Origin of the sequence: Syntrophus sp. (in: bacteria) (genome assembly GCF_040768185.1) — a bacterium.
In the GTDB taxonomy this organism is placed as follows: Bacteria; Desulfobacterota; Syntrophia; order Syntrophales; family Syntrophaceae; genus Syntrophus; species Syntrophus buswellii.
Map to the genome: position 1 here is coordinate 1 of NZ_JAXGNC010000003.1, position 56,365 is coordinate 56,365.

A 56,365-nucleotide genomic window follows, 5' to 3' on the forward strand; every position below is an offset into this window, starting at 1 on the left:
CATTATCCAGGGCCTTGATCAGTGACTCGGGCTGCATGTGGAGTATCCTGGCCGCGATCACGATACTCTCGATGTCTGCCAGGACGCGCGGATGCCGGAAGAAGCGCTCGTCGGCGAGCGCCGTGATGATGGCCTTTTCATGATCGTCGGCGACCTGCGGCACATAGGCCTCCGTGGAAAGGAAGCGGAGGAAGAGCGCGTCGATCGTCGAAAAGTGGACCCGGGCGGCCCGCATGAGAAGCCGTAATTTGTCGGCGGCGCACTCCGGCCCCTTCTCGATGGCTTCAAGGATCCTCTTTTCCATTTCCGCCGCTGCGGCGCGGGTGAAGGTGGCGGCGACGACAAATTCCGTGCCCCGCTCGATATGGCGTCGGACCTCCTGGGTGAGACGGAAGGTTTTTCCCGAACCGGCCGAGGCGGTAACGAAGAGGCTCTTTACCATGGGCGCCCTCCCGTCCGATAGAGATCGGGCCTGAGGCAGAGCGCCTTGCAGGGACAGTAGGGACAGCCGTCGGCTCGGAAGTTGGGGATAAAGCATTCCTGGGCAAGGAGGGCGTCAAGGCGCCGGGCGATCCGCTCCATTGTCTCATCGCAATGAGCAAGATCCTCCAGGGCCAGGCGGCTCTCGTAATCGCCGCGTACCCGCGGCCGCAGAAAGAGATGGGCCGCGTCCAGTCGGTCGGGTGCGGCTCGCCCGCTGTGAAGGGCGAGATAGGCATAAATGAGGAGTTGAAACCGATCATCGAAGGAATCAGGATCTTCGACCTGGTCGGCCAGGAGCCCCTTTCGGGAGGTCTTCTCCTTGTACTTCAGATCGGCGATGAGTTCCCTGTCTCCCTGATGCTGGAGGCGGTCGAGTCGTCCCTTGAGCCGGTAGCGGCCGCTGCCGAACGGCGCACGCAGTTCAAGCTCGGCGGCGGTAACGTCATCGGAGAAGAGAAGCAGCCGCCCCGTTTCCTTCTCCCAGGCGGCGATATCGCCCAGATGGCTCGAAACAATGGCCTTGCGGACTGCCTGGTCCGGGAGCTTCACCTGGAGTTCCTCTTCGCGTTCCCAGCATTCGTCGAATCGTTCGCGCCACAGATCGACAGCCGGGCGATGCTCCTTCAGTTCTGCAAAGAAACGGTGAAGAAAATCCCCGATGAGAAGGTTGGCGCTGTCTTCGGCCTCAAAGCACGGCGGCGGGGTCAAGCCCTGCATATCTTCGAGGATGAAGCGGCACGAACAGGTGAAGAATTTCTTCAGGGAGCTGAAAGACCAGGTGTACCGCCGCAGTTGCTCCCTCAGTTCGTCGGTGTTCTCGATGGCGAGGCTGCCCGTAGGCACGGAGAAGGGAACCGGAACCATCCGCCGCTTCACCGTCCTGCTGTCAAATTCGATGGCGAGAAACGAGAAATAAGGTGACGGCGCCTGACCGCCCGCCTGGTTATAGAGGGCCGCGATGTGGGCCGAGCGGCCAAAGGAGAGGAACTGCCGCAGGGCAAGATCGTCCGCCTCGTATTGGGTCCGGTAGATGCGCGGCAGATGGATCAGGTTGAGATAGGGACCGCTGAAGGGTTCCCTCGGGAAGACGCCGCTGTTCATCGGCAGGATGACAGCGCGTCCATAGGGAACGCCGGTTGCGTCGCCTAAGCCCACCACCTGGATCGGGGCGGTGCGCCTTCCGTGGAGCCGCAGTTTCTTTGTGGCGACGAAGTGCTCTGCCAGGGCCGACCATTCGCCACCGATCAACGGGCGGAGACGTTCCAGTTCATCGCACAGCGTAATCGCCCCTTCGAAGGCCGATCGGTCGGCCTCGTCAAGCTCGCTCCATCTGGCCGTAAGTTCGGCGACGAGGTCACGTCGCGCGGTTGCCAGCCCTTGTCCGGTGTGGATCGCAGAACGGAGCCGGTGTGCCGCCGCGAAGTGGGTGAAGGGAATCCACGGCGCGAAGTTGACCTGCCCGCCAAGAGGCCGGAAGAGAAATTCCCACAGATAGAACGAGAGCGTCTCGTCCAGAAGCACAATAAAGAGCGGTTCTCCGTCGCCTTGCCGTTCCCGGAGAACGTCGTCGATTTCGCCGGCAAGGAGCGCCGGCAGAGCGGACCGTTCGGCCAGTTCGGTGAACTCGGGCGGCTCGCCGTGATGGCGTGTTTCGTCAACTCCGATACGCCGGACGAGCGAGAGGGACGTCTCGAACTCTGGCGTCTCCACGGGCATTTGCGGACCGAAGAGCGGTGCATCCACGAAGAGCCGATCCTGCGGGATGCGATTAAAAAAGCGTTCGTTCACGGGAGTCATGAGAGGGAGACCAAAGAATAGTTCATTTTTCTCCGGAGTCAGATCGGCAAACCTCGCCGCTTCGAAAGGCGGATAGAAGAGCCCCGAGGAAGCCAGGCGGGCGCGGAAATCCTCCATCGTCGCGAAGAACCGGTCAATCCGGTCGAGTTGCTCGGGACCGATCCGATCCAGGACACGCAATTCGTCCATGGTAACGGAAAAATCGGCGATCATGGTGAGAAACGAGAGCAGGCGCTGGGTGTCGGCCGGGGGAAGAGATCGGCCCGCTTCCCGGCAACGCAGGCCATGGAAATGGATAAAGGCTTCATCCTCCGGCACGGCCGTGCGGCCCGAAGCGTCTGCGATGCGCCGGGTCCGGTAGTCGCTGAATGAGAGGATGGTGGGAAGAAGGCCGCCGATCCGGGTATGGACAAGGTGATGCAAAAAGTCGCGGCCACGATCCGTCATCGAAACAATCGTGAAGGCACTCATGTCCGGGTAAGAGGCCCGCAGCCGGTCAATGAGGGCATCGACAGCCGGATGGAGATCTTCCTGTCGAGAGTTGGGATCAGGCATGGCAACAAATTCCTTCCGGGGTTGTGTCAAAGACAACTAAATCGTAAGGCTTCCATGGCCGGGACGGTATTTCAATCCATATTCGGTACGTTAAAGTACCTTCTTAACAGGTGTGATGCTTCTTCAGGCAGAAGCCGCACCCATCATAACCGGCATTCAATCCCATCTGAAGCTTTTCAAAATAGACTTTGTGCTTCAAGCTCATGCGCTCCACCCACTGGCAACGGCAATCGTGCAACTCATAGGTATTCCAGTTCCCGATATAGTAGTTCTTTGCTTCTGCTATGTTGCGGTAAACAGGCATTTCAGGATCGCCGAAAAGATGAGGAACGAAACAATACCAGATTCTGGATTCGCGAGTCCATCCCGTTGTTCCGGCTAGAAGTTCAAAGCGTGAGTCATTCATTTCCCCGATATGCCGGACGGTCTGCAGCCGCGTGAAAAACAGTTCACGGTAAAGGGCGCCCGTTCCTATCCAGCTGAATCGACTGTTTCCAACATAGGCCACGGCGGCGCCACCGGGATGCTTCAGGGAAGCCTCCGCCACACAGTCGTTCACATCAAACATACCGGTCATGCAGGAATCGGCATACAGGATGAAGGTGTTGGGACCGTTGATAAGACCGTTCACCAGAGCGGTGCACAGATAGGCGCACCAGTCTGAATTGCCATGCCCCGTCATGCTGACAAAATGAGGTCCACGATTGAGGGCATCCGTCAGGTTCTCAGAGGTCAGGTGTCGGAGCCAGGTTTCTGCAACTTCAGCCGGATTCATGTCCGCCTCATCGGTGTAAAGCCGTTCGATCTGGGAAATCTCCGGAAAGGTCGTCTGCATCTTTTCCCGCAGCGCTTCCTGTTCGGTGATAGAGCTGTCGAGATCCGGAAAATCCAAGGCATAGTACATGGGATTGAGCACATCCGGATTGCCGTCCCAGACTGCAATCCACGCGGTGGGCTTGGGAAATTCCCAGGAAAAGAAGAAAAAATCCCATACCGTCACACTGGGTGAAAGGTCATTGCCGCTTTTGGCATAGTACCAGCCGGGATGATTGTGCTTTGCTCCGCTGTTGTAATTCAAAAGCCGATAATATTGATCACTGAAATAACAGGTCAATTGACTGCCGGCGTCAGGCGGCAGGGTATCGCAATGGAGGAGGGCGTGCTCACCTGACGAAGTGTATTTGTTGTTTGCCGGCGGGTCACTGCCGGCAGGATCACGCTCTATACGGATGTATTTGCCCCAGGTCGCTGCCGCAAAAAGCATGCGGCGGAAGCGGTCGTAATCAGAATCCGGCCGAGGCGTGGAACCCCATTTTTCATATTCAAGGATCTTATCGATAAAGGTTTGTGCCTCTGCAATCGATTCAACCGGTGCACGCCCGACGCTGACATCAGCCTGATAATTCACCATGTCGAAATTATTCGTCGCATTGTGCTGACCGTATAGGCCGTTGTCGAGCTGATCCCAGTCATGTTTGCCCGCTACGGAATAACCGGATCCGTAAAGGCTGGCATAATAGAGATCGGTGGGAATCAGATTCATGTTGGTGTACCAGACCATCTTCGCGTTGATCTGGGCCGAGGGGCCATTGATCCGAACCCATTCCGTATTGGCCGCTGTGCGCGTCGTGAATGTGCTGTCCGTCGTGTGATACCAGCCGGCAGTTGTCGTGTTCGAGGTTCCCGCACTGTCGAAAGGAATGATTCGCCCGGTATCGTAATTGGTGAGGATATGCGTAGACTGCCCGAAATCGCCGGTGTCGATATGCATCCCCATGTACGTGCCTTTCCACTCTATGACATTCTTTTTGTCCAGTGAACCAAAGCCGATCTGGCCCCAGGCCGCACCCGCAACCTGTCGGGCGGGGATCATGCTGACATCTCCGCCCAGAAGCAGGTATTCAACGCCCCGGGAACGACAAAACCATTGGAGAAAATTACGGATGACTTCCTGCAGATCCCTGGCTCCCGTTTTGAAATCCCCGTACTTACCGTCCACAATGTTCTTCACGGTGGCCACGTAGGTTCTCAAACCACGGGACTTCTTCCAGTTGGCCAACCGCACGAATTCCCCCACCATGTCTCCGATAAGGCTTGTCGGCTGCATTGTGGCGGGATCCCACTTGTTGTTGTCGGTGAGAATAAGATAATCGCATTCGGATGGCGGTTTTATGCTATTGGCCTTGAAGGTCTTTTTCTTTAGCCCTGTTTCTTTTTCCAGAGACCTTTGAAGCGTGGCGATGTTCCTTTTCAATTCCTTCTGCACCAGGGCATTATTAATGACAAGATCATTAGCAATCACATGCCTGCGGACAATTGTTTTCGGCGAAAGTCTGAGCAGCGTTTCTTTTTCCTGCCGGGCGATTTCCTTTGACGGCTCCGATACGATCTTCAATGTGACCTCTTCGACCAGTTCCAGCAAGCCTTCCCGCGTGAACCGGACGGGCCAGATTTCTACAAGGGCACAAGGAATCAGTCCCATCATTTCCTGGCCGGCAAGCCGACATACTTTTTTCCCCATGGTGAAAGCCGCTTGATATTTTTCTCTGTCGGGCCGAACCAGGGTGCGCTTTATGCGGGAATAGGGAAGCTCAGGATTGGTGCCTAAAGATGGCTCCTGAATGCAGGAAAGAGGTTCCGGGGTATGGTTGAGAAGAACAGTCGATCCCGTTTTCTGTGAAAGCTTTCTGGCTGAATGCCCCTTGGGCAAAGCCACACGGATTATTTTCCTCGGCAGTGCCGGCTCTCCCGGTTCGCCTCTTGTTTCAAAATCCTTCATGGACAGAGAAATGCCGAAGAGAGTTGGTTTTAACAGAACGTCGGATTTTCTGAATAGCAGGGTTTTTTCGGTAGTTCTTGTGACGGATGCGGGGGTTGCCTTTCCGGCGGTTTCTTTTACCATGAGAGGATCCTTTCTAGAAGCGCCATAAGTCATTGGAGGAAAGCTGGATTAAAAGAACCAGCTCATAGAGCCGCTTTGCAAATTGAAAATGGGAAAAGGTGAATCTTCTTGAAAGATTGTGAAGTCTAAAATCAGGATATGGATCTGTCAATTAAAAAAAGAACAATGATCGTTTGTTTCTTTAATTTTCATTCTCGGCTTGGTAGAACATGCCATACTTGCAGCTCTTCGGCGTATGGGATATTAAAGAGAGCAACGCCATCAGAAAAATATATGACAGGGGAGGCTGCATCATGAGTTCGAACTCATTGTTTCAGATTGAAATTGCGGAAGAAAAGGGACTTGTCGAAATTATCCCGTCGGAAGAATTCGCATCCATGACGCGATATGAACAGATTCTCGCCGTTGAGGAAGAATTGTCGTCATATGAGGCGGAACTGCAAAACATCACGAATCCGGTTGGAGGTGAGATCACCGGCGACGAAAAATCATGTCGACATGAGAAAGAGGATCAAGGCAGGATTGAATTTAGAATCCGGATCCTGCAAAACTTTTTGCAGCGTCTTATCGACATGACCCAGGACGGCAATACCGAATGAAGGAAATAAGAAGAAGGTCCGGCGTCATGGACCGGACAGAAACGGTGCCGTCCCGGCTGAGCAGCGAATCTTCCTTCCGAACGGATTTGCAGCAAATCAGCTTTAATCCGGAGGGGAAATCAACTGCCCGCTTCAGGCGCGCCAGGAATCGCCGCCGTTGGAGCGGCAGGGCGGTGTCTGCGCCTTTTTTTTCTTCGCCGCTTTACCGGGGCTTCCTCGGGAGAGGGCTCTGCTTCCATTTTGGCAGGCACCCCTGAAAGGTAAGCCTCCCACCATTTTAATGCCGCTTGATTTTCCCGTTTCCATTCCGCCGTGAGGCGCAGGTACGCCAGTGCATCGGCAAACCCCGCTCTGCCGGCCATGATGGCGGGGCGGCGCGGCGGCCTTCTGTGCAGCGCTGTCTGCACGGCAAGGATGGTCCGCATCTGTGCGCCGATCCGCGCGGGAAGGCTCACAATATTGCGGAGCTCCTGCAGGAAAGCCGTGCAGACGGCATCCAGCGACTGCTGGCGGGGGATGCCGTCTCTCTGGTGTTCCAGCGCCCCCTCCTCCAGGCTGGGGCCGAACAGCGCCGCAAAGAAAAGCGCCGGGGAAGGCGCTGTTCCACTTTGGAACAGCCGGTCCAGGCCTTCGAGATTTGCCGCCAGGGCAGCCCTGTGATCACTGCTTCCACTGAGCCACTGGCCAAGCAGGGGGAAAAGCGCGGCGAGAAGGCCGCTTGTTTCGAGCAGATCGAAAACCGGGCGCGAGGAACCCATCAGGAAGAGCTTCAGCATTTCTTCGTAGAGCCTTGCCGGCGATGCGCGGGAAATTGTGAAGGACAGCCGGCGGATGACCTCCCATGTGGACTCCTCGATGGTGAAGCCGTGGGTTGCGGCAAAACGAACGGCCCGGAGCATGCGTACCGGGTCTTCGGTAAACCGCTCGTAAGGGTCGCCAATGGGCCGGATCAGCCCCTCGCGCAGGTCGCTGAGCCCCGTCGAGTAGTCAATCACAGAAAAATCTTCGATACTGTAGGCAAGGGCATTGATCGTGAAATCACGGCGGAGGGCGTCCTCTTCCGGGGTGCCAAAGACGTTGTCGCGGAGAACCATTCCGTCGCTGTCCTTGAGGTGCCGGGGAGGCCGATTCTCCAGGCCTGGCTCTTCCGTCTCCTCTTCGCCGGAGGGGGCGGAGGCCCGGAACGTTGAAACCTCAAGGATTCCGTCCGAAAAGTGGAGATGAGCCAGCCGGAAACGGCGGCCGACAAGGCGACAGTTGCGGAAGAGCCGCTTGATCTGATTGGGTGTGGCGTTTGTGGCGATATCGAAGTCTTTCGGAGTGCGGTCCAAGAGCAGGTCGCGGACGCAGCCTCCGATCAGATAAGCGATGAAGCCTTTGTCCCGGAGCCGATAGAGCGTACGCAGAACATTCTGGTTTATGTGCTTCCGGGATATCCGGTGTTCCTTCCTGGGAAGAATTTGTGGTTGCATGGCCCGCACCATACCACGCTCTGCAGAAAAAGCAAAACCCCATGATCGGCAACGCCGTTGAACTTCCCGGCAGGCGTCACGAACCAGCCCGGCGATGGCCCGGATTCCCGGACATCGGCCTGCTCAACGGCAGGAGACGGACATGCGTTCGCGGCAGGGGGAAAAGCGCCCGCTTCTGGAGACTGTTCACCGCCTGCCTTGCCCGGATGCAGGCCCGTCAATCCTGGCGGTAATATTTTACCGAGTCGTTTCCCGCATTACAGAAGTCATTCCAGTTCGTCAGCGTCTGATCGATGTTCGTCATCTGGAAATGGATGCAGTAATGACCGCGAAAAATTGTGGGGCTGACTCCCTTGTAGTCCCCGATAATGATTTTATTGATCTTCTCATTCCGGTAGTAGACAACGATCTTGTTCACCCCCAGCATATCGAGCTCATCAAGCTTCCAGATGCCGCTCTTGAAGATGCCGTTTGCATCGAGGGCAAGGTTCTTCTGAAATCCATCCTGCTCTGTAAAGACGCAGACGCATCGATCATCAGGAGACAGGACTTCCTTAATAAAATTCACCATAGTCAAAGACTCTTTAAAAAATGAGGACCACCCGCTTTATTCCGCAGAGGGAATGCCGCGGTTCAACTTCGCATCGCCTTTCTGGAGCAATCACCAGGGGCTGAGTTGATTGATGAAGAAAAACGACACGATAACACGTTCCGCCCAAACCATGTCTCCTTCATACTCCGGAACAAAATGGTCTGTCAACACGAAATCACGCCCTTTCCGTGGACAGTCTGCCTGCCGGCACGGCCGATCCGGCCGCCGCAATCGGGGCCCCCTTCATGCGCCTAATCTCCTGGCCTGTTGAAGGCAAAGCAGGCCGCATGCAAAAGCATCCGTTGACGATTTGTCAATTTCTGCTAAGCTTCAATAGAATTCCCCTTCGCCAGCCCCGGGAATCCAGGCAGGAGGACACGAGACAGCCGATCATCGTCAACACAGCCCAACGTCTATAGACCTTTAAACGGGAGAGGATCATGGGAAAGACGGGCATTGTAAGAGACATCAGGTATCTGGATCATCATCCCGGATTTGGACATCCGGAAAGCCCCCGCAGGCTGGAAGCCATTTATGACATGCTCGAAGATTCCGACATGGCGGGAAATTTCGTGGACATACCGGCCAGGCAGGCCAGCGCGGAAGAGCTTCACCGGATCCATGTGCCGCGTTACGTGAAGAGGGTCGCAGCGACCGCAGGAATGGCCTATGATTACCTGGACCCGGACACGACCACCTCGTCCGGATCCTACGAAGCGGCGTTGCTCGCTGCGGGGGGGATGTGCGAGGCCATCTCGATGGTGGCCTCCGGCAAACTGCAAAACGCCTTCGCCCTGGTGCGGCCTCCGGGGCATCACGCCGAATCGGACGAGGGCCGGGGCTTCTGCCTGTTCAACAATGTGGCCATCGGCGCCAGGTACGCCCAGGCAGCCCTTCATCTCAAGAAGATCCTCATCATCGACTGGGATCTTCATCATGGAAACGGCACCCAGCACTCCTTCGAGCAGGATCCCTCCATCCTCTACTTCTCAACCCACCAGTACCCCTATTACCCGGGGACCGGTTCCTATCGAGAAGTGGGCAGGCAGGAGGGGGAAGGCTTCACCGTAAATGTCCCGCTGTCCACGGGATACGGAGACGGAGAATATGCCGTCATTTATGAGAGGATCCTTCACGGCATCGCACCGGACTTCAAGCCCGACCTCATCCTGGTGTCGGCCGGCTTCGACATCCACCGGGGAGACCCCCTGGGGGGGATGAAGGTGTCCCCGGAAGGTTTTGCCGGGCTGATGCGCATCATTCTGGATATCGCCGAATCCTGCTGCCGCGGCAAGGTTGTGCTCACCCTCGAAGGGGGGTATGACCTCAAGGGGTTGAGAGACTCCGTCAGGGCGGTCCTGAAAGAGCTGGCCGGGCTGTCCTTCACAAACCACGCGGCCATGGCGGCGCTGGCAAACCCGGTGTCCGTTGACAGGGCGTTGGGCCATGTCTTCCGGGTTCACAGCCCGTACTGGAAGAACTTGAGGCCTTGACAGATTTTTACCTTCTTCATGAACGCCGGAATGTTCTCAGCGGGCAGACCTGCGCCCTGTCCACGGAAAGTGGCTCGGGAAGAAGCGCGGATCGGAAACCTGTCGGGAGAGGAATTGAAAGAGCTGTCTTCGCGGGGGCAATGAGAGCGGGATTCGGCGCTTCATTGACCTTCTGGTGAGAATGTTCGGGACAGGGGGCAAAAAAGGAAAAGGCCATGGAAAGCGAGTGGCGCGACAAGGATTTTTTGAAGAACCGGTGGAATCTGCGGGAGGAAGAGCTTGTCGAGCTCGTCTTTCGACGGATAGTGGCCCCCTACTGGAAAAGACCCGACGGGGTTTATATGCCGCTTTCCCATGAAATATCCTCTCAGGAAGAGGGGTGCGCCTATCATCGCTGGATGAACGCGTGGCATGCCTGCCACGATGTTCGAACCATCACGGAAACCGACATCATGAGGGAACTGGACACCCTCTACATATGGTTTCGATGGAGTGACATTCATGAGGCGGAACAGGCGGGAACGGTCCCCCTGGAGCCCGCCGGAAAACAAAAAAGCGAAGGGCGCAGCACTGCGGGCAAAGTCGGCGGACCGACACCGGGCGGACCTGAACAGGACGCGCGTACAGAGGGCGAATAGATCCGGTCCGGCCTTGCCGCAGCATTCGCGGAAGTGGAACCGTCAAGGCTGTCCATTCAATAACGTCCCCTGTTGTGCGATCCTGATCAAAAGGCGCCATCCTGGAATCCGCAGCGGGGCAACTGGGAACGTTTTGTGATCCGGGGTTCGTTTCGGCCTGGAAGAGAGGAGTGGCGAAATGGAGGAGGAGTCAAAATCCAAGGGCTGGTGGCAGACCCTGCCCGGCGTCCTGACGGCGGTTGCCGCCATCATCACCGCGGTTGCAGGGCTGATTATCGCTTTGCACCAGGCGGGCATTCTGGGTGGCGGAGGAAAACCCACGTCGACGGAACAGGGATCCCCCTCACAGGGAAAAGTGGAGCAGCCTCGGCCGGAAGCGAAGCCAACGGCGACGGAAGAAAAACCCCGGCCTGCAGCGGAACCGGCCGCTGAAGCAGGAGCGGCTCCGGATTTGTTTGTCAGCGAGTTCTCCTTGAATCCGTCCCCTCCCGTCCAGGGAAGGCCGGTGTCCGTCCGCATCGGTGTTTACAACAGGGGAAAAGCCGCGTCCGGACCCTTTACCGTCCAGTGGTGGCCCGGCGAAAATTTCCCGGCAGCGGCCTGCACCTGGCGGATAGACGGCTTGGCGGCCCGGGGCGGAAGGGTCCTCACCGGCACCTACGAGGGATATCGAAGCTGGTATGCGAAACTGGTGACAAAATCGGTCGTCGACTCTTCCGGCGAGGTGCCGGAAAGCAACGAGGCCAACAACGTTTACAGGCAGACCATTCGTGTGGCCAGGCCCTGAGCGGAAGGGGCCCGCCATCACGCCCCCTGTCGCCCTTCCGGGATGCCGGCCACCGGGAAGCGCCTTTTCACCGCACCGCCCGCAGCCACCGGTCTTCCGGGTCATCGATGGCGGCCGGCAAGACCCGGCCGCCCTTTTCATCCCGATCCGCCATCCCGGGCCCCGCAAACCGCCGGGATTCGATGCCGGGCCCGGGATTGGGGAAAAAGCAGGCAGGCGGACCGGCCTTACGGAATTCTCCCCTTTCAGGGCAAGACGGCCTGTTTGAACGTCTCGAAGCCGACGCCCTCGATGAAATCGCCCAGGCGCTGCTTCTTGGCATTTTCCTTATAGTAGTTCACCACCTTGTCGATAAGGGCCAGGGCCTCGTCATCCGACAGGTTCTCCGCCAGGAGCTGACCGATTCTCGGTCTCGCGCTGGCGCATCCGCCGACCAGCAGCCTCCAGCCCTTGGGGGTTCCGATCAGCCCCACGTCTTTGATGGCCGATTCAGCGCACGAATTGATGCACCCCGACACCCCCATCTTGAATTTCCAGGGGAGCTCCATGCCGTGATAAATCTGGTCCAGCTTCAGGCCCACTCCCACGGAATCCTGCTGCCCCCTCTTGCAGAAGGTGGTCCCCGGACAGATCTTGACGCTTCTGATGCAGAGGCCGATGGCCGCCCCGGGGGGCATTCCCAGATCCGCCCAGGCATGGTCGATGTCATCGGGATCGATTCCTACGATGGCTATGCGCTGGGCCGACGTTATCTTCAGCGCCTTCGCCTTGTACTTCTCGGCGACGTCGGCGATCTTCCGCAGACCCGCCGGATCGATGATTCCTCCGGGGATGTGCGGAGCAATGGCAAACGTTTCCTTGTCCCTCTGAACAATGGCCCCCTTTTCCAGAATGTCTTTGGACATAATCGATTCGAACCTCCTGAAGTTTTAGTTTACTGTTCTGAAAATCCATATTACATTGTTTTCAGCCGTAAGTAAATCGCGGCAGCACCCACCGGAATCGGCGGAATTGATCACCGGATGCTGAAGCAGATTGAATCGTTTCCTTTTCTGGAAAAAGATTCTCCCCGGCCGTTATCTCAATGCCAATGGCATTCCGTCACGGCGGTCATCCCGGAGCGCCCCGCGGGATTCCCTCTTCAACCCGGACTGTGGTAAAAAGAACACAGCGCGCTTTCAACGCGGAGGGCGGAACACGGAACGGCAAAAAAATATAATAATATTATCAACTGCTTAGAAATGCGGTCCTCGCGAAGTGTGACTTTTTTCTCTGGAACATGTCTTGCTTTATCCGGTCAGCTATCTATTAACGAAGGATCCTATTTATGAATTTTCAAAAAACTCTCAAAAATGAACTGACCTGCCAGAGTGTAGGGTTGCATACCGGTAGAAAAATCACCATGACCATCAGGCCCGCGGCCTCAGATGAGGGCATTCTGCTGGTCCGCAGGGACAAGGACCGCGGCCATCGCATCAAGGTCTCCCTGGAAAACGTTACGGACACCACCTTGGCAACAACCATCGGCACGAACGGCACGGCGGTTTCCACGGTTGAACACATCCTTTCGGCATTCAGCGGCATGGGCGTGGATAACGCGATTATCGAAGTTGACGGGCCGGAAATTCCGATCATGGATGGCAGTGCCCTTCCATTTGTCGAAATGGTGAAGAAGGCCGGCACCTGCATGCAGGAGAAATTAAGGGAATACCTGGTCGTAACAAAACCCGTTCATGTATCGGAAGGGGAGAGTTACGCGATGTTTGTGCCCTCGGCCTCTTTCGAAATCACGTACAGAATCAAGTTTGACCACCCCTCCATCGGGGTTCAGTCCTATCATCTCATCGTGTCGGACGAATCGTACGAACAGGAAATCTGCAATTCCCGGACTTTCGGGTTTTTAAAGGATGTGGAATACCTTCAGGCCAGAGGCCTGGCCCTCGGCGGTTCTCTCAAGAACGCCGTCATCCTGGACGAAACCAGGATCATCAACAAGGAGGGCCTGAGAGCCCCGGATGAATTCGTCAAGCACAAGATCCTGGATGCGATCGGGGATCTCTCGCTGACAGGAATGCCCGTTATGGGGCATTTTGTAGCCTACAAATCCGGCCACAAATTGAATTCCATGCTGTTGAAGGCATTGTTCGAACAAAAAGAAAGCTGGACGACGGCGACGGCGGTGAATATCCAGGAGCCTTACGAAGCGCTGAACGCCCTGGATGCCCCTTCCTACAAAATGCTGAACGCCGTCCACGCGTAAGGCATCGACCGGACCCCTGCGGCGGAAACGCCGCAGAGAACTTCCTCCCGGAATCTTACCATCCCGATTCCCCGTCAACGTCCGCCCGCATGGCGGCATCGTAGGCTCCGCCGCATTGGGGCACATGCCCGCGCCCCCTCTGCCGCGTCGGCCGGCCGTTATCTTCGCCCGGCCACGGGATTACAACTGCTTGTTCACCCGCCGCCGGGATGGGTTTCTCAGTTTGCGGATGACATTGATCTCGATGGGATCGGGAATCTCCTCCTCGCTTTCCCCCTGCTCCAGCTCTTCGTCACCGTAATCCATTCTCTCGCTGATTCCAAAACGCATCCGGAGAACCTTTTCTTCCCGGGGGGTAAGCGTCGACAAGATCTTTCTTGTCTGCTCCGCCAGGTCCATGCTGATTGTTGCTTCCGAAGGCGACATGATCTTCTTGTCCTCGATGAAATCGCCCAGATGGCTGTCCTCCTCTTCCCCGATGGGCGTTTCCAGCGAGATGGGCTCCTTGGCGATTTTCAGAACCTTTCTCACCTTCTCCAGGGGATACTCCATCTTGTTGGCAATCTCGTCGGGACTCGGCTCCCGGCCCAGCTCCTGCACCAGATAACGCGAAGTGCGGATCAGCTTGTTGATGGTCTCAATCATGTGCACGGGAATCCGGATGGTTCGGGCCTGGTCGGCAATCGCCCGGGTGATCGCCTGCCGGATCCACCAGGTTGCATAGGTTGAAAATTTATATCCCCGCTGATATTCGAACTTATCCACGGCCTTCATCAACCCGATATTGCCTTCCTGGATCAGGTCGAGAAACTGCAGGCCACGGTTCGTATATTTCTTCGCGATACTGACCACCAGGCGCAGATTGGCTTCCACCAGCTTCCGCTTGGCCTCCTCGGCCTTTTTTTCGCCGTTCTCGATGTTAAAGAGTATTTTTTTGAAGGCGGTGGTCGAGTAGCCTGTCTCCCTCGAAATATTCTTGAGCTTCCGGTTGGCCTCCCGGATCGCGGAATCCGCGGCTTGCAGCTTATCCAGCGTAATGCCGTACTCTCCGCAGACAGCCTCCTCCGACTCCTTCTTCAGCCTGGCGCAGGCCTTTTCGATCTGCGTGAGCGAAAGGCCTGTTTCATCCTTGCACCTCTGGATGTCCTCCTCTGCCTTTTCCAGGTCGGAAAGGTAGACCTTGATATTGGAAATGAGCTTGTCGATCTGTTTTTTCCCGAACCGGACTTTCCGGCAAAGCCGGGTAATGGCTTTCTTGTTTTTTTCCAGCTGGATTTTTAAGGCCTTTCTATCCTCCTCGCCGATGTCCTTCGCCTTGAGCCTCTGAAGAATGACTTCATTCTTGCCGTCCAGCATGGCGACCTTATCGAGCAGTCTTACAACACGCTCCCGCTGGGTATCCTCCTCGACATAACCGTCTTCATCCTCGAGATTATCAATGACATTCTTGATGCGGATCTCATCCGTTTTCAGCTTTTTCCCGATATCAACGACGTCCTTTACGGAGGCCTTGACGCCGAAGACGGCCCCCATGGCCTCGGAAGCGCCCTCTTCAATGATCTTGGCAATCTCCACCTCACCCTCACGGCTCAGCAGGGACACGTAGCCCATCTCGCGCAGATACATCTTCACCGGGTCGCCCGTTTTGCCCACGACGGACATCATATCGACGAGTTCGCCTTCCTTTGCTGTGGTCTCGTGCTCTTCGACGGGGCTCTTCACCAGGATCTTTTCGCCCTTGTCCGTATCGATGATATCGATGTTCTTTTCTCCAAACAGCATGATGATATCGTCGATCTGATCGGAAGACGTGATGTCGGACGGCAAAAGGTCGTTTACATCGTCATACGTCAGGAATCCCTTTTCCTCGCCCAGCGAGATCAACTTTTTAAAGTCTTCTGATTGTATATCTTTTCCCATAACGGTCACTCCATGAATTCGGTGAATGATCAGGACAAAAAGCCGGGGAAGGCCTACAAATCCTTTTCTTCCCTCATTAATCGCTCTTTTTCCATTAAAAGTTTTCGGCCAAGATCTGAATCTCCGGAGGATTGAGCAGCCGACAGACGCTCCGTCAGGCTTTTATGCCGCTCCTTGTACCAGCGCCTCTTCACCTGCCGGATCATGTCAGAGGAGAGAGGCCCCAGGCTCTCCTTCGAAAAAGGGCTTTCCTGGATCAGCAATTTCACCAATGCCTCCGAACGTTCGGAAGGCTCCTGCCCCTGGAGAAAGGAAAGGGCGCTTTCGGGAGCCGGGTTTGCCTCCCCGGATACGTAGCGGCCCCAAGCCTCTCCGATGGACTTCAGTTCGCGATCCAGAAAATAGTTCATCGCATTTGCCTCAACGACGGAAGGAACAACCGTCGGACATTCCATCATGAGATGAATGAGATTGACTTCCGGTCCGGCCGCTCTTTTTTCCGGCCGCCGGGACGGTGGGGCTTCCCTGCTTCGTTTTGGAGAAAGCCGCCCGTACACTTCTTTTTTCAGGATGTCCTGATCGATGCCCAGCTTCTCCGACACCCGCTTGATAAAGAGATTCCGGTCGATGACATCCTCGATCCCGGTTATGAACGCAGCCGCCCGGACGGCGGCTTCTCCCCGCTCCTCGAAGGTCGCACCTCCCCCAATGACGGTGTCGATATAATAATCAACGATCGAGGGGGCCTCTTCCACTCTCCGTTCCAGAGCCTCTCCGCCGAAGCGGCGTACAAAATCGTCGGGGTCCAGCCCTTCAGGGAGAATGACGGCCCTCGCATCCATGTGCGCCGCAACGAACAGCTCCACGCTTCTCGCCAGCGCCTTCTTTCCCGCCTCGTCTGAATCGAAGAGAACGGCAGCCCGCTCGGCATAACGCTTGATCAAGACGACATGGTCCCTGGTCAGGGCCGTGCCCAGCGTCGCCACGACATTCCTGATTCCCGCATCCCAGAGAGCGATCAGATCAAAATATCCTTCAACGAAGATTCCATACCCCTTCTCTCGGATCGCGTCTTTCGACGAATTCAATCCGTAAAGCTGCCTTCCTTTGCTGTAAGCAGCCGATTCCGGCGAATTCAAGTACTTCGGCTCGCCGTCCCCCAGAATTCTGCCTCCAAAGGCGATGATCCTTCCTTCCACGTCCTTGACGGGAAACATCAGCCGGTGACGAAAGCGATCGTACTGAACGTCCGGCCGGTCTTCCTTGACCACGATGAGGCCGGCTTCGGCGGCCATTTTTAACGAAACCTTCTGCTGTTCGAGATGGCTCTTCAAATGCCGCCAGCCATCGGAAGCATATCCCAGGCCAAATTCCTTTATGGTGGACTCTTTCAGCCCCCGTTCCTTCAAATAGCTCAGCACAGCCTTCCCGCCGGGGGATAACAGGTTGGCTGTAAAATAGGCTGCTGCAATGTGATTGATTTGGATGATCTGCTCTCTGGCATTGGGTGAATGTTTTCCCCCTCGAAGAAAAGGAGAAGCAGGAAGAGCAACCCCCGCCCTGTCCGCCAGCAGCTTCAAGGCCTCTGGAAAGGTCGCGTTGTTCAGGCGCATCAAAAAGGCGAAAATATCCCCTTTTTCTCCGCAGCCGAAACAATAGAACATCTGTTTTTCACGATTCACCGTGAAAGACGGGGTCTTTTCGTTGTGAAAAGGGCACAGCCCCAGAAAATTCCTCCCGGCTTTTTTCAGGGAGACATACTCCGATATCAGTTCGACGATATCCAGCCTGCTTTTGATTTCCGCTACCTTGTCCCCGGGCTGAACTCCTTTCACTTCGCCACTCCGTCACGGCCGCATCATCACGAACCGGAAAGCCTCGCCTTCAACCGTTCGTTGACCGCCTTGCCGTCCGCCTTTCCCGTCACCTTGGGCATCAGGACTTTCATAACCTTCCCCATATCCTTGATGCTGGCCGCCTGGACCTCCTGGATGGCCTTTTCAATCTCGGCATCCAGTTCCTCTTCGGAGAGCTGTTGGGGCATGAACGCCTGTATCATCTCCAATTCCAGGGACTCCTTCTGAACTAAATCGTCCCTTCCACCGAGTTTGAATTGTTCGATGGAATCCCTTCTCTGCTTGGCCATGGATGAGAGCAGCTGCAGGACTTCCGCTTCGTTCAGCTCCCTGTGCAAGTCTATTTCCCTGTTGTGCAGGGCGGCCTTCATGAGACGCAGCGTCGAAAGACGCGCCTTGTCCTGCTGCTTCGCCGCCTTTATCAACTCTGTTTCCACGATTTCCTTGAAGCTCATTGTTTCTCCCTTTTTCCGTTCTTTGTTCCGCCATTCCGGGATTTGCCCCTTACTACAGGATGAGGATTCATCAAAAGCAAAACAACACACAAGGGCGGACTTGCGTGCTGGGGATTAAACGAGGAGTCTCTCTTTGAAAGAATAAGGATCTATGGCTGCACCTCTGCGGATTTCAAAATCACCATGTCATGAAAGAGCCTTACCTTACACATCAGGAAGCGGCCAATCCGCGGAGCAGACAGCCGCGCAGGAATGCATCTGAGAATCAATATCGTAACTAAATTTAATTACTTCTGAAGACTTGTCAACGTCTTTATTTATCCAACTTCATCCCTCAGTTTGCGCCCCCCCAGCACGTGCATATGGAGATGGAAAATGACCTGGCCGCCCTCCGCGTTGCAGTTGATGACGACTCGGAACCCCTTTTCATCAATGGATTTGAGCTTGGCGACTTTCTGGGCCGCGGCCATCAACTTCATGAGATCCGTCATGGAATCGGAGGAGACATCCATCAACGTGGAGATGTGGCGCTTGGGAATCACAATGACGTGCACCGGTGCCATGGGGTGAATGTCATCAAAGGCCAGTACGGAATCATCCTCATAAACCCTGGAGCAGGGAATCTCACCCCCAATGATCTTGCAGAACAGGCAGTCTTCCGACATGTTGCGCTCTCCTTCTTTGATAAAACATTCCGGCAGATTTCAGGTTTTCGGTCTCTTCCTTTCCTGCCTTCCTCCCCTTCCGCCCGCTTCAGAGCCAGGGGGGGCAAGCCGGACAGATGGAGGCGATGCAGGTTCATTTCGGGCGCGGCCCGGAAAATGGACGGGGCTGCCAGAGGAAGGAACACGTTGTTCGCACCCCGGGCTTCAGACCCGCTTCGTCAGGCGGATCGCCTCTTCAAGGGAAATGGCGCCTGAATAGAGGGCCTTGCCGACAATAACGCCCGAAATGCCCGCCTCTTCCAGGGGAAGGAGCTTTTTGATGTCTTCGAGGGTCGCGACTCCACCGGAGGCGATCACCGGAATTTCAATCTCTTCGGCCAGGCTTTTCGTAGCATCCACGTTTACCCCGGTCTGCATCCCGTCCCTGCTGATATCGGTATAGACCACGGCGGCCACGCCGCGGTTTTCGTAGGACTTTGCCAGCTCCGAAGCCGTCATTTCGCTCTGCTCCGTCCAGCCCTCGACGGCAACCTTCCCGTTGGCCGCATCGATGCCGAGGATGATGCGCCCCGGAAACATTTCACAGGCTTTATACACAAGCAGACGATCCTTGAGGGCGGCCGTTCCCAGAATCACCCACTGCACCCCCATATCCAGGTAGCTCTTTGCGGTCGCCAGGTCCCGGATTCCGCCGCCGATTTCCACGGGGAGGGAGACCTCCCTGACAATTTGACGGATGATCCCGGCATTGACCGGTGCGCCGGCAACCGATCCGTCGAGATCCACTAGGTGCAGGCGCTCAGCGCCTTTCTCGCGCCACAACCGCGCCATCTCGGCAGGGTGGTCGGAGTATACCGTGACGCGGTTAAAGTCTCCCTGAAGGAGCCGTACGCATTTTCCATCCTTCAGATCTATTGCAGGAATAATAACCACTTCGAAAAACCCTCTCAGAAATTGACGGATTTGACACGACCGGGCCTTGACGCCCTTCGGGGAAATCTTAAACCGGGCCCGCCGGAACGCCGATTTGGAGGCAGACGCCGCTAGTTCGCACCTGGAAAGGTCTCAATCATTCCCGCCGCACCTTCGTCCGTAAGCTCCCTGGCTGTCAGCCAGCGGCCCCGCTCCTTGTAAAAGGCAAAAAGCTGGAAGATGTTTTCCATCAGCGACGTCTGAGTTTTGTCAAACTTGCCCCTCCAGATCAGTGAGCCGTCGCGGACATCGATGAGATGCAGGGCAAAGGCGACCGAGGCGGCCTGGTCCGTCCCGTAAGCGTAACCTTTACGCTCCCGGAAACGATAGACATGGCCATACAGGATCGCATCCGCGCCCAGCTCCCGCCCGACCTTGCCCAGGGAGCCCTTCAGGGAATCCTTCAGGAAATCCGAGGAAATCCGCTGGTATACCCCCTGGGTTCGTTCAGGCGGAACGATTTCGAATTTTCCCGTCTTCTCGAGCCGCGACAGGACAACTTCCTCCACAACCCTTTCGGCCTGAGGCTCGACACTGCCGAGAGTCACAACGGCGCCGCAAACCTCGCAACGCACCGTATTGTCCACGGCTTCATCCGAATCGAGCTTCTGGATGGGGAAAACGGCGATGCGGTGAACGTTGATCGGCTTATCCAACGCATAGGTTTTCGTTGAAAGATTGTGCGGAGCGCAACCGATGAGAAATACAGACAAGATGACAGCAACCAGGAGGCAGGCAGCCGCAGGCCTCCTGGCTTTCAATAGGATGAACAAAGTCCCCATTTCCTCTCCCCGTGACGGCATAAATGTTAACTTACAAGCAGCCTTTTGTGGATAGCACACCGGAAATCCTGCTGTCGGTGGTTACGGCCATGCTCAATGCACGGGCAAAGGCCTTGAAGATGGCTTCTGTAATGTGATGGTTATTTTCACCATAAAATACATTGATATGCAAGGTGATTCCACTATGATCTGAAAAGGACTTGAAAAATTCCTTGATCAGCTGAAGGTCGAACCCTCCGGCCCTTGCACCGGGAGAAAATTCGACGCGGTACACCAGGTAAGGCCTTCCTGAAACATCCACGGTCACGGAGCACAAGGTCTCGTCCATGGGTACGGTCGCCGTTCCATATCGGGTCATGCCGGTTTTGTCACCGACGGCATCCTTCAATGCCTGCCCCAGGCAGATGCCCATGTCTTCCACAAGGTGGTGGTCATCGATCTCGGTATCCCCCCGGCCCTTGATCGTCAGATCAAAAAGTCCATGCCGGGCGAAGAGGGTCAGCATATGATCGAAGAATGGGACCGAGGTGTCTATGGCGGCCCGGCCGCTGCCGTCGAGATTGATTTCCACAGAGATGTCGGTCTCCGAGGTGCTTCGTTGAACCCTAGCCTGTCTTGCTGTCATTGCTCCCGTCAACACTCCTTTCCCGATCTTGCCCGTTCGTCTCCGGCCTTTCCGTTCCCCCTGCCCTCAAATGACCTTGTGCAGGGGATACTCGATGATCCCTTCGGCCCCGCCCTCCTGGAGCAGGGGGATCAGGTCCCTGACGGACTTCGCATCAAGGATCGTTTCAACCGCAAGCCAGTCGGTGGAATACAGGTTGGAAATCGTCGGAGCCCTCAGTGAGGGGAGCAGCTGAATCACCCGATCCAGGTTCTGCCTGGGCACGTTCATTTTGATTCCCACCTTGCCCATGGCCTGGAGGGAACCGTTCAGCAGCGTCCGGATCTGTTCGATCTTCTGACGCTTCCAGGGATCATCCCAGGCCGCCTCGTTGGCGATTAAAACCGTGTTGGTCCGCATCAGTTCATGGATGATTTTCAGGTTGTTTGCTCGAATCGTGCTCCCCGTCTCGGTGACTTCCACGACGGCATCCACCAGGCCTTCAACGACCTTGGCCTCCGTCGCCCCCCAGGAAAACTCGACGTGAACACGGATGTTTCTCTCCTTGAAGTACCGCTCCGTAAAGCTGCGCAGCTCCGTTGCGATGCGCTTTCCTTCGAGATCCTCTATCCTGGTGATCGGAGAGTCCTCCCGGACAACGAGGACCCACCGGGCCTGCTTGGCCGATGTCTTTGAGTAGACTAGGTCCTGTATCTCCACGACATTCGAGCCGTTTTCGATGATCCAGTCCTTTCCCGTCAACCCCATGTCCAGCGTGCCGTCTTCCACGTACCGGGACATTTCCTGGGCCCTGACCAGGGTGCAGGAAAGCTCCTCGTCGTCGACATCGGGGAAGTAGCTTCGACTGTCATAGGTGATGTGCCACCCGGCCCTTCCAAAAAGATCGACGGTTTTCGTTTCAAGGCTCCCCTTGGGTATCCCCAGCTTCAACTTATTATTCATTTATAGACGTCCTCCGGATCCACCAGTCTTTCGCCGACAATTTCGACGCCCCCGGCGGTGATCTTCCTGTAGAAACAGGACCGGTAGCCCGTATGACAGGCCGCGCCGGCCTGCTCGACCTTCAGAAGAACCGTATCCTCATCGCAGTCGATCCGAATCTCCCTGACCGTCTGAAAATGACCCGATGTCTCACCCTTGATCCAGAGGCTGTTCCTGGAGCGGCTCCAATAGGATGCTTTTCCGGTCTCCAGAGTTTTAAGCCAGGCTTCACGATTCATGTACGCAAGCATCAGCACTTCGCCGGTGTCGTAATCCTGGACGATTGCAGGTATCAATCCGTTTCCTTTTTCAAAATTCGGTTCCAACATCCTGTTTCTCCTCGCTGAATATCACCCTACACAAACGCGTTTTTAATAAAACGCATCTATTATCAAAGCAGGAAATGCTAATTTAAAAACCCCTGATGATCAAGCTTTTTTTCCATTTTCCCCCTGATTTCTCTTGACTTTCATTTTAGAGCAACCTATCTCAGAACAGATGATGCGATACAGCACTCAGAGGCTCCAATGTCCGCTGAAAACATTTGCTTTGAATTCTCGGGGCCGTTTTATTTATAATGAGTCATCACATTATGTAAGGGAGGTAAACGGCGATGTCACTATTGACCGGCGGCGCAATTTCGACGTTTCTTGGGTTGCTTGGGCTGATCTTCTGGTGGTCTGATTTCGTGGCGCTCTTGAAAGGGGCCGTCCCCATATTCCTGATCCTGGGGGGTGTCCTGGCCGTCTATATCGGTTTCGATGACATCCAGGACAAATTGAACCGCGAGCGGCAGAAGCAGGATGAAGAGCTGGCAAGGGCGCGGGATGAAATCGAGGCCGTAAAGGCCCAGACCAACCTGTATCGTGAAGAGCTGGACAGGTTGAGGGAAGGGGCTTCGAAGACATCCGCCGGGGAGTGACTCTCTTCTGAAAACACTCAGCTGCCATGACCTGTCCTGTCGACGAAAGACATTCTTTTTCCTTACCGCCTTCTGAAATATGCACTATTTTTTTAATCCTCAGAGCATTGCCGTCTTCGGTGCAACCCCCAAAACCTTCAAGGGGGGATATGCCATTCTCAGGAATCTGATTTCGACGTTCCAGGGACGGATTTATCCCGTCAACCCCCAGCATGCAAGCATTGAAGGCATTCCCTGCTTTCCCGCTCTGGCGGACATCGAGGGACCCGTCGACCTGGTGATCCTCTTCATCGCGGCCAGGATGGTTCCCGAAGCGCTGGAGCAATGCGCCGCCAAAGGCGTCCGGGGGATTATGATCGAATCGGGCGGATTTGCGGAGACGGATGACGAGGGAAGAGCCCTTCAGCGGGCGATCTCGGAATTTGTCAGACGAACGGGAATCCGGGTTTGGGGACCGAACTGCATGGGGCTCGTGGACGGCATCAGGGGGCACATCTTCTCTTTCACGGACCCGAAGGTCCTTCCTTCCTGCCTCCTCCCCGGACCGGTGTCCCTGATTGTCCAGAGCGGCATGCTCTCCGCGGGGTTTGTCGTCGACATCTTGAGCCATGGGATCACCGGCTTCAGCAAGATCTGCTCGATCGGCAACAAGGCGGACATCCACGAAAGCGACGTCCTTGCCCATCTCCTCGAAGATCCCGACACCCGTTCCGTCGGCCTCTATCTCGAATCCTTCATTGACGGCAGACGCTTTCTGGATCTTTGCCGGAACAGCGACAAACCCGTGGTCGTCCTGAAGGGGGGAAAGAGCGAAACGGGGGCGCAGGCCGCCATCAGCCACACCGCCAGCCTGGCAGGCAATTACCGGGTTGCCGCCGGCGCGCTCGCCCATGCCGGAGTTTACGAGGCGCAGGACTTCAAGCAGCTTGTCGATTTCTGCCGGACGCTTGCCCTCCACCCCCCCCGGCGCAGCCGATCCCGGGGACGGATCGCCGTGATCACCTTCAGCGGCGCTTCGGGCATCGTGTCCTCCGATTTCATGGAAGAGCAGGGTCTTAGCGTTGCCGAGCTTTCGGAGGCAACGAAAATCCGCCTGGGCCGCCTTTTTCCCCAGTGGATGCCCGTGGCCGATCCCGTGGACATCTGGCCGGCTATCGAACAGCACAGCGGAACGGATCTCGACATCTACAGCCTCGCCCTGGAAGCGGTTCTTGACGACCCGGGTGTGGATGCCGTCCTCGTCCATTCCTTTTCGGGATACACGCGAATCCGGCTGAACCTGGAGGAAATGTCCAGGCAGAGCCGCGCTTCCGGAAAACCCGTGCTGCTGTGGCTGCTGGGCAGGCATGAAGAGGTCTTTCAGGCCAGGAAAAGAGCCCGCGACCTGGGGCTCCTGGTCTTTCAGGAGTTGCACCGGGCCGTGGAGTGCCTGTCCATTCTCTTTCAGCCCTCGGGAAAGCTTCCGCGGTTCGAGGGGGCTCAGCCCGTCCCGGCGCCAAGTTCAACGGGGCTTTCAGCGGATCTTTCCCGCGTCCTGGAAGATGCGGAGGGTCCCCAGGATGAGTGGACGTCCAAAAGGATTCTTCAAGCCTTCGGTATTCCATCCGTGGAAGAGGCCGTGATTGAGGATTTTTCCCGATTCGAGGGGGTGGCGGCCCGGATGGGTTTTCCCCTGGTAATGAAGGGACTGCAGCCTGGGGTTGTCCACAAGACGGAGCACGGGCTGATCGTACTGAACATCCGGAATCCGCAGGAGGCAGGAGAAAGCTTTGAGCGGCTCATGGAGAGGATGAACGGTAACGGTTCGGTATTGCTCCAGAAGCAGGTGCAGGGGGGTGTGGAGCTGATCCTGGGCGCCATCCGTGACCCCCAGTTCGGCCCCTGCGTCATGATCGGCGTTGGCGGAGTCCTGGCCCATCTCGTCGCCGACACCGTTTTCGCGCCCGCCCCGCTGGGCCGGGAGGAAGCGCTAGACGCCATCGGCCGGCTGCGGACCCCCCAGATTTTAGACGGCTTCCGCGGATCTGAACCTGTCGACCGGAACGTGATCGCCGCTCTTCTGGTCAACCTGGGCAACGTGATGATAGGCTGTCCCCGCATCCGGGAAATTGACATCAACCCCGTCCTTGCGACTGGAAACAGCGCTGTTGCCGTGGATGCGACGGTCGTTTTAGGCGGCCCCATTTCAAGGACAGATCACCGGTAAGGAGAAAAAGGAGTGAAAGGTCCAAAAAAGGAAGTAGAGATTGCGAGCGACCCGGCTCTTGAAGAGGGAATCAGAAAAAGCGCCGAAGGCGGCGAGCTGAGCTGCGCGGCGGCCATGCAGATCTCCGCGCAGTTCGGAGAGACTCACGGGAATCTGGGACAGAGGCTCGACGCAATGAAAATCCGCCTTGTTAAATGTCAGCTTGGGCTTTACGGCTACAAGCCCGAGAAGAAGATTGTCCAACCTGCGGCGGAAGTATCGGCGGAGTTGGAAGAGGAGATTCGAAACGCCATGAAGGGAAATTCCCTGCCCTGCATAGAGGCTTGGGCCATCGCCAAGAGAAGAAGAATCCCCAAGATGGCCGTTTCCTCGGCCTGCGAAACCCTGAAGATCAAGATCAGCCCCTGCCAGCTCGGAGCCTTTTAGGGGGTCCGGCGGCCATAATTCTCCAGGTACCGGGTGGCCACGGCAATCATGACCCGGGCGTTCTCCCGGGCATGGGCCACAATCTGCTCGACCGTCAAAGGCTCTTCCGCCAGACCGTTTCCGTAATTGTCCACAGAGCAGAGCGCCCCATAGGCCAGGCCGAATTCCTGCGCCGTTACGGCTTCACTCGCCAGGGTCATGCCGACCAGGTCGGCAAACTGCGCGATCATGCGGATCTCGGCGCGCGTTTCCAGCCGGGGTCCCGGCATCTGGAAGTAAACCCCGTGGTCCACCGCATTCACCCCGCTTTGTTGGGCGGCTTCGAGGAGACGCCACCTCACTCCCGGATCGAGCCGCGGGGTCATATGGGCGTAGCGGTCCCGGAACATACTGGGAATGCCGGCCAGGAAAATGAAATCCTCGGGAATCATGATCGTTCCCGGCTTCCATTTTCGATGGAGGGAACCGGCCGAGTTGATGGCGACGATCTCCTTCACCCCCAGTTCGGCAAGGGCTTTCATATTGGCCCGATGATTGATCCGGTGCGGCAGGACGTATCGTTCGGGGTCTGCCCCATGCCGCGAAATAAAAGCGACTTCGTCGGAGCGCATCACCTCCGCAGGGCCGTATTCCGTCTCAATGAGCGCCTCCCGGAGATTTCCGAAAAGCTCGCCGCCCCGCGGGATGACCGTCCCGGAAAGAATTCCCAAAGGCCGCATCCGTCTCCTCATCCCCCTTTCCCTGCAATCACTGCCCCCTATAACAGATCGCCTTCCTCCTGTCAAAAGCGCCGGATCTTTTCCCCGGCTCCGCCCTGAAAATGCCATTGACATCCCTCGGGAGGATATGACATAGATACAGGAAATTTAAATCTGACAGGGAGGGTCTCTCCATGAGTACGCAGGAACCAGTGGTACATGTCTCCGATGCGAATTTCGAGGCGGAAATCATCAAATCAGATAAACCGGCCCTGGTTGATTTCTGGGCAACCTGGTGCGGGCCCTGCCGGGCCATCGGTCCCCTGGTGGAAGAACTTGCCGAAGCCTACAAGGACAAGGTGAAGATATCAAAGCTCAACGTGGACGAAAACCCGAAAACCGCCGCAGATTTCGGGGTGCGCAGCATCCCGACGCTGATGCTTTTCAAGGAAGGCAAGGTGATGGACACCCTGGTCGGGGTCGTTTCGCGGGAACGGCTGGAAGAATTCATCAATCAGAGCCTCTAATGGCCCGGCGCAAGACCATAAAGCCCATGACTCACAGAACCCCTTACCTTCGCTTCCTGATCGCTGTCCTTTCCTGGATCCTGATCCTCTCTCTTTCGACAGGCTGTCAGTTGTTCAGGAAGTCGGACATGACCCGGGGGACCCCCGAGGGCCTTTACAAGAAAGGATATACCGACTACCAGAACGGCCGGTACAAAAAGGCTATTCAATCCTTTGAACGGCTCCGGGACGAGCATCCCATGAGCGAACTGGCCATTCTGGCCAAGCTGGGAATCGGAGACGCCCATTACAGCGACAAGTCCTATGCGGAAGCGGAAGCCGCCTACGGCGACTTCATTTACCTTCATCCCACGAACGAGAACATCCCCTATGTGATGTACCAGATAGGGATGTGCCATTACGAGCAGATTCTGTCCATTGACCGCGACCAGACCGAAGCCCGGAGAGCGGCCAAGGAATTCGAAAAGCTTCTGCTGCGCTTCCCGGACAGCAAATTCTCCCTGATGGCGGAAAAAATGCTCAGGGAATGCCGCATCAGGCTCGCTGAACATGAGTTTTACGTGGGGGAATTCTATTTCAAGCAGAAGAATTATCCGTCGGCGCTTATGCGCTTCGAAACCATAACCCGGGAATATGCGGGCCTGGGCCTGGATTACAAAACGTCCGTCTACATTGAGGAAACAAAAAAGCTGATGGAGCTCGAAGAGTCCAAAAAGAAGAAAGCCGATAAGAAATAAGGATTCTCCGATCGTTCATCCAGCGGCCTCGCCGCGGGGGAATGGCCCCCCGCCTATTGAGCGGGGCCTTCTCCAGCCTTCCTCATTTTCAGAAGAATTTCGTGGGCGCACGCCTCCGGAGAGCCGGCAGTATTCACGGACAGGTGCTCGCCAGGGGCAAGTTCGTTGATGGGGTCGAAATCGCTTTTCTGCGCCATATAAATCTCCCACCTGCCATCCGACGCCTCACCCGCCTCCGTCAAACGCCTGTTCAGACGCTCCTCGAGGATTTCCTCCGGGCACAGGCATTCAACCACGAAGAAATCGGCGTGCAACCCTTCGGCAAGCGACTTCGCCTTCAACCGCTCACCGCGCCTTTTATAGGAGGCGTCGATGATGACGGGCCTGCCATCCCTGAGAATTTCCTCCGCCCGGCTCAAGGCTGCCTCGTAGGTGCGCCGCGTAACTTCCTCCGAATAGATCCCCTGCCCGAACTCCGAAAAATGATGATCCTCAGCCGGGATGTTGAGAAGCTCCTTGCGGAGGGCATCCATCTGCAGGATCTCCGCCCCCAGCGGGGCCGCCAGGTTACGGGCCAGAACGCTCTTTCCCGTCCCCATCAGGCCGGCCAGCAGGATCAGCGCCGGCCTCTCCAAACGGCCGGCACAGGCGTAGGCCAGTTCAAAGTACCGTCCCGCCGCCGCTCTGGCCCCCTCCCGCTCTTCCCGACCGACGGCCGCGTCCTGGCTTTTGAAGCCGACGACCTTCCCCCGGACATAGGCATAATAGCACTTGTAGAAATTGAGGAGCCGGCGGATCTCCTCGTCCCCCGAAAGCGAGATGTAGGCTTCGACAAAGGCCTTCCCGTATTCCGGGTAGCCGTTGAAATCAAGGTCCATGGCCAGGAAAGCCACTTCCGCGGCCACATCCTCGTAGCGGAACCGCTCATTGAACTCGATGCAGTCAAAAATGACGATTTCAGGATCGAGAAGACAGATGTGTTCGAGATGCAGATCGCCGTGGCAATCCCGGATCCGGTGGTTCTCCACCCGCCGCCGGAGCAGCCCTTCGCGTCTTTCGAGAAAATCGAGGGCCCGGGATTGGATGAAAGAGTACTGATAGGCGGGAATCGTTACGCCGATGAAGCTTCGCGTCTGTTCGAAATTTTCCTCGATATTCCTTCGAATCGTCTCCGGTCCGCCCACTTCGTCGATCGTTCCGCCTGTTTCCGCCCGGCGGTGAAAATCCTCGACTTTTCCGGCGACCCTCTCCATCGCGGCAGGCGGCAGGTCTCCCCGGGCCAGCAGCCTCTTGAGCATGCGCTCCTCCGGAATTTTTTTCATGACGACGGCATAGTCCACGACCTTCCCGGAATCGCCGAACGCCAGCCGCCCATCCGGTTTCTCGACGATCTCGACGACGTTCAGGTAGACCTCCGGGGCCAGCCTCCTGTTCAGCCTCAATTCTTCCCCGCAGTAGAATCGCCGCTTTTCGAGGGTCGTGAAATCCAGGAATCCAAAGTCCACGGCCTTCTTGATTTTATAAACAAGATCTCCGGCGATGAAGATGAAAGAAATGTGCGTCTGCAGCAGTTCAACCCGCTCCGGGCTGCCGGGATAGAACTCCGGCCGGCTCATGGCGGCAACCAGTTGAGGATGCGTTTTCTCCATTTTTTCCCCTCTGTGGATTTCCCCCGTGATGGGCGGGAATTCGATTCGCTTTTTGTCCCGAAGGCTGCCTCATCCTTTAATCAATCCGCCCAGGTTAATCAAGATGAAACTGAGAATCGCCATGGGGCGGCTGATCAGGGTTCCTCCCGCCTGTGGTGATCGCCGGCGGAGGGCTTTTCGGACGGACTCCCGGAAAGAACATTTCCCTTGCCTTTTCCCACCGGCGCCCATAAAAAGGTGAGGTCACCGGCTGGAGGCATCACCCGGCTGCGACGGCAAACCCAAGGCCTGCCGGAGCCGTCCGGGTTCTTTCCTGCCGGTTTCTGCTGGAACATCATCTTAACGTCAACTTTGACGTCCCGGAGGGAAGGTTTTATGGACAGGCAGCTAGAACGTATCGCCCGGTGGATCGTCGAGGCGAAGACGGTCGTCATCTTCACAGGGGCGGGGCTCAGCACGGAGTCGGGAATCCCCGATTTCCGCAGTCCCGGAGGCGTCTGGGACAAGTACAATCCGGAAGACTTCTATTTTGATAATTTTATCGCCTCGGAAATCTCCCGCTGGAAATACTGGCAGATGTCCACGGAAATGTACGAGCCGATGAAAAAAGCGCAGCCCAATGCCGCCCACATCGCCATTGCCGAGCTGGAAAAAATGGGAAGGCTGGATTGCGTCATTACCCAGAACATCGATAATCTCCATGTGCGGGCGGGAAGCTCGCCGGAGAAGGTCATCGAACTTCACGGCACGGCCATGTCCGTCTCCTGCCTCGACTGCCGGAAAAAATTCGACCGGGAGGAGGTGCAGAAGAAACTGAAGGAGGAAATGAAGGTACCCTACTGCGACAGCTGCGGCGGCCCTCTGAAGCCCGACACGATCTCCTTCGGCCAGGCCATGCCGGCCAGAGAAACCCAGGAGGCTTACAGCCGCTCCGCCGCCAGCGACCTGTTCATCGTGATCGGGTCTTCCCTCGTCGTTCAGCCTGCCGCATCCATGCCGGTGACCGCCAAGAGGAGCGGCGCACGGCTCGTCATCATCAACCGAGACCCGACCCCCTGCGACAGCAGGGCCGACATCGTCATCCATGACCTGGCCGGTCCCGCGATGACGGCCCTGCTGAACGGCGTAAAAAGGATCGCCCAGGGCTAAAGATCTTCTTGAACGGCGGGAGCGTGCGGTTCCGCCGCCTTCATACCGAACTGCAACTTTCCAAAAAGACGGGACACGGCTCGATGGCGCCGGGCACGTTTTCCGTCCTACGTCCGATCCAGCGCCCTCCGGATTGCCGTTCCGATCTGTTCCAGGCTGTAGGGCTTTCTGACGTACTCGCCCGCCCCAAGCTCCTGAGCCATTCTGACCCGCTCGGTCGCCGCAAAGCCGCTTACGATGATGGTCTTCTGATCGGGTCGAATTTCCCGGATTCTTCTCAGCGTCTCCAGGCCGTCGATCCCGGGGTCCATGATCATATCCAGCAGGATCAAGTCGACGTGACGGTTCTGTATATAGGCGACGGCCTCTTCTCCGCTCGATGCCGTGGCAGTTTCATAATTCAGATTGTCGAGCAGATTTTCGGCAAGCTCCCTCTGAAATTCCATGTCGTCGACAATAAGAATCGACTCTCCCCGCCCCATGCACAACGCGTCATCCCTTTTCTTCCGTTCCCGGATCATTTCCTCGCGGGAAACGGGAAAATAGAGGGTGAACGTGCTCCCTATCCCCTCATCGCTCTTCACCTCGACGTAGCCGTGATGATCCTTCACGGTTCCCCACACAATGGCCAATCCCAGCCCCGTCCCGCTTCTTCCCATGATCTTCTTTGTATAGAAGGGCTCAAAGATCTTTCCCACATCCTTTGCCGGGATTCCGCTGCCCGTGTCGGAAATGGAGAGGATAACGTAATTTCCCTCCTGAACATCGTCGTATCCGCTGATTGCGTAGTCCACGTAGCGGTTCTCCGTCCGGATCGTCACGGTGCCCGGTCCGGCAATAGCCTCCATGGCATTGGAGACGAGATTCATGACCGTCCTGGCGAGGTGGATCGACGACCCCCGGATGCTGTAGAGATCTTCCGCGAGGGCACATTTGACGAGAACCTCTCCATGGAGGGACCTCAACTTCTCGCACTCGAGGGAAGCCAGATAGTCGGAAATCAGTTTGTTGAGGTTGACCGCTTCCGAGACGGACACTCCCCGTCTTGCCAGGATCAGGAGATCCTGAATGATCGCCGAACCCTTTTCGCTGGATTGCAGAATGTGCCGCGCATTTCCCGTCAGGGAGCTGCCTTCGGGCAGCTTCGCCAGCAGCAGCTCTGCGTGACCGACCAGAACCGCCAGGACGTTGTTGAGGTCATGGGCCACTCCGCCGGCAAGCGTCCCCAGGGCCTCCATCGTTTCCGCCCGATGGAGGCGGGCCTCAATTTTTTTATACTCCGTCATATCGCGGACGCACTCTATGGCGGCGATTGTTCTCCCCCGCGAATCGCGCAGCGCCGCTGCCGTGGTGGAAAGATACCTTTCCCCTGAAGGCAGATTTGCAGCCAGGCCCTCTGCCCGCAGGATGTCTTTTCGCCCCTGGACGCCAGGATGATCCTTCTCGATGTCCCCGCTGTCGCCCGGCTCCAGGACGAAATCGACAAGAATGGGGGTTCTCCGGCCGCAGAACGGGATGGCATATTCATAATTTCCCCTGCCCAGCATGTCTTCCGCCCTGATACCGGTCAGGGCTTCCATGGCACGGTTCCAGGCGGTGACCTTCCCGTCCTGATCAACGACCATCGTGGCGTCGGGGAAAAATTCTATAATGTCCGCCTGTTCCCTCTGGGACTCCCGCAATGTTTCTTCTGCCCGCTTGAGTTCCGTTATATCCAGAAGCGAGGCAATCGTCTTGCTGGTGCCGGGAATCGAATCGAAACAGAGGACGACGTATTTGATGGCTCCATGACGATCAACAAACCGGAATTCGTCCCGCCTCCGGTCGGGGCTTTCATCCCCTTCGCGCCGACCCCGCCTGCTCAACAGCCCTTCCAGATCCTCTTGAGCGACAAATTCCGTCCAGCGCTTCTTTCCTTCAATCTCCTCTCTGCAATAGCCGGATAATTTTTCATATTCCGTGTTGACGAGGGAAATGGTTTTGTCCTTCTCCAGAACGACGGTGGCCGTTCCCGTATTCTCGAAGATTGCCCGATAAAGCTCTTCGGACTGCTTCAGGGCTTCCTCCGCCATCTTCCGCTCGGTAATGTCCATTCCAAAGGAAATCGTCCCCGTTATCTCCCCCTGTTCAACGAGCACGCTGTTACGCCAGGCGATGTAACGCTCCTCACCGGATCTGGTGAGAATGGAATTATCGAATTTCCTGGGAACCCTGTCGTTCAGAAGCCCGGAAAACTCCCTGCAGATCTGCTCATAACCGGCCTGCGGCACCATCACCTTGCACCAGTTTTTGCCCTTCAACTCGTCCATGGTGTACCCGGTGATCTCTTCCGCCGCCGGGTTGAACATCCTCAGGTTGCCCTGGGTATCCAGACCCACGACCAGGATATTGGCGGTCTGAATCAGTTCCTTGGCAAAGTCCCTGGCTGCCTTCAGCTCCTCTTCAAGCCGCTTGAGCTCCCTGCCCGATTGATCCAGCTCATCCGTTTTCAGGCGCATTTCCGCCAATTCGGCCATGAGCTGCTCCCTGGTCTTATCCTCATCTTTCATCATGAAAACATCTCTCCGGAGGAACCTGTAAACACCTGTTGACGCTTCCTGAAGATACGCGTTCCGCCCCTGATCGTCCCCGGCCCGCACCGGATCAGCGGAAGGGACGCCCCCCCCGGGCGCCGCCGATGCTTCCTGGACCGGGAAAATGGAATTTCAAGATTCATTCCCTTTTCTCCCTTTCGCGCCATCTATCTGAAGGGATGGCCGGCCGTCGGACCTCCCGTTCATCAGAAAATCCCCATCCAGTGGATGCTCTCGAAAGCCTTGACTGCGTTCGTGCCTTATAATAGATTGCCGGAAAAGCGCTGGCTTGTCCCTCCATAATGAATGAATTTTTAAAGGAGATGGTTTGAAATGGCTGAGGTTGGGGAAGTGGTCATCCGGGAGTTGGAGGAAAAGGATTTGAAGGCCATCATCGAAATTGACCGGAAGCTGCTGGGTCAGAGCAGACCGGAGTACTGGCAGCTGAAGGTCGAGCTGTCAGAGCAGGCATCCCCCCTGGCTTCACTGGTTGCGGACAACGGAGGCCGGGTCGTGGGGTTTGTCCTGGGCAATGCCAGCGGATGGGAATTTGGAATCCCTGATACGGTAGGCTGGATCGACACGCTCGGTGTAGACCCGGCTTATCATCACCAGGGAATCGGTCGGCTTCTTCTTTTCGAAATGATCGGAAACATGAAAAAAGTCGGCGTGGAAAAGATCTATACCCTGGTGAGCTGGCGATCCGGAAACCTGCTCGAGTTCTTTGACAAGCTGGGCTTTCAGCGGGGGGACATGATCAACCTGGAACTGGACATACGAGGGAGGTCCATGTGAACGATCCGCATCTGGAGCGCCGCTTTACGAACCTGGTCGAGATTCTTCGCCGCCTCCGCTCCCCCGGGGGATGCCTCTGGGACCGGCAGCAGAAGAAAGAGGATATCGGCCGGTATCTCCTGGACGAATCCTACGAAGTGCTCGATGCCGTCGCTGGCGGTTCGCCGGAGGAATTGAAGGAAGAGCTGGGGGACCTGCTCTTTCAGATCCTTTTCCTGGCGCAGCTCGCTGAAGAGGCCGGCGAATTCGGAATCGGCGAGGTCCTGGATGACATCGGCGCCAAGATGATCCGCCGCCATCCACACGTGTTCGGGAACCGGGAGGTGAACAGCGTCGCCGATATCCGGGCCAACTGGGAAGAGATCAAAAGGAATACCGAGAAAAAGTACGAGAAGCATGCGAGCCTCCTGGATAAAGTCCCCCGCTCTCTGCCCGCTCTGATGCGCGCCCAGAAGGTGTCCGCACTGGCCTCGAAGTGCGGATTCGATTGGCCGAACGCCGAGGAGGTGCTCGCCAAAATTGAGGAGGAATTCTCAGAACTGAAAGCGGCGATTATCGCAGGGGACCACAGGAACATCGAGGAGGAAACGGGAGACGTCCTCTTTTCGCTGGTGAATCTCTGCCGCTTTTTTTCCATGGATGCCGAGCAGAGCCTATCGAAGACGATCCTCAAATTTCGAACGCGATTTGGCTATATTGAGGAACAACTGAAAAAGCAGGGGAAATCCCCCGAGGAGGCCACCCTGGAAGAGATGGACCATTTGTGGAACAAAGCCAAGTTTGAATTAGAGGAATAGGCCCCTTATGAAATTCTTTCTCTGTGTCCTGGGAATGGTCTTCATTGTCGAAGGCCTCCCTTATGTCGCCTTTCCCGGAAAGCTCAAAGCCTACCTGTCCAGACTTATCACCCTTCCGGACTCGACCCTGCAGTTCCTGGGGCTGATTGCCATGCTCTTCGGCGTTCTTCTGGTTTACTTTGGAAGAAGCTGAAACAAGATCATTGACTTTCCCTGTGAATTTGGATTATCAGGACCGCAGCATCGGCGGCGGAGCCCGAAAACGGGAGGGAAGCCGCCCCTGCACATCAGGAGTAAGGACAGGGGCCGTCACGAGATGAAGCTGAAAGACTTCCATTACGATCTCCCGCAATCCAGGATTGCGCAGCATCCATGCGCCCAGCGGGATCACGCCCGCATGATGGTTCTTGACCGCCGGGAAGCGCGTCTTCAGCATCGTCATTTCTTCGATTTCCCCGAATTTCTGCAGGAGGGCGACTGCCTCGTCATCAACGACTCCAAGGTGATTCCGGCCCGTCTCATCGGAACAAAGGAGACGGGAAGCCGCATCGAGGTTCTTCTCCTTTCCCGCCGCCCCGATCCGCGCCGCCCGTCGGAAGACGTGACGGCGGCCTCGCCCCCGGCTGAACCAGGCGCCGAAGAAACATGGGAGGTGCTTCTCAAGCCGGGCAAGCGGGTTTCCATCGGAACGAAAATTTTTTTCGGGGATTCGAACTGGGCCTCGGTCAGAGAGAGGGTCAGCGAAAAGAAGTGGCGGGTGGCCTTCTTCACGGCCCTGCCCTTTGATCTGTTTCTCCAGCAGTTCGGCAAGGCTCCCCTGCCCCCCTACATCAAGCGGAAACGGGAGGATGGACCGGCGCCGCAGGACCGTGAGCGCTATCAGACCATTTATGCCCGCCATCCAGGTTCCGTCGCCGCGCCGACGGCGGGGTTCCACTTTTCGGAAACGCAGTTTCGGGCCCTGCAGGACCTTGGAGTTGCCATTGCCCCCGTGACCCTTCACGTCGGGTTCGGCACCTTTACCCCCATAGAAGCGGAGAACGTGGAGGACCACGTCATGGAGAAGGAATCGTTCTCTCTTTCCCCGGAATCGGCGGATCGGATCAATTCCGCCCGTCGGGTCATCGCCGTCGGAACGACCTCCACCAGGGTCCTGGAATCCGCGTCGGACGGTCATGGCCGCGTCCGGCCGATGGCCTCCTCTTCCAGCCTCTTCATCTATCCGGGATACCGCTTCAGGCGCGTGGATGCCCTGCTGACGAACTTTCATCTTCCCCAGTCGTCCCTGTTCCTCCTCGTGTGCGCCTTTGCCGGAAGGGATCTGATCTTCAAGGCCTATGCCGAGGCCGTGCAGGAGGAATACCGCTTCTACAGTTACGGCGACTGCATGCTGATTCTCTGAGCGGCCCGCTTCCCCGGAAGGATGGTTTGGATGACCTTATGCCCCCGATAAAACAACATTTCAAGGTTCTGGAGACGGATCCGGGATCCGCGGCCCGGTGCGGCCTGCTCTCCACGCCTCACGGCGACGTCCGCACTCCGGCGTTCATGCCGGTGGGAACCCAGGGCACGGTGAAGTCCCTGGCTCCCGACACGGTCAAGGAGCTCGGCGCGGAGATGATCCTCTGCAATACATACCACCTCTACCTGAGGCCGGGGCACGGACTCATCGCCTCCCTGGGCGGGCTGCACTCCTTCATGAACTGGCATGGCCCCATCCTGACCGACAGCGGCGGCTTTCAGGTCTACAGCCTGGGGAAGCTCCGGAAAATCACGCCTGAAGGCGCCATCTTTCAGTCCCATATCGACGGTTCCCGCCACAGGCTCACCCCGGAGCTGGCCGTTGAAATCCAGGAGGCGCTCCATTCCGACATCATGATGTGCCTCGATGAATGTACGCCCTACCCGGCCACCTTCCGGGAGGCGGAGTCCTCCCTTTCCCTGACCCTCTCCTGGGCGGAAAGGAGCCGGAAGGCCAGGGCGGACTCTTCTGACCAGGCCCTCTACGGCATCGTCCAGGGCGGGATGTATTCCGAATTGAGAAAGCGGGCGGTTGAAGCCATTTCGGCCATGAACTTTGACGGCTACGCCCTGGGAGGCCTCAGCGTTGGAGAACCCAAGGCGCAGATGGAGCAGATCGTCCAGGAAACGGCCCCCCTTCTTCCAGCAGACCGGCCGCATTATCTCATGGGCGTGGGGACACCGGAGGACATCGTAAAGGCGGTGGATTGCGGCATTGACCTCTTCGACTGCGTCATGCCCACCCGCTGCGCACGCCATGGATTGTTGTTTACAAATGCGGAAAAGGTTGTTATAAAAAACGCCCGTTATCGGGAAGACAACGGGCCTCTGGACAGTGAATGCGACTGCTACACCTGCCGGAACTTCTCGCGGGCCTACCTGAGGCATTTATATGTGGCGGGAGAAATCCTGGCCATGACCCTGAATACTCTTCACAACATCCGCTATTACATGCGCCTCATGGAGCAGATTCGCAACGCCATAGGATGCGGTCAATACGCGGCTTTTAAAACCCGGTTTCTGGAGAGCCGGCTGAAGGCGTAAGCCTGGAATCCTGACCCGCAAAGATTTCATAACGGAAACAACTTAAAGGAGGACAAAGAATTGACAGACTTAGCTCATGCCATGGGAAACCTGGGAGGAGGGGGGCCGGCAGGTGGAGATGTCTCTTTCCTGATCATGATGGCCGTCATATTCGGCATTTTTTATTTCCTGCTGATCCGACCGCAGCAGAAGAAGCAGAAGGAGCTCAAGGAAATGCTGGCCAACCTGAACCACGGCGACGTCGTGGTGACCTCGGGGGGCATTCACGGAAAAATTGCCGCCATGACCGGCGACGTCATAACCCTTGAAGTGGCCGACAAGGTCCGCATCAAGGTTTCGAGAAGCTTTATTGCGGCCGTCCTTGAAAAATCGGGGGATAAGGCCGGAAAGGAATAGTCGAAAAGGGGAATCCTATGTTCGGAAGTCTGAAAGTTCGAAGTATTTTTGCCCTTGTCGTCATCCTGGTTGCGGTCTTCTATCTGGTTCCCACCATGACGTCGGAGCTCCCGGAATTCTGGGAAAAGAAGCTCCCCAAGGACAAGATTCACCTGGGGCTCGACCTGCAGGGCGGGATGCATCTTGTCCTCGAGGTGGAGGCAGACAAGGCCATTGAAGCAACCCTGGAACGAACGTCCGTCGATCTCAAGGAGGCGCTGATGGACAAACGAATCCGCTTCCGCCGTCTGGAGCGGACCGCCAATCAGACCCTCTCGGTTGAACTGCCGGACAGCGCCTCGCGGATGGCCTTTGAAAAAAGTCTCCGGGAATCCTATCCGGATCTGGAAATCCTATCTGCGGAAACCGTGGAGGGAGTCGAACGGGTGTCCCTGGGCATGAATGAGAAGCGGAAGGAAGAAATCCGCAAACTGGCGATCGAGCAGAGCCTGGAAACCATCCGAAACAGGGTCGACCAGTTCGGCATTACGGAGCCGGAAATCGTCCCCCAGGGAAAGGACCGCATCCTCATCCAGCTCCCGGGGATCAAAGATCCCGCCCGGGCCAAGAGCCTGATCGGCAAAACGGCTCTTCTGGAATTCAAGCTTGTCGACGAGGAGCACAGCCTCGAGGAAGCCCTCAGAGGCAGTGTACCCGAGGGCGACATCATTGCCTACGAGCGGAAGATCGACCCCATGTCCGGAAAGAGTGTGGAAGTTCCCTATCTGCTGAAGGGCAAGGCCATGCTGACCGGCGACGCGCTGGAAAACGCCCAGGTTAAGATCAGCGACCGTTTCGGCGAACCTCATGTCGCCTTGAAGTTCAATGCACGCGGGGCTGCCGATTTCGAGCGGATCACGGGCGAAAATGTCAAAAAGCGCCTGGCCATCGTCCTCGATGGCATCGTCCATTCCGCTCCAGTGATCCAGGAAAAGATTTCCGGGGGGCAGGCGCAGATTACCGGCTCCTTCACCATGGATGAGGCCCGCGACCTTGCCATCGTGCTTCGCGCCGGTGCGCTGCCCGCTCCGGTCAAGATCCTGGAGGAGAGGACCGTGGGGCCATCCCTCGGAAAGGACTCCATTGATATGGGGATCTGGTCGAGCGTCATCGCCGGCATTCTTGTCATCGCCTTCATGATTTTCTACTACAGGCTGTCCGGCATCGTGGCGGATATCGCACTGGTCCTCAATCTCATTCTCCTCATGGGCGCCATGGCCGCCTTCAAGGCAACCTTGACCCTTCCAGGCATCGCCGGCATCGTTCTCACCATCGGAATGGCGGTGGATGCCAACGTGCTGATTTTCGAAAGGACCCGGGAAGAACTCCGGACGGGGAAAACGCCCCGCGCCGCCATTGACGCCGGTTACAACAAGGCTTTCCTGACGATTCTGGACTCCAACGTCACCACGCTGGTGGCCGCCCTCTTCCTCTTCGGCTTCGGAACGGGCCCGATCAAGGGGTTCGCCGTTACCCTGACCATCGGGATCATCGTCAGCATGTTCACCGCGATCGTTGTCACGAGAATCATCTTTGACTACTTCATATGGAACCGCAAGATTTCGTCCATCAGCATATAAAACCGGCAACGGGCATTTGAACCTTCGAGGAGATCTTCATGGAAATCATTAAATCGGAAACCCATTTTAATTTCGTCGCCATGATGAAAATGGCCGCCATAGCCTCCCTGGTCTATATCCTGATCGGAATCGGTTCCATCTTCTGGCATGGAGGCCTGAATTTCGGAATCGATTTTGCGGGAGGGACCTTGATCCAGATCCGGTTCAGCGGAGAGACCTCTGTCGAAAAGCTCCGGCAGGTCTTCAAATCCATCGGCCTGGAAAACAGCATCATCCAGGAGTTCGGACCGCATGAAATGGTGGTGAGAATCCCGGTTACGAATGTGGATCTCAAGGGGCTCTCCGGCCAGGTTGAAAACGCCCTCCAGGGAGCCTACGGCCAGGGTGCCACGGAGATTCGCAGGCTGGAATCCGTGGGGCCGAAAGTCGGCCGGGATCTGACGCGGAAGGCCCTGCTGGCCATCATCTTCTCATGGATCGGCATTCTCGTTTATGTGGGCTTTCGCTTCGAATTCCGTTATGCCCTGGGCGGGATCATCGCCCTCATTCACGATGTCCTGGTTACGATCGGAACCCTTTCCCTGTTGAACAAGGAGTTCGATCTGAACATCGTCGCAGCCATGCTCACGATCATCGGTTATTCCATCAACGACACCATCGTCATTTTTGACCGGATCCGTGAAAATACTCGGAAAAACATGAAGATGCCCCTTATGGACGTGATCAATCTCAGCGTGAATCAGACCCTGAGCCGAACCATTCTGACCTCCTTCACGGTGCTGATCGTCCTGGTGGTCCTGTTCTTCTTCGGCGGTTCAGTCATCCACGACTTTGCCTTCACGCTGCTGGTAGGCTGTCTTGCCGGAGTTTACTCGACTGTTTTTATTGCCAGCCCCATCGTGCTGGCCTTTGAAAGGATCCGGCCCTCCCGGATGAAAGGTAAGAAATAGGGTTGCCGCCTCTGGAAACCGCCGGATGGTCGCTTTTCTTCGCCGTCCTGATTGTCGGCCTGTATGCCAACATCTACGGACTGCCGGGGACCGTGCTCATCTTTATCGACGTCCTGGTCTACGCTTCGGTTACAGGCTTCTGCACGATCGGAAAGGCATTGCTTGTTTCCCTTCTTGCCATCGCTCTCCTGGCTGAGGGCCTGGAGCTGATTCTTTATGCCGCCGGCGCGTCCCGCTTCTCCGTCTCGAAAAAGGGTATCGCCGTTTCGGTCCTCGGCAGCGTGGCCGGGGCGCTCCTGTTGACCCGTTATCTCTACGGTCTGGGAACCCTGGCTGGAATCTTTCTCGGCGGGTTCCTGGGGATTCTGCTCATGGAGCTGATGCACCAGATGCAGCTGAGGCCCTCCATGCGCAGGACGAAAGGCTCGATTCTGGGACGGTCCGCAGGGACTCTGACAAAGGGGGGGCTGGCCCTGTCGATGATGGTCCTGGCTCTGATGAGCATTTACTCCTAGAAAACCCAAGGATATCTCTATGGCAAAAAGGAAATCAAAATTTCGGGAATACGCCGAGGCCATTGTTATTGCCCTGATCATCGCCTTCTTCATCCGGACCTTCGTGATCCAGGCGTATAAAATCCCCTCCGGATCGATGAAACCGACCCTTCTGGTGGGCGATCATATCCTCGTCAACAAATTTCTCTACGGGATCAAGGTCCCCCACTTCCGCAACACCATCTTCCCCATCAATGAACCGCAGAGGGGGGACGTCGTGGTTTTCATTTATCCGGAAGACCGGAGCAAAGACTTCATCAAGCGGGTGATTGCCGTCAGCGGTGACACGGTGGAAATCCGCAACAAGAAGATTTACCTCAACGGAAAGCTTTATAAGGACGGCAAGGGGGTTTATGTCGATTCGTTCATCCTTCCAGGGTCTCTTCAGCCCCGGGACAATTTCGGACCCGTGACCGTTCCCCCCTCCTCCCTCTTCGTGATGGGTGACAATCGGGATCAGAGCTATGACAGCCGCTTCTGGGGATTCGTAGACCTGAAGGACGTTCTCGGAAAAGCCATCGTCATCTACTGGTCATGGGACCGGGAAAATCGCGGCGTGCGCTGGGATCGGCTGGGTGATCTTCTCCATTAGGGAGGCCGCTTTCAGAGGACGGCAGCCAGCACCGTGGCCAGGGACAGAACAATCAGCACGGCAACGGTCAGCCAGGAAATGAGATTCATGACGGTTCCGTTGGTGTGCTCCCCCATGATTTTCCTGTCGTTGACAAGCAGGAGGATGAAGATCAGGATCACGGGAAGCAGAAGCCCGTTGACCACCTGGGTATAGTACATGATGGGAATCAACGGAACATTCGGCAACAGGATAATCCCCGCCCCCAGGATGATCATGATGGAATAGAGCCCGTAGAACTGCGGCGCTTCGAGAAACTTGCGGTTCAGGCTCGATTCCCAGCCAAAGGCTTCGCAGATCGTGTAGGCCGTGGACAACGGCAGGATGGAGGCGGCAAACAGCGAGGCGTTCAAAAGGCCGAAGGCAAACAGACCGGAACAGTAAGTTCCTGCCATCGGCTTCAAAGCCAGGGCCGCGTCCTTGGCCGTTTCGACCCGGATCCCCGCCTGGTAGAGCGTGATGGCGCAGAGCATGATGATGAAGAAGGCCACCACGTTGACCATCACGGAACCGACCACCACATCCAGGCGGGTATAGGGGTAGTCCTCGACCTGCAGCCCCTTGTCGACCACGGAAGACTGGAGATAGAACTGCATCCAGGGCGCAATGGTCGTCCCCACGATACCCACCGCCATGGTCAGATATCCGGCGTCGAAACGCAGAGAAGGCGTCACGGTCGCACGTCCGATTTCTCCCCAGTCGGGGTTTGCCGTGAAGCCGGAAATGATGTACGAAAAGTAGAAGACGCAGGCGGTGAGAAAAACCTTTTCCACGGACTTGTAGCTGCCCTTAACCACCAGCCACCAGACAAAAACGGCACCGAAGGTTACCGACAGATATTTGCTCAAGCCGAAGATCTCCATGCTGGCCGCCAAACCGGCAAACTCGGCAACCGTATTGCCCAGGTTGGTCAGAAAAAGGACAATCATGAGATAGAAGGTGATTCTGGCACCGAATCGCTCGCGGATGAGGTCGGACAGCCCTTTTCCGGAAACAACGCCCATCCGGGCGCCCATCTCCTGAATGATGACAAGGGCGACCGTTATGGGAATCAGAAGCCACAGGAGGGAAAGGCCGTAATGGGCTCCGGCCAGGGAGTAGGTCGTGATTCCGCCTGCATCGTTGTCCACGTTGGAGGTGATGATCCCCGGCCCGACAAAGGCAAGCAGAACTCCGAGAGACTTCCAGAATCTCTTCGAGGAAATGGCGTGGAATCGATCGCGGATTGATCCGAGAAAACCGTCACCGGGCATAGGTGGCCACCATCGTCTTTCATCGCCTTATTTCCCCAGTCTTGGTGCAACCACTTCGAGCAGATCCTTGAACATGATGACCCCCTGCAGCCTCATCTGATCATCCACCACCGGGATGGCCATGATGCCGTACTTGGCAAAATCGCTGGCAATCGAATCTTTGTCCTCATCAAGCTCGACCGTGACGACCCGTCGGAACATCAGGTCTGAAAGGCAGGTCTCCGGCAGGGCGACCAGCAGCTCTCTGAGACTCAAAAGCCCCAGGAGGTGCTCCTCTTCATCGACAACATACAGGTAATAGACAAAATCCAGATCTTCGGCCTCCCGGTGGACCACCTGAAGGGCCTCCATAACCGTCGTCTGCGGCAGGAAGCTCAGGTAGGCCGTCGTCATGAGCCCCCCGGCCGTTTCCTCAGGGTGGGCAAGAAGCTCCTTGACATCATCGGCAATGTCCTGCTCCATGGCCTCGAGAATGTCTTCCGCCTTGTCCCTGGGAAGATCCGCCAGCAGGTCCGCCGCATCACTCAGGGACATTTCCTCGATAATATCGCTGGCCTGTTCAACGTCCATATTCTCGATCAGGGTGACCTGGATCTTCGGATCCGTTTCCTCCAGCGTTTCCGCCGCGGTTTCCACATCCAGGGACTGGAAAACCGCCGTGCGCTGGCGGATATCGAGCTCTTCGATAATGTCGGCGATATCCGCCGGGTGAAGCTGGGCTAACCGGCTTTCTGCAACGTTCAGGCGCAGAAGGCCCGGTGAAGACAGCGGCTGGACAAACTGCCAGGAGATGAACTGATCGGGCAGGTCGTATTCAAAAAGCCCCTTCAGGAGATAATCCGTCACCTTTTCCAGGCCGACCCGCCGCATGAGGCCCCGAAAGCCCACATCCACATGGATCAGGTAAAGGCCTCCCCGGGCCATGAGGAACTGGAGATCATTGACTCGCCGCACCTTGGCGCCATTGGTGTCAACAATCTGCTTATCCAGGAGGCTTTCCTTCAGCCAGATCTCCTCCGCCTCCGTCCCCCCTTCCCAGGAGGTGTCCGCTTCCCGGGTGTCAACCACGAAGCATCCGTTCACTTCGACAAGATTCCGCCAGGGCATGATCACCGGCGTCCCGCGGTGGTCCGGCTTCACCAGGACACCGCTTACGGAGGGATAAGGTTCACCAAGAGGGACCACCACATCAAGGATCTGGCCCAGGGGCCGCCCCTTGACATCAATCATTTTTTTCCTCAGGATCTGGCTCAAAAACAAAAAAACCTGAGGTTCGTATTCAGCCGCCATACATTTTCCCTCCAGGTGCAGTGCGTATAACATTATTGACCGGTAAAAAAAAGATTTTTCCCCCGGACGGCCTTCCCTTTTATGGCATCCTGAAAACGGCGGTCTTAACTCTCCGAAATCACATTGCGGCTTGACAGAACAGGAATATTCTACTAGAAGCATCTCCAATAGGAACAGTGAGCATGAGGCAAGGAATGACCCTGGTAACAATCGGCTTTCATACAGAGAGACCAGCCTTCTCAATTTACGGGAAGGTTTTTTTTTGCCGAACGATAGTCGTTACAGAAACACTGCGGGAAATCCCGGTCTTCGGCTTTTTTCTATGATGCGGCAGCAGAAATCCAGGAAAGGAATCCGGGAAAATGCAAAAGAAACTGGTCATGGATGCAGCGGAGATCGACCGATCGCTGACTCGCATCGCCTATGAGATCCTCGAAAAGAATAAGGGCGTAACCGATCTGGTTCTAGTGGGCATTCGGACGGGAGGCGTTTTTCTCGCAGAACGTCTACAGAAAAAAATCTTCGACATTGAAGGGGTTAAAGTCCCTTCGTGCATCCTGGATATCACGATGTACCGTGACGATCTGCTTTCAGCTCACAGGAAGCCCAGGATCATGAAGACGGAGATCCCCTTCAGCCTCGATAAGAAGAAGGCCATCCTCGTTGACGACGTTCTCTTCACGGGAAGGACCATCCGGGCCGCCATGGATGCCCTCATCGATTTTGGACGCCCTCAATCGATCCAGCTTGCCGTCCTGATCGACCGCGGGCATCGTGAACTTCCCATAAGGGCTGATTTCGTCGGGGCGAATCTTCCCTCTTTCCTCTGGGAGGAAATCAGCGTCAACCTGATTGAGAAGAACGGTCGTGATGAAGTGGTCGTCGAGGACAGCAACTAGAGGAAATGCCGGCAGAAAATAAACCCGTTCGTCTATGGAAATCAGGAGTTGTGCCATGAAGTGGGAACGTAAGGATCTTCTGGGGATCAAGGACCTATCCGGGGAGGAAATATCCCTGATTCTCGACACGGCGGAGTCTTTTCTCGAGGTATCCACGCGTGACATCAAAAAGGTGCCGACTCTCCGCGGTAAAACGATCATCAATTTTTTTGTCGAGGCCAGTACCCGGACCCGCACCTCCTTTGAAATCGCCGGCAAGCGCCTGAGCGCCGACACCATCAATATCTCGGCCTCCACGAGCAGTCTGGTCAAGGGGGAAACCCTGGCGGATACAGCAAGGAACCTCGAAGCCATGAATCCGGACGTGATCGTGATCCGCCACAGCTGCGCCGGAGCGCCTCACATGCTGGCCCGGCTGGTCAGACAGTCCATCATCAATGCCGGCGACGGTGCCCATGAGCACCCCACCCAGGCGCTGCTCGACATGATGACGATACGGAGCCGCAAGGGCACCCTCTCCGGGTTGAACGTGACCATCGTCGGCGACATCGCCCACAGCCGCGTCGCCCGTTCCAACATCTACGGATTGAACAAAATGGGGGCCCATCTGACTGTGGCAGGCCCCGCCACCATGATGCCGAGGGACATCCGGGAACTGGGGGTCAAGGTATCCTTTCGCCTGGAGGAGGCCCTTCAAGACGCGGATGTGGTCATGATGCTCCGGATTCAGACGGAGCGGGAACAGCGGAGCGTCTTTCCCTCCCTTCGGGAATATTCCGCGTTTTACTGCCTGAACGGGGACAACATCCAACGGGCCAGACCGGATGTCCTGGTCATGCACCCTGGTCCCGTCAATCGCGGCGTGGAGATCTCTCCCGAAATAGCCGACGGGGCGAACTCCGTCATTCTGGAACAGGTCACCAACGGGGTCGCCGTCCGGATGGCCCTTCTTTATCTTCTGACAGGAGCCATAGAATGAGCATACTGCTGAAAGGAGGCAGAGTCGTCGACCCCTCCCGGAATCTCGATGGTGTGAAAGATATCCTCATCGAGGAAGGAAAGATTGCCGCCATCGCGGATTCCATGGACGACACCACAGGAGAAACACGCGTTGTGCACCTTGCGGGCAAAGTCGTTCTGCCCGGCCTTGTGGACATGCACACCCATCTGCGGGAACCCGGGTATGAATACAAGGAAACCATCCGCTCAGGCAGCGAAGCGGCTGCGGCCGGGGGATTTACTTCAATCGCCTGCATGCCGAACACCGACCCCGTCAACGACAGCCGGGCCGTGACGGAATACATCGTGAAGCGGGCCGGGGAGTGCAACCTTGTCCATGTCTATCCCGTAGCCGCCATCTCCCTCAAGTCCGAGGGAAGGACCCTTGCAGAATTCGGCGATTTGAAAGAGGCCGGCGCGGTCGCCTTTTCCGACGACGGAAAGCCCGTCGTGGACAGCGGCCTCATGAGACGGGCCCTGGAATATGCCTCTTCGCTGGGCCTGGTGATTATCCCCCACTGCGAAGATCTTTCGCTGTCTGCCGGCGGCCTCATGAACGAGGGGCGGATCTCCACGGAGCTGGGGCTTCCCGGCATCCCCACTCTGGCCGAAGAGGTGATGATCGCCCGCGACCTTCTTCTCGCCGAATATACCGGGGCGGCCCTGCACATCTCCCATGTGAGCTCCGCCGGATCCGTACGGATGATCCGCGACGCCAAAGCACGGGGAATCCCGGTCACGGCGGAAACAGCGCCCCACTATTTCACCCTGACGGACGAAGCCCTTCGGGATTTTGACCCCTCCTTCAAGGTCAATCCCCCCCTGAGGAGCCCCCTGGATCGGAAGGCCATCCGGGAAGGACTGCGGGACGGCACCCTCGATGTGATCGCCACGGACCATGCGCCCCATGCCGCCACCGACAAGGAGGTGGAATTTGAATATGCCGCCAGCGGCATCTCCGGCCTTGAAACGGCGCTTGCCCTGAGCCTCAGGCTCGTCGATGACGGGCTTTTGACCCTTTCGGAACTGGTCCGGAAGATGAGCACCAATCCGGCCAAGATCCTGAACATCCCGGGGGGAGCGCTCCTTCCGGGAGCCGACGCGGACATTACGGTCTTCGATCCCGACAGGAGCTGGATCGTCGACCCCCTCAGCTGGCGTTCAAAAGGGAAAAATTCCCCCTTCTTCGGCTGGACGCTAAAGGGGAAAGTGCTCATGACCCTGGTGAAAGGGAGAGTCGTTTATTCGGAAGATTAGGAGGCGGCCCGCCCGAAGCCGGCAGCGTCCTCTTTGAATGTTCAGACATGAATGCTCGAGCCACTCACAAAACCGAGGGAATCGTTCTGAAGGCGCTGAACTACGGCGACTCGGATCTGATTGTGACCTTCTACACCCGGGATTTCGGAAAGCTGACCGCCATCGCCAAGGGGGCGAGAAACAGCCGTAAACGGTTTGTCAATGTTCTTGAGCCCTTCTGCTGTTCCTCCCTCCTTTTCGCCCGGAAGCAGCGGGATCAGCTGGCCTGGCTGGAAAGCTGCCACCGGCTCAATGAATATCCTCAAATCCGCAAATCCCTGGACCGAACCCTTCTTGCCTCGTATCTCATCGATCTCGTCGATCATTTCTCTTCAGAGGAGAAAACGGATCCGGAACTCTTCCTGCATCTGCAGACCTTTCTGTCGCTTATTGAAGAGGGGGACACCTCGGAACGACTTCTGCGCTTCTTCGAGATCCGTCACCTGAAGCTTTCCGGTTTCGCACCGGCGCTTGACCGCTGCATCCTGTGCAACTCGCCCCTGGATTCGCGGCAGCAGTACGTGTTCAGCATCGCCCAGGGCGGCCTGCATTGCCGGTCCTGCTTTTCCAAATCGCCGGATTCCAACATCCTGCCGGTTTCCCTCGGCACCATCAAGACCCTCCTTCTCGGGAAGGAAATCGAAGCGGGAAAGATGAAGCGGATCCTGTTCTCGGGGCAGACCGCCCGGGAAAGCAAGTCGCTCCTCTCCCTCTTTATCGGCCATATCCTCGGAAAGGAGCTGAAGTCCCTCAAGGTTCTTGACGAAATCCAGTCAATGGGCGTGTAAACCCGGTCCCGGATCACACGTGACCGCCGGAGGCAAAGCGCGGCAGCACGCCGGCGCCCGGAGAGGCAGGCCAGGGGTCCGATCCGGTCGCCGAAGGAGAACGTTCCCGGCGGCGGAATCGGGTAGCGCGGCTTTTTCGTGTTGACACGAAGACCTCATCATGTTAGGTAGCCGCCGGAACTTCTTAAAAATAATGGGAATATGCAATAAAGCACAGGAGGCACAAGGTGACTTTTCAGGAACTGATCTTTGCCCTTGAACACTATTGGGCGAATCAGGGCTGCGTGATTCAGCAGCCCTACGATATCGAAGTGGGTGCAGGGACCTTCAATCCCGCCACCTTCCTGCGGGCCCTGGGTCCGGAACCCTGGAATGTGGCCTACGTGGAGCCGTCCCGCCGGCCGACGGACGGCCGTTACGGCGAAAACCCGAACCGCCTGCAGCACTACTACCAGTATCAGGTCATCATGAAGCCCTCGCCCCTGAACATCCAGGATCTCTACCTGGACTCTCTCCGTAGCTTCGGCATCGATCCGCTGGATCATGACATCCGCTTTGTGGAAGACGATTGGGAATCACCCACCGTTGGGGCCTGGGGCCTGGGCTGGGAAGTCTGGCTGGACGGCATGGAGATCTCCCAGTTCACCTATTTCCAGCAGGTGGGCGGCATCGATGTGAAGCCCGTCTGCGCTGAGCTGACCTACGGCATTGAACGCATCGCCATGTATATCCAGGGGATCGACAATGTCTATGATCTACAATGGAGTGAGAACATCAAATATGGAGATGTTCATCACCAGGGCGAAGTGGAATTCTCCACCTACAACTTCGAAATTGCCGACGTGGACATGCTGAGAAAACTCTTCGATGCCTATGAAGCGGAAGCCATCCGGACGGCGGAGAAGGACCTGGTTCTTCCCGCTTACGACTACTGCCTCAAATGCTCGCACACCTTCAACCTCCTCAACGCCCGCGGAGCGATCAGTGTGGCCGAACGGACCAGCTACATCGGAAGAGTCCGAAACCTGGCCAGGCTTTCCGCCGAAGGATACATCCGTCAGCGGGAGCGCATGGGATTTCCCCTGCTGAACAGAGCAGAAGCCTAGAGCCGGGGTCTGGTTTCGAAGAAATCCAACACGACGCTTTTTGAAAAGCAATCCATAACGATGAAAAGATGGGAGAGTCAGATGAGCAACGAACTGCTGCTGGAGATAGGGACGGAGGAAATTCCTGCCGCCTTTATTCCCAAGGCGCTGAACGACATGAGTTCACTGATCCGCAAAGCGCTGACCGATGAACGGATTTCATACGGAACGATCCGGACCTTCGGAACCCCCCGACGGCTCTGTCTGGCCGTGGCCGATGTGGCCGAGAGGCAGGAGGATCAGCTGATTGAAAAGCTCGGCCCCGCGAAAAGGGTCTCCTTTGATTCCCAGGGAAATCCCACCAAGGCGGCCCTGGGCTTTGCAAAGGGGCAGGGCGTCGACATCTCAGAAGTCGGCACCCTGTCGACCGACAAGGGGGAATACCTCTGCATCCGCAAACACATTTCCGGCCAGGACAGCGCTTCCCTGCTTCCGGAAATCCTATCCAGGCTGGTGGCGTCTCTTTCCTTCAAAAAGTCCATGCGGTGGGGAGACCTGGACTTCCGTTTCGCCCGCCCGATCCACTGGATTCTTGCCCTGTACGGCGGCGCCGTGGTCCCCTTCCGGATTGAAACCATTGAGAGCGGAAACCTGTCCCGGGGGCACCGGTTCATGAAGCCCGAGGCATTCCCCGTCTCCAACCTGTCCGAATATCTCGAAGGGACACGGGACCATTTTGTAATGGTCGATCCCGGGGAGCGCAAGCGGATCATTCTCGAGGAGGCGCGCAAAGCCGCAGCCGCCGTATCCGGCCGCATCCTGGAAAACGGCGATCTGCTGGAAACGGTGACGTACCTCGTGGAGTACCCCACCGTTGTCTGCGGCAGCTTTGACCGGAAATACCTGGACCTTCCCGGGGAGGTCCTGACCACCTCCATGATGTCCCATCAGAAATATTTCCCCGTCGTCGATTCGGCGGGTCAGCTGCTGCCCTATTTCATCACGGTCAACAATACCCTGGCCCGGGACCCCGCCGTTGTAAAGCGGGGGAATGAAAAAGTCATCCGGGCGAGGTTGTCCGATGCCCAGTTCTTCTTTGAGGAAGATCAGAAAACGCCCCTTGAGGACCGCGTCGAGGGGCTCCAGCAGGTCGTCTTCCACACACTGCTGGGGACTTCCTACGAAAAGGTTCAGCGCTTTCGAAAACTTGCGGCCTATATCGCCGAGCGCATCGGCCCCTCTCTGAAAGACCGGGTGGATCGCGCATCCCTGCTGGCCAAGGCCGACCTGGACACCCAGATGGTTGGCGAATTTTCAGAACTTCAGGGGATCATGGGCCGAGAGTACGCCCTGCTGGCCGGTGAAGATCCCGCCGTGGCCAAGGCGATCTACGAGCATTACCTCCCGGTCACCGCCGGAGGAAATCTTCCTGAAACCCATGAAGGCGCCATCGTCAGCATAGCGGACAAAATGGACACCATTGCCGGGTTCTTCGGCGTCCGCCTGGTTCCCACCGGCACGGCGGATCCCTATGCCCTGCGCCGCCAGGCGCTGGGCATCATCAACATCATCCTTGAAAAGCGGTATCCCCTTATGCTGGAGGACCTGGTGAGTACAAGCCTGGCCATCCTGGATGGAAAGATGACGCGCCCGGCGGAAGAAACGGCGAAGGATGTCCTGGAGTTCTTCCGGGGGCGGCTCGAAAATATGCTGATTTCCCAGGGTCACCCCCAGGACGTCGTCAGCGCCGTTCTTGCCGCGGGATTCTCCGACCTCGTTCAGGTCATCCAGAAGATTGAAGCCATGGAAACCTTCAAAACGCATCCCGCTTACGAACCGCTGGCAATCGCCTTCAAGCGGGCCGGAAACATCCTGAAGGAATTCGGAAAGGGCCGCATCGAACCGTCACTGTTCAACCTGGAAGAGGAGATCCTGCTGCATTCGACCTTTATTGAAACCCGCGATAAAGTTCTCCAGGCTTTGCAGAAGGAGGATTATCCTGCCGCACTTCTGGAACTCGCCGCCCTGCGCGAGCCGATCGACCGGTTCTTCGGATCAGTGATGGTCATGGTGGAGGAGGAAGCCATCCGCTTCAATCGGCTGTCGCTTCTGGAGGCTCTTTTTTCCCTCTTCCGCCGCATTGCCGACTTCTCGAAAATCGTGACGGCATCCTGAAAAAAATCGGGGCGCGTCGAACGGTTTTCCTTCAACGCGCCCCGGTGCATCCTACCTCTTCACCACCAGGACCGGGCGGACGGCCTTGCGGATCACCGCTTCGGAGACCGACCCCAGCAGCATTTCCTCTACGTTGCTTCTGCCGTGAGACCCGATCACGATCAGGGAAACGTCCTCTTCCTGCGCTGTTTTGAGAATTGTCTTAAAGGGATTCCCCTTTACGATCTTCAACCTGGCCTCCAGCCCTCTTTCCCTCAATTCTTCCAGAATCTTGTTGCCCCTCTCATCGGCGGCCTTCCTCAGTTCGTTCTCAATGGCTGCAAAGTCAATGGCAATTTCGTGTGACGTCAGAACGAGGGACCTTTCGTCAATCACATGAAGGACGATGGCCTCTTTTGCGCCTGCGTCCTTGAGCTGCTTGACGTAACGAACGGCTTTCATGGATACATCAGAAAAATCGGTGGGGTACAATATGCGCTCAAACATGATCTTCTCCTCCTTTTTTGATGGCAATGACAACCTTTCTTCAGACGCCCTCTGCGCCTCCTCCTTAACGCTTGATCACCAGAACCGGCTGGACAGCTTTACGGATCACCTTTTCAGAAACGGAGCCCAGCAGCATTTCCTCCAGGTTGCTTTTTCCGTGAGATCCGATCACGATGAGGGAAGCCTTTTCCTCCTGCGCTGTTCTGAGAATTTCCAGAAAAGGAACTCCATTTTTTACAATGAACTTGGCGGAGAGCCCCCCTTCCCGTAACTGCTCCACAATTTTATTGCACTCCTCGTCGGCAATCCGTCTCAGCTCATCCTGCAAGGCAATAAAATCGATGCCGCTCAGAACATCCGGCGCCAGCAGAGTCCTTTCATCGATTACATGCAGAACCGTAACCTCTCTTGTGCCCGCGTCCTTCAACTGTTTGACATAATTTACGGCTTTCATCGACACATCGGAAAAATCAGTGGGGTACAGAATGCGATCAAACATGGCCTTCCCTCCTTTTTTGTGTGACGTTATCGCGTTCATCGTTTCTGCCCGATATCCTGCCGCCGTCCTCAACGCTTCCGCCCTGCCTTCAAAAAATCACCCAAAGCTTCTCTTGTTCCAGACCCGGGTATTTTAAAATGGTCACAACGAAAAACGGCAACCTGCTTTTCCGCTCCCTCAATAAAGGGATCTCTTCAGTCCCTGATGCTCCACCCCGAGAGCATGGCAGAATCTTCCGGAAAAGAGGGAACAGGATCAATGGCCAAGGCCGCCGGGCGAAGAGGAAATCAACGCGCTTTTTGATCTCCGCCAAAACGTCCGGAAGGGGCTTCACAGGCATAAAGGACTGAAATACTATATCATTTTATACGCTTCTTCTTCGTGAAATTCAAGGCGATATTGCCGGGGGAGGATCTTGGGCGGGTCGGCGTCGTGGCAAAGGAGCGCCTTGACCTGTCTGTCTTGGCCTTCCATCTTGACCGTTCCGTGTCATGGAATCAAAAACAGGGCTTCCGGAAATGTTCATTCCGCTTTCGGTGATTCTGCAGCCGGCTTGCAAACAGACGGATTTTTATCCGAAATGGGCAGCGATGGAACCATTGCGGCCGAGGAGGGGGTGCTTTCCGCCCAATACCCGGAGAACCAACGGGCTAAAAGAGAAAAACGGCAACGGCGACGACGGTGGTGTGCCCCCCGTTCTTGACGATGCTGGACTGGGTGATGTTTCTCGTGCCGACGATCTTTCCGCTGATCTTAAAGATTTCTTTTTTGTCATCCCAGCTTTCATCGATGTTGAAGTCAATCCCGAGGGTGGAGGCCAGCATGGCCGCGGCAAGATCCTCCGCGTGATCGCCTGCCTGGCGTTCCGTCTGGCCGAAGGCATGATATTCACTGATATAACCATAGGTATTGCGGTCGGCGGGAATGGCGCAGCCCACGGAAGCGGCCAGCAGGCGTCTGGGCTCGTCACTGTTGCAGCGGCTCATGACACAGTAGGTGATCGCCCCCGGCTTCAGCTCCCTTAACCCCATCCCCCGGGAAACAACCTTGCAGCCGGGAGGCAGGATGCTTGACACCTGAACGAGATTGCACTTTTCAATGCCGGCATCCCGCAGGGCCAATTCGAAGGAGTGCAGCTCTTCCCGGTGCGTCCCGACACCTTTGGTAAAAAATATTTTTTTCGGCACAAGGCTGTTCACGTTGATCCACTCCTTACCGTACTGTTTTCCTGAGCCCCGCCAGGGGCACATTCTGCGATGGGTCAACATGCCCCCGCAGCCGTTCCCCGGGTTCCTAACCAAATCCGTGGGCGGACTAACACATCATTAACGATATGTCCAGCATTATGTTATTTTCGTGGAAATAAATTATTAGTTTATATTTTCAAACAGTTGCAATAGCTCATCCCTTCCCGGCTTCATCACCGAAGAAGCGGATTTCAAAAATTCCGTCCTCGTAATACAGGTAGGAAAAATGACGGATCCAGTCCCCCAGGGTGATGGAATATCCTCTGCGGCTCCCGATGGAATACTCCTTCATCAGGGGCTGGTGGCAATGTCCAAGAATCACGGCGTCAAAGCCCTGCCGGATTTTACGTTCGGCATAGCCGTGCAGAATCTCCGTGAGCCTTTCTTCGGAGAATCGGACGGACTGTTTGCTTGCCGCTGAACTGGCGCCGGCTATCTTCCAGAGCAGGGGCAGCGGCAGGAGGCGCTGGAGCCGGTAGGCCGGGGAACTCCGCAACAGTTTCCGGAGGCGCAGGTATTTCAGGTTCTCCCGATCCACCGTGTCGCCATGTGAAAAAAGGACCCTGCAGTCATCCAGCATCAATGTGCCCCATTCGGGAAAGACTTCCATGCCCAGCAGTCTTGTAAAATAATCGGCCAGGAAAAAGTCGTGGTTTCCTTCTGCGAAATGGACGCGAATTCCCCGATCGCGGATTGCCGTCAACGCCTTTATGACGGGTACGAATTCAGGGTAAACCCTCCCGCCCCGGCAAAACCAGAAATCAAAAAAATCCCCACCGATATAGAGATCGTCCACGGGGATCAGCGGATGGCTCCCCGATGAGGTCTCCAGGGGATGCTCACTATGGACGGTGGAAACCAGATTATCCAGAAACACCATCAGTTTCCGATAATGATCATCATGGCTGCTTTTCAGATGCGCATCAGCAATAAAGAGGGCTTTCATGAATGCCGAAGGTTCCTTCCGCCTGGTGCGTTTTCGATTGTTGAGCCTCTGGGGTGCCGGAGGGGCTTTTCATTAGCATAAAGGATCACCTGGAAAAAGGTGATTTTTTTTCAGGCTCTGGAAGCAGATGTGGGCTGATGGCGAAGTTTCGGGAAGAGTCGGTTTTGCTGTCTGCGGGAGCCCCTGCTGCAGGACAGTCAGGGGAGCCCTGCCGCATGAGCGCACCCGGCCGTTCGGCTACAGCGAGGGAAAACACCGTTGAAACGCCGCACCGGTCCTCCCCCTCTGCGGAAACGGAGAATTCAGGCCGGCAGCTTACCAGCGGTGTTTCCGCCGGGCGAAACGAATTTATCTCAAGGCGTTGTAAATGAGCGCCGAAATCTCGAAGGCCGTCTGCGGACCCCGAAGGATTGCAATGCCCTCCTCGCGGGCCTTGTCGATGACGCTTTGCTCCACCTGAAGGCTTCGGGGAATCACAATGGCGACCACATCCTTCAGTTTGGCGACCCCGAGGATGTTGATATGCCTCTGCATGGTGATCCAGACGGAGTCTTCTTCAATGTTTGCAATGGCATCGGACAGGAGATCCGATGTGTAACCGGTTCGAATCTCCCGGTCCATGTTGATGTCACCTGTTATTGCTTCACAACGAATGTTCCCGATCAACTCGGCAAGGGTCATCTTTCTTATCTCTCCCATAGGTTTTTCGATGCCGCCGGCGAAATCATCAAGCAGGCCGGGGTTGCTTTTATGCGCCTTCCTTCTTCTCCGGATGATCCGCCGCCATGGAGGGCGGAACGATACGGGCCAGGTAGAGAATTTCCTGGGCCAGGATCTTGATGCGATCTCTCAATTTGATTACGCAATCCGTTTCAAAGGCTGTTCCCCGGATGATGTCCTCAGCCAGCGCCCGGCAGCTCGGACAGCCGCAGGCACCGCAGTCGAGTCCGGGAAGCTCTTTTGTAATTTGATCAAGGCGCTCCATCTTCACGAGCGCCATGGCCACGTCCTCGTCCAGGGTCATAATGGGACGGGGCAGGATCGGCTCCGTGGATTCGAAGTGTCCTTTCCCGTACATGTCACGAAGCTCTTCCTCGCTGTAGTAGGATGGCTGTCCGCCCGCACGGGCGATCAGGCCCCTCAGGTGGACTCTCCCGACAAAGCTGTTCTGGATGTTCAGGGGGCCGCCCACACATCCTGCATCGCAAACCTTCATCTCGATGAAATCGACATCCTGCAGTTCACCGCGCTCTATTTCTTCAAGAAGACTCATGACATTCTGAACCCCGCTTACCGCCAGCGTGGTTCCGACTTCGATGCTCTGCGGTTCTCCGGTCAGGTATCCCCAGGACATGCCTTTTTTGGTCGCCTTATGGAGACTGCGCTGTTGTGCCTGTGCTTCCTGATCGACCGGCCCTTTGTGGAGATTTTTAATGATGTCCCGGTAGATGAGGTGGGCACCGATTACACCGTTGACAGCGGAATGCTTCGTTGTGATGGGCTGCCTCGCCTCCGTCACCTTTGCGGGGCACGGTGAAATAAAGATGGCGCCGATCTCGTCATAGGCGATCCCGGTCTTCTTTACCGCCTCATCCTTGGCAATGCGTGCAGCAATCTCCATCGGAGAGAGGACCTGGGTTGTCTGCTCCAGAAGGCCGGGAAACTTGATCTGCATCAGGCGGAGAACGGCGGGACAGGAGGTGGAAAAGATGGGTTTCTTTATCTTTGAGCTCCGGAGTTTCTGGCTGACGATGTAAGCGACGATTTCAGCGGCAAGGGAAACTTCAAATACCTCATCGAAACCGATGTTCAGAAAGGCCTGAAGAATGTCCTCAATGTTCTCGCCCTCTTTAAACTGCCCGAAAAATGACGGATCCGGCAATGCGATGTTGTACTTATACTCGGAAAGCTTTTTGAGCGTGTCGCTGTGGGCATACTTGGCATGGTGGGGGCATGACTTGATGCATTCTCCACAGTCGATGCACCTCTCATCCATAATGGCGGCTTTCCCGTCATGCACCCGGATCGCTTCCGTTGGGCAGTGCTTGATACAGATGGTGCAGCCGATACATTTTTTGACGTTGAGCTTCACGGAATGAAAATACTGCATCATAGCAACTCCACCCCCTAAGGACCGGTCACAGAATTCAAATAAACGGTGGCTCTCAGAATGGTCCCTTCATTGATCTTCGATTCAACGGACAGGTCATCTGAGTTCTTTTTGATATTTGGAAGCCCCATCCCGGCGCCGAAGCCCATCTCCCGTATTTCGTCAGAGGCTGTGGAAAATCCCTCCGACATGGCCAGCTCAATATCGGGAATTCCGGCCCCTTCATCCGCCGTCTTAACGTAGATGGCCACCGGGTCAACATGG

General features: G+C 56.5%; 55 protein-coding genes (1 of these 55 cut by a window edge). 28 read left to right on the forward strand and 27 right to left on the reverse strand.

Annotated elements, in window-relative coordinates; genetic code table 11:
• From AB3175_RS04355 to AB3175_RS04365, 3 genes are all read right to left on the reverse strand, one after another.
• On the reverse strand, nt 1-442 hold a 442-nt coding region (locus AB3175_RS04355; RefSeq protein WP_367359730.1), incomplete at its 3' end, for a UvrD-helicase domain-containing protein.
• A complete protein-coding gene (locus tag AB3175_RS04360) occupies nt 436-2,835 on the reverse strand; it encodes a PD-(D/E)XK nuclease family protein (protein ID WP_367359731.1) in 2,400 nt (799 codons plus the stop codon). The genes AB3175_RS04360 and AB3175_RS04355, both read right to left, overlap by 7 nt.
• Before the next feature lie 103 nt (nt 2,836-2,938).
• On the reverse strand, nt 2,939-5,737 hold the full coding sequence (locus tag AB3175_RS04365; protein ID WP_367359732.1) for a C25 family cysteine peptidase: 2,799 nt from the start codon (nt 5,735-5,737) through the stop codon (nt 2,939-2,941).
• A gap of 293 nt (nt 5,738-6,030) precedes the next feature.
• Between AB3175_RS04365 and AB3175_RS04370 the strand changes: the two genes are divergently transcribed.
• On the forward strand, nt 6,031-6,336 hold the full coding sequence (locus AB3175_RS04370) for a hypothetical protein (protein WP_367359733.1): 306 nt from the start codon (nt 6,031-6,033) through the stop codon (nt 6,334-6,336).
• A gap of 119 nt (nt 6,337-6,455) precedes the next feature.
• Here AB3175_RS04370 and pcnB read toward each other — a convergent pair whose 3' ends face one another.
• A complete protein-coding gene (gene pcnB, locus AB3175_RS04375; protein WP_367359734.1) occupies nt 6,456-7,808 on the reverse strand; it encodes a polynucleotide adenylyltransferase PcnB in 1,353 nt (450 codons plus the stop codon).
• On the opposite strand from pcnB, the gene AB3175_RS04380 reads away from it, so the two are divergent.
• The gene (locus tag AB3175_RS04380; RefSeq protein WP_367359735.1) at nt 7,799-8,041 is read left to right on the forward strand and encodes a hypothetical protein; all 243 of its coding nucleotides are present in this window, start codon (nt 7,799-7,801) and stop codon (nt 8,039-8,041) included. The genes pcnB and AB3175_RS04380 overlap by 10 nt on opposite strands.
• On the opposite strand, the gene AB3175_RS04385 is transcribed toward AB3175_RS04380, so the two are convergent.
• Entirely contained in the window at nt 8,026-8,379 is a 354-nt protein-coding gene (locus AB3175_RS04385; protein ID WP_367359736.1) for a hypothetical protein, read from the reverse strand. The genes AB3175_RS04380 and AB3175_RS04385 overlap by 16 nt on opposite strands.
• A 461-nt stretch (nt 8,380-8,840) precedes the next feature.
• On the opposite strand from AB3175_RS04385, the gene AB3175_RS04390 reads away from it, so the two are divergent.
• The 3 genes from AB3175_RS04390 to AB3175_RS04400 all read left to right on the forward strand — a co-directional run bounded on the left by AB3175_RS04390 (nt 8,841) and on the right by AB3175_RS04400 (nt 11,318).
• Nucleotides 8,841-9,893 carry a histone deacetylase gene (locus tag AB3175_RS04390; protein ID WP_367359737.1) on the forward strand — a complete coding sequence of 351 codons (1,053 nt, stop codon included), beginning with the start codon at nt 8,841-8,843 and terminating at the stop codon, nt 9,891-9,893.
• Nucleotides 9,894-10,108: 215 nt separating this feature from the next.
• Nucleotides 10,109-10,531: a hypothetical protein gene (locus AB3175_RS04395; RefSeq protein ID WP_367359738.1), complete on the forward strand. Its 423-nt coding sequence runs from the start codon at nt 10,109-10,111 to the stop codon at nt 10,529-10,531.
• A gap of 178 nt (nt 10,532-10,709) precedes the next feature.
• The gene (locus AB3175_RS04400; protein WP_367359739.1) at nt 10,710-11,318 is read left to right on the forward strand and encodes a CARDB domain-containing protein; all 609 of its coding nucleotides are present in this window, start codon (nt 10,710-10,712) and stop codon (nt 11,316-11,318) included.
• Nucleotides 11,319-11,563: 245 nt separating this feature from the next.
• Here AB3175_RS04400 and AB3175_RS04405 read toward each other — a convergent pair whose 3' ends face one another.
• Entirely contained in the window at nt 11,564-12,223 is a 660-nt protein-coding gene (locus AB3175_RS04405; protein ID WP_367359740.1) for an NAD(P)/FAD-dependent oxidoreductase, read from the reverse strand.
• A 422-nt stretch (nt 12,224-12,645) separates the two neighbouring features.
• Between AB3175_RS04405 and lpxC the strand changes: the two genes are divergently transcribed.
• Nucleotides 12,646-13,578, forward strand: a complete 933-nt coding sequence (lpxC, locus tag AB3175_RS04410) for a UDP-3-O-acyl-N-acetylglucosamine deacetylase (protein ID WP_367359741.1) — start codon at nt 12,646-12,648, stop codon at nt 13,576-13,578.
• A 180-nt stretch (nt 13,579-13,758) separates the two neighbouring features.
• Here the strand turns inward: lpxC and rpoD are convergent, their stop codons facing one another.
• The 9 genes from rpoD to hisI form a co-directional block, all read right to left on the reverse strand.
• Nucleotides 13,759-15,498 (reverse strand): RNA polymerase sigma factor RpoD, encoded by a 1,740-nt coding sequence (gene rpoD / locus AB3175_RS04415; protein ID WP_367359742.1) that lies wholly within the window; start codon nt 15,496-15,498, stop codon nt 13,759-13,761.
• A 53-nt stretch (nt 15,499-15,551) separates the two neighbouring features.
• Nucleotides 15,552-17,333, reverse strand: coding sequence for a DNA primase (dnaG, locus tag AB3175_RS04420; RefSeq protein WP_367359743.1), 1,782 nt, complete (start codon nt 17,331-17,333; stop codon nt 15,552-15,554).
• A 26-nt stretch (nt 17,334-17,359) separates the two neighbouring features.
• The gene (locus AB3175_RS04425) at nt 17,360-17,809 is read right to left on the reverse strand and encodes a GatB/YqeY domain-containing protein (RefSeq protein ID WP_367359744.1); all 450 of its coding nucleotides are present in this window, start codon (nt 17,807-17,809) and stop codon (nt 17,360-17,362) included.
• Nucleotides 17,810-18,126: 317 nt separating this feature from the next.
• A complete protein-coding gene (locus tag AB3175_RS04430) occupies nt 18,127-18,474 on the reverse strand; it encodes a histidine triad nucleotide-binding protein (RefSeq protein ID WP_367359745.1) in 348 nt (115 codons plus the stop codon).
• A 204-nt stretch (nt 18,475-18,678) separates the two neighbouring features.
• Complete coding sequence (hisA, locus tag AB3175_RS04435) at nt 18,679-19,407, reverse strand: 1-(5-phosphoribosyl)-5-[(5-phosphoribosylamino)methylideneamino]imidazole-4-carboxamide isomerase (protein WP_367359746.1); 729 nt, start codon at nt 19,405-19,407, stop codon at nt 18,679-18,681.
• A gap of 110 nt (nt 19,408-19,517) precedes the next feature.
• Nucleotides 19,518-20,228 carry a hypothetical protein gene (locus AB3175_RS04440; RefSeq protein WP_367359747.1) on the reverse strand — a complete coding sequence of 237 codons (711 nt, stop codon included), beginning with the start codon at nt 20,226-20,228 and terminating at the stop codon, nt 19,518-19,520.
• A 31-nt stretch (nt 20,229-20,259) separates the two neighbouring features.
• Nucleotides 20,260-20,853 (reverse strand): imidazoleglycerol-phosphate dehydratase HisB, encoded by a 594-nt coding sequence (gene hisB, locus AB3175_RS04445; RefSeq protein ID WP_367359748.1) that lies wholly within the window; start codon nt 20,851-20,853, stop codon nt 20,260-20,262.
• Nucleotides 20,854-20,919: 66 nt separating this feature from the next.
• Nucleotides 20,920-21,795, reverse strand: a complete 876-nt coding sequence (hisG, locus tag AB3175_RS04450) for an ATP phosphoribosyltransferase (RefSeq protein WP_367359749.1) — start codon at nt 21,793-21,795, stop codon at nt 20,920-20,922.
• Entirely contained in the window at nt 21,792-22,163 is a 372-nt protein-coding gene (gene hisI / locus AB3175_RS04455) for a phosphoribosyl-AMP cyclohydrolase (RefSeq protein WP_367359750.1), read from the reverse strand. The genes hisG and hisI overlap by 4 nt, the downstream gene beginning before the upstream one ends.
• A gap of 284 nt (nt 22,164-22,447) precedes the next feature.
• On the opposite strand from hisI, the gene AB3175_RS04460 reads away from it, so the two are divergent.
• The 3 genes from AB3175_RS04460 to AB3175_RS04470 all read left to right on the forward strand — a co-directional run bounded on the left by AB3175_RS04460 (nt 22,448) and on the right by AB3175_RS04470 (nt 25,388).
• The gene (locus AB3175_RS04460) at nt 22,448-22,756 is read left to right on the forward strand and encodes a hypothetical protein (protein WP_367359751.1); all 309 of its coding nucleotides are present in this window, start codon (nt 22,448-22,450) and stop codon (nt 22,754-22,756) included.
• Nucleotides 22,757-22,835: 79 nt separating this feature from the next.
• Nucleotides 22,836-24,962 carry an acetate--CoA ligase family protein gene (locus AB3175_RS04465; RefSeq protein WP_367359752.1) on the forward strand — a complete coding sequence of 709 codons (2,127 nt, stop codon included), beginning with the start codon at nt 22,836-22,838 and terminating at the stop codon, nt 24,960-24,962.
• Between the two features lie 12 nt (nt 24,963-24,974).
• Nucleotides 24,975-25,388: a hypothetical protein gene (locus tag AB3175_RS04470; RefSeq protein WP_367359753.1), complete on the forward strand. Its 414-nt coding sequence runs from the start codon at nt 24,975-24,977 to the stop codon at nt 25,386-25,388.
• On the opposite strand, the gene AB3175_RS04475 is transcribed toward AB3175_RS04470, so the two are convergent.
• Entirely contained in the window at nt 25,385-26,098 is a 714-nt protein-coding gene (locus AB3175_RS04475; RefSeq protein WP_367359754.1) for an MTAP family purine nucleoside phosphorylase, read from the reverse strand. The two genes, AB3175_RS04470 and AB3175_RS04475, sit on opposite strands and share 4 nt — an antisense overlap.
• 182 nt (nt 26,099-26,280) lie before the next feature.
• Here AB3175_RS04475 and trxA point away from each other — a divergent pair, with 182 nt between their 5' ends.
• Complete coding sequence (gene trxA / locus AB3175_RS04480; RefSeq protein WP_367359755.1) at nt 26,281-26,613, forward strand: thioredoxin; 333 nt, start codon at nt 26,281-26,283, stop codon at nt 26,611-26,613.
• Nucleotides 26,613-27,350, forward strand: a complete 738-nt coding sequence (locus AB3175_RS04485) for an outer membrane protein assembly factor BamD (protein WP_367359756.1) — start codon at nt 26,613-26,615, stop codon at nt 27,348-27,350. Before trxA ends, AB3175_RS04485 begins: the two co-directional genes overlap by 1 nt.
• A 53-nt stretch (nt 27,351-27,403) precedes the next feature.
• On the opposite strand, the gene AB3175_RS04490 is transcribed toward AB3175_RS04485, so the two are convergent.
• Nucleotides 27,404-28,999 carry an AAA family ATPase gene (locus AB3175_RS04490; protein ID WP_367359757.1) on the reverse strand — a complete coding sequence of 532 codons (1,596 nt, stop codon included), beginning with the start codon at nt 28,997-28,999 and terminating at the stop codon, nt 27,404-27,406.
• A gap of 375 nt (nt 29,000-29,374) precedes the next feature.
• Between AB3175_RS04490 and AB3175_RS04495 the strand changes: the two genes are divergently transcribed.
• On the forward strand, nt 29,375-30,148 hold the full coding sequence (locus AB3175_RS04495) for an NAD-dependent deacetylase (protein WP_367359758.1): 774 nt from the start codon (nt 29,375-29,377) through the stop codon (nt 30,146-30,148).
• Nucleotides 30,149-30,255: 107 nt separating this feature from the next.
• Here AB3175_RS04495 and AB3175_RS04500 read toward each other — a convergent pair whose 3' ends face one another.
• Nucleotides 30,256-32,700 (reverse strand): PAS domain S-box protein, encoded by a 2,445-nt coding sequence (locus AB3175_RS04500; protein WP_367359759.1) that lies wholly within the window; start codon nt 32,698-32,700, stop codon nt 30,256-30,258.
• Nucleotides 32,701-33,054: 354 nt separating this feature from the next.
• Between AB3175_RS04500 and AB3175_RS04505 the strand changes: the two genes are divergently transcribed.
• The 10 genes from AB3175_RS04505 to lepB all read left to right on the forward strand — a co-directional run bounded on the left by AB3175_RS04505 (nt 33,055) and on the right by lepB (nt 40,989).
• The gene (locus AB3175_RS04505) at nt 33,055-33,516 is read left to right on the forward strand and encodes a GNAT family N-acetyltransferase (protein ID WP_367359760.1); all 462 of its coding nucleotides are present in this window, start codon (nt 33,055-33,057) and stop codon (nt 33,514-33,516) included.
• The gene (gene mazG, locus AB3175_RS04510; RefSeq protein WP_367359761.1) at nt 33,513-34,313 is read left to right on the forward strand and encodes a nucleoside triphosphate pyrophosphohydrolase; all 801 of its coding nucleotides are present in this window, start codon (nt 33,513-33,515) and stop codon (nt 34,311-34,313) included. The genes AB3175_RS04505 and mazG overlap by 4 nt, the downstream gene beginning before the upstream one ends.
• Nucleotides 34,314-34,320: 7 nt before the next feature.
• Complete coding sequence (locus AB3175_RS04515) at nt 34,321-34,506, forward strand: DUF2065 domain-containing protein (protein WP_367359762.1); 186 nt, start codon at nt 34,321-34,323, stop codon at nt 34,504-34,506.
• Nucleotides 34,507-34,629: 123 nt separating this feature from the next.
• Entirely contained in the window at nt 34,630-35,715 is a 1,086-nt protein-coding gene (queA, locus tag AB3175_RS04520; protein ID WP_367359763.1) for a tRNA preQ1(34) S-adenosylmethionine ribosyltransferase-isomerase QueA, read from the forward strand.
• 38 nt (nt 35,716-35,753) lie between these two features.
• Nucleotides 35,754-36,878 carry a tRNA guanosine(34) transglycosylase Tgt gene (gene tgt, locus AB3175_RS04525; protein WP_367359764.1) on the forward strand — a complete coding sequence of 375 codons (1,125 nt, stop codon included), beginning with the start codon at nt 35,754-35,756 and terminating at the stop codon, nt 36,876-36,878.
• Between the two features lie 60 nt (nt 36,879-36,938).
• Entirely contained in the window at nt 36,939-37,274 is a 336-nt protein-coding gene (yajC, locus tag AB3175_RS04530) for a preprotein translocase subunit YajC (protein ID WP_367359765.1), read from the forward strand.
• A gap of 17 nt (nt 37,275-37,291) precedes the next feature.
• A complete protein-coding gene (gene secD, locus AB3175_RS04535) occupies nt 37,292-38,893 on the forward strand; it encodes a protein translocase subunit SecD (protein WP_367359766.1) in 1,602 nt (533 codons plus the stop codon).
• A 38-nt stretch (nt 38,894-38,931) separates the two neighbouring features.
• Nucleotides 38,932-39,843: a protein translocase subunit SecF gene (secF, locus tag AB3175_RS04540; RefSeq protein ID WP_367359767.1), complete on the forward strand. Its 912-nt coding sequence runs from the start codon at nt 38,932-38,934 to the stop codon at nt 39,841-39,843.
• Between the two features lie 2 nt (nt 39,844-39,845).
• On the forward strand, nt 39,846-40,358 hold the full coding sequence (locus tag AB3175_RS04545; RefSeq protein ID WP_367359768.1) for a DUF456 domain-containing protein: 513 nt from the start codon (nt 39,846-39,848) through the stop codon (nt 40,356-40,358).
• A 19-nt stretch (nt 40,359-40,377) separates the two neighbouring features.
• On the forward strand, nt 40,378-40,989 hold the full coding sequence (gene lepB, locus AB3175_RS04550) for a signal peptidase I (RefSeq protein WP_367359769.1): 612 nt from the start codon (nt 40,378-40,380) through the stop codon (nt 40,987-40,989).
• Between the two features lie 11 nt (nt 40,990-41,000).
• Here the strand turns inward: lepB and AB3175_RS04555 are convergent, their stop codons facing one another.
• Both AB3175_RS04555 and AB3175_RS04560 read right to left on the reverse strand, forming a co-directional pair.
• Nucleotides 41,001-42,281 (reverse strand): Nramp family divalent metal transporter, encoded by a 1,281-nt coding sequence (locus tag AB3175_RS04555; RefSeq protein WP_367359770.1) that lies wholly within the window; start codon nt 42,279-42,281, stop codon nt 41,001-41,003.
• Nucleotides 42,282-42,308: 27 nt separating this feature from the next.
• Complete coding sequence (locus AB3175_RS04560; RefSeq protein WP_367359771.1) at nt 42,309-43,511, reverse strand: CBS domain-containing protein; 1,203 nt, start codon at nt 43,509-43,511, stop codon at nt 42,309-42,311.
• Between the two features lie 422 nt (nt 43,512-43,933).
• Between AB3175_RS04560 and pyrR the strand changes: the two genes are divergently transcribed.
• From pyrR to glyS, 6 genes are all read left to right on the forward strand, one after another.
• Nucleotides 43,934-44,470, forward strand: coding sequence for a bifunctional pyr operon transcriptional regulator/uracil phosphoribosyltransferase PyrR (pyrR, locus tag AB3175_RS04565; RefSeq protein WP_367359772.1), 537 nt, complete (start codon nt 43,934-43,936; stop codon nt 44,468-44,470).
• A gap of 55 nt (nt 44,471-44,525) precedes the next feature.
• Entirely contained in the window at nt 44,526-45,449 is a 924-nt protein-coding gene (locus tag AB3175_RS04570) for an aspartate carbamoyltransferase catalytic subunit (protein WP_367359773.1), read from the forward strand.
• Nucleotides 45,446-46,726 (forward strand): dihydroorotase, encoded by a 1,281-nt coding sequence (locus tag AB3175_RS04575; RefSeq protein WP_367359774.1) that lies wholly within the window; start codon nt 45,446-45,448, stop codon nt 46,724-46,726. The genes AB3175_RS04570 and AB3175_RS04575 overlap by 4 nt, the downstream gene beginning before the upstream one ends.
• Before the next feature lie 47 nt (nt 46,727-46,773).
• Nucleotides 46,774-47,553, forward strand: coding sequence for a DNA repair protein RecO (recO, locus tag AB3175_RS04580; RefSeq protein ID WP_367359775.1), 780 nt, complete (start codon nt 46,774-46,776; stop codon nt 47,551-47,553).
• 227 nt (nt 47,554-47,780) lie between these two features.
• Nucleotides 47,781-48,659 carry a glycine--tRNA ligase subunit alpha gene (gene glyQ, locus AB3175_RS04585; protein WP_367359776.1) on the forward strand — a complete coding sequence of 293 codons (879 nt, stop codon included), beginning with the start codon at nt 47,781-47,783 and terminating at the stop codon, nt 48,657-48,659.
• A gap of 81 nt (nt 48,660-48,740) precedes the next feature.
• On the forward strand, nt 48,741-50,813 hold the full coding sequence (gene glyS, locus AB3175_RS04590; protein WP_367359777.1) for a glycine--tRNA ligase subunit beta: 2,073 nt from the start codon (nt 48,741-48,743) through the stop codon (nt 50,811-50,813).
• Nucleotides 50,814-50,864: 51 nt separating this feature from the next.
• Here the strand turns inward: glyS and AB3175_RS04595 are convergent, their stop codons facing one another.
• The 7 genes from AB3175_RS04595 to AB3175_RS04625 form a co-directional block, all read right to left on the reverse strand.
• Nucleotides 50,865-51,299: a universal stress protein gene (locus AB3175_RS04595; RefSeq protein WP_367359778.1), complete on the reverse strand. Its 435-nt coding sequence runs from the start codon at nt 51,297-51,299 to the stop codon at nt 50,865-50,867.
• 64 nt (nt 51,300-51,363) lie between these two features.
• Nucleotides 51,364-51,798 carry a universal stress protein gene (locus AB3175_RS04600; protein ID WP_367359779.1) on the reverse strand — a complete coding sequence of 145 codons (435 nt, stop codon included), beginning with the start codon at nt 51,796-51,798 and terminating at the stop codon, nt 51,364-51,366.
• 650 nt (nt 51,799-52,448) lie between these two features.
• A complete protein-coding gene (locus AB3175_RS04605) occupies nt 52,449-53,048 on the reverse strand; it encodes a pyruvoyl-dependent arginine decarboxylase (RefSeq protein ID WP_367359965.1) in 600 nt (199 codons plus the stop codon).
• A 151-nt stretch (nt 53,049-53,199) separates the two neighbouring features.
• Nucleotides 53,200-53,991: a UDP-2,3-diacylglucosamine diphosphatase gene (locus AB3175_RS04610; protein WP_367359780.1), complete on the reverse strand. Its 792-nt coding sequence runs from the start codon at nt 53,989-53,991 to the stop codon at nt 53,200-53,202.
• A 348-nt stretch (nt 53,992-54,339) separates the two neighbouring features.
• Nucleotides 54,340-54,690 (reverse strand): serine kinase, encoded by a 351-nt coding sequence (locus AB3175_RS04615; protein WP_367359781.1) that lies wholly within the window; start codon nt 54,688-54,690, stop codon nt 54,340-54,342.
• A 49-nt stretch (nt 54,691-54,739) separates the two neighbouring features.
• Complete coding sequence (locus AB3175_RS04620) at nt 54,740-56,104, reverse strand: [Fe-Fe] hydrogenase large subunit C-terminal domain-containing protein (protein ID WP_367359782.1); 1,365 nt, start codon at nt 56,102-56,104, stop codon at nt 54,740-54,742.
• Between the two features lie 14 nt (nt 56,105-56,118).
• Nucleotides 56,119-56,365, reverse strand: the 3' portion of a protein-coding gene (locus tag AB3175_RS04625) for an ATP-binding protein (protein WP_367359783.1). Its footprint extends 212 nt past the window's final position; only the last 247 of its 459 coding nucleotides appear in the window; its start codon lies beyond the right edge, outside the window — the gene reads right to left on this strand; the stop codon is at nt 56,119-56,121.

What these genes read in the sequence shown, in the direction of transcription:
- lpxC (WP_367359741.1), top strand. Translation starts at nt 12,646, where the DNA reads ATGAATTTTCAAAAAACTCTCAAAAATGAACTGACCTGCCAGAGTGTA.
- AB3175_RS04570 (WP_367359773.1), top strand. Translation starts at nt 44,526, where the DNA reads ATGAAGTGGGAACGTAAGGATCTTCTGGGGATCAAGGACCTATCCGGG.
- AB3175_RS04400 (WP_367359739.1), top strand. Translation starts at nt 10,710, where the DNA reads ATGGAGGAGGAGTCAAAATCCAAGGGCTGGTGGCAGACCCTGCCCGGC.
- hisG (WP_367359749.1), bottom strand. Translation starts at nt 21,795, where the DNA reads ATGAATAATAAGTTGAAGCTGGGGATACCCAAGGGGAGCCTTGAAACG.
- AB3175_RS04395 (WP_367359738.1), top strand. Translation starts at nt 10,109, where the DNA reads ATGGAAAGCGAGTGGCGCGACAAGGATTTTTTGAAGAACCGGTGGAAT.
- tgt (WP_367359764.1), top strand. Translation starts at nt 35,754, where the DNA reads ATGCCCCCGATAAAACAACATTTCAAGGTTCTGGAGACGGATCCGGGA.
- AB3175_RS04405 (WP_367359740.1), bottom strand. Translation starts at nt 12,223, where the DNA reads ATGTCCAAAGACATTCTGGAAAAGGGGGCCATTGTTCAGAGGGACAAG.
- AB3175_RS04460 (WP_367359751.1), top strand. Translation starts at nt 22,448, where the DNA reads ATGTCACTATTGACCGGCGGCGCAATTTCGACGTTTCTTGGGTTGCTT.
- recO (WP_367359775.1), top strand. Translation starts at nt 46,774, where the DNA reads ATGAATGCTCGAGCCACTCACAAAACCGAGGGAATCGTTCTGAAGGCG.
- AB3175_RS04600 (WP_367359779.1), bottom strand. Translation starts at nt 51,798, where the DNA reads ATGTTTGATCGCATTCTGTACCCCACTGATTTTTCCGATGTGTCGATG.
- AB3175_RS04560 (WP_367359771.1), bottom strand. Translation starts at nt 43,511, where the DNA reads ATGATTGATGTCAAGGGGCGGCCCCTGGGCCAGATCCTTGATGTGGTG.
- trxA (WP_367359755.1), top strand. Translation starts at nt 26,281, where the DNA reads ATGAGTACGCAGGAACCAGTGGTACATGTCTCCGATGCGAATTTCGAG.
- secF (WP_367359767.1), top strand. Translation starts at nt 38,932, where the DNA reads ATGGAAATCATTAAATCGGAAACCCATTTTAATTTCGTCGCCATGATG.
- pcnB (WP_367359734.1), bottom strand. Translation starts at nt 7,808, where the DNA reads ATGCAACCACAAATTCTTCCCAGGAAGGAACACCGGATATCCCGGAAG.
- AB3175_RS04425 (WP_367359744.1), bottom strand. Translation starts at nt 17,809, where the DNA reads ATGAGCTTCAAGGAAATCGTGGAAACAGAGTTGATAAAGGCGGCGAAG.
- AB3175_RS04500 (WP_367359759.1), bottom strand. Translation starts at nt 32,700, where the DNA reads ATGATGAAAGATGAGGATAAGACCAGGGAGCAGCTCATGGCCGAATTG.
- AB3175_RS04575 (WP_367359774.1), top strand. Translation starts at nt 45,446, where the DNA reads ATGAGCATACTGCTGAAAGGAGGCAGAGTCGTCGACCCCTCCCGGAAT.
- AB3175_RS04485 (WP_367359756.1), top strand. Translation starts at nt 26,613, where the DNA reads ATGGCCCGGCGCAAGACCATAAAGCCCATGACTCACAGAACCCCTTAC.
- AB3175_RS04515 (WP_367359762.1), top strand. Translation starts at nt 34,321, where the DNA reads ATGAAATTCTTTCTCTGTGTCCTGGGAATGGTCTTCATTGTCGAAGGC.
- AB3175_RS04370 (WP_367359733.1), top strand. Translation starts at nt 6,031, where the DNA reads ATGAGTTCGAACTCATTGTTTCAGATTGAAATTGCGGAAGAAAAGGGA.
- AB3175_RS04490 (WP_367359757.1), bottom strand. Translation starts at nt 28,999, where the DNA reads ATGGAGAAAACGCATCCTCAACTGGTTGCCGCCATGAGCCGGCCGGAG.
- AB3175_RS04390 (WP_367359737.1), top strand. Translation starts at nt 8,841, where the DNA reads ATGGGAAAGACGGGCATTGTAAGAGACATCAGGTATCTGGATCATCAT.
- secD (WP_367359766.1), top strand. Translation starts at nt 37,292, where the DNA reads ATGTTCGGAAGTCTGAAAGTTCGAAGTATTTTTGCCCTTGTCGTCATC.
- queA (WP_367359763.1), top strand. Translation starts at nt 34,630, where the DNA reads ATGAAGCTGAAAGACTTCCATTACGATCTCCCGCAATCCAGGATTGCG.
- AB3175_RS04595 (WP_367359778.1), bottom strand. Translation starts at nt 51,299, where the DNA reads ATGTTTGAGCGCATATTGTACCCCACCGATTTTTCTGATGTATCCATG.
- AB3175_RS04620 (WP_367359782.1), bottom strand. Translation starts at nt 56,104, where the DNA reads ATGATGCAGTATTTTCATTCCGTGAAGCTCAACGTCAAAAAATGTATC.
- AB3175_RS04555 (WP_367359770.1), bottom strand. Translation starts at nt 42,281, where the DNA reads ATGCCCGGTGACGGTTTTCTCGGATCAATCCGCGATCGATTCCACGCC.
- AB3175_RS04440 (WP_367359747.1), bottom strand. Translation starts at nt 20,228, where the DNA reads ATGGGGACTTTGTTCATCCTATTGAAAGCCAGGAGGCCTGCGGCTGCC.
- AB3175_RS04615 (WP_367359781.1), bottom strand. Translation starts at nt 54,690, where the DNA reads ATGGGAGAGATAAGAAAGATGACCCTTGCCGAGTTGATCGGGAACATT.
- AB3175_RS04365 (WP_367359732.1), bottom strand. Translation starts at nt 5,737, where the DNA reads ATGGTAAAAGAAACCGCCGGAAAGGCAACCCCCGCATCCGTCACAAGA.
- rpoD (WP_367359742.1), bottom strand. Translation starts at nt 15,498, where the DNA reads ATGGGAAAAGATATACAATCAGAAGACTTTAAAAAGTTGATCTCGCTG.
- AB3175_RS04465 (WP_367359752.1), top strand. Translation starts at nt 22,836, where the DNA reads ATGCACTATTTTTTTAATCCTCAGAGCATTGCCGTCTTCGGTGCAACC.
- AB3175_RS04385 (WP_367359736.1), bottom strand. Translation starts at nt 8,379, where the DNA reads ATGGTGAATTTTATTAAGGAAGTCCTGTCTCCTGATGATCGATGCGTC.
- AB3175_RS04430 (WP_367359745.1), bottom strand. Translation starts at nt 18,474, where the DNA reads ATGTCGGAAGACTGCCTGTTCTGCAAGATCATTGGGGGTGAGATTCCC.
- AB3175_RS04505 (WP_367359760.1), top strand. Translation starts at nt 33,055, where the DNA reads ATGGCTGAGGTTGGGGAAGTGGTCATCCGGGAGTTGGAGGAAAAGGAT.
- AB3175_RS04495 (WP_367359758.1), top strand. Translation starts at nt 29,375, where the DNA reads ATGGACAGGCAGCTAGAACGTATCGCCCGGTGGATCGTCGAGGCGAAG.
- glyS (WP_367359777.1), top strand. Translation starts at nt 48,741, where the DNA reads ATGAGCAACGAACTGCTGCTGGAGATAGGGACGGAGGAAATTCCTGCC.
- lepB (WP_367359769.1), top strand. Translation starts at nt 40,378, where the DNA reads ATGGCAAAAAGGAAATCAAAATTTCGGGAATACGCCGAGGCCATTGTT.
- AB3175_RS04360 (WP_367359731.1), bottom strand. Translation starts at nt 2,835, where the DNA reads ATGCCTGATCCCAACTCTCGACAGGAAGATCTCCATCCGGCTGTCGAT.
- pyrR (WP_367359772.1), top strand. Translation starts at nt 43,934, where the DNA reads ATGCAAAAGAAACTGGTCATGGATGCAGCGGAGATCGACCGATCGCTG.
- AB3175_RS04610 (WP_367359780.1), bottom strand. Translation starts at nt 53,991, where the DNA reads ATGAAAGCCCTCTTTATTGCTGATGCGCATCTGAAAAGCAGCCATGAT.
- hisB (WP_367359748.1), bottom strand. Translation starts at nt 20,853, where the DNA reads ATGACAGCAAGACAGGCTAGGGTTCAACGAAGCACCTCGGAGACCGAC.
- AB3175_RS04605 (WP_367359965.1), bottom strand. Translation starts at nt 53,048, where the DNA reads ATGTGCCCCTGGCGGGGCTCAGGAAAACAGTACGGTAAGGAGTGGATC.
- hisI (WP_367359750.1), bottom strand. Translation starts at nt 22,163, where the DNA reads ATGTTGGAACCGAATTTTGAAAAAGGAAACGGATTGATACCTGCAATC.